Here is a 42,481-nt window from a genome sequence, read left to right as displayed (position 1 = left end):
AAATGCGCTTGATCTGTCGTCAGGGCGACAGGCAGCTCCTGCAGGTACCGAAAATGGGACTTCGGTATGGCTTCGCCTAAAAGCGACCGGAAGCCTTCCTCGCCTGAGCAACGGGAAAGAAGCCAGGATGCGGATGATCTGCGCATCCGTGAATCGCGTGCCCTTGACGGTCCGTCCTCAAGTTGGGGGAGACTAACCTCCCGACGAGGCAAACCCCTGGCAGGTCTAATGCCAATCATCAGCGAGGCGGCGTGGCGGTTTTTCGTTTGGGTTTGCGGATCAGGATTGCCCAGACAAAGATTGCAGTGAGAACCAGGAAGAAGAGACTGTCCAGGTTGGTCAGGAACACCACCGGGTTGCCGTCACTCAAGGAGAGCGACCGTCGGAGATACTGTTCCAGATCCGGCCCAAGGATGAAGCCAAGCAGCATCGAGACCGTCGAGTAGTTCTGCTTGCGCATGAAGTAGGCAAGAACGCCGAACAGGACGGCCAGCGACATCTGGAAGATCGAATAGGTTGCCACATAGCTTCCCACCAGCGCGACCACGGCGATGCCGCTGTAAAGCAGGCCCTTGGGGATCGAGACGATCTTCACAAAATACGGCCCGAACAGCCATAGGGTCAGCGGGATCAGCACCAGGGCCGAGAAGAACAGCGAGCCCAGCATGGGGCCGAGCAATTCGGCCTGATTTTCGAGCATGCGCGGACCCGGCTGCAGCCCGTTGATGACCAGAACTCCCAGGACAATTGCCGTGGTCGGGTCGCCCGGAATGCCGAACATCAGCATGGGCACGAATGCGCCGCCACACATGGCGTTGTTGGCAGCTTCGGCGGCGGCGATGCCTTCGCGGCTGCCTTCGCCGTATTCCTCGGGCTTTTTCGAGGAGGAACGGGCCATGGCGTAGGAGACGAATGCGGCCATGGAGCCGCCGGCACCCGGCAGAATGCCGATGCCGTAGCCGATGAAGGCCGAGCGAAGATAGGCAAACAGGCCGATCTCGCGGACTTCCGACATGGGGGGGAGAAAATCACGGCGCCGAATGACGATATTCTTGGCCCTCTCAAGGGTAGAGCCGAGCGTGTCCTTCCAGCTTTCGGATTGCATCAATACTTCCGAAATGGCAAAGGCGCCAATGACCAGCGGCATGATGTCGATGCCCTCGACCAATGTCTCCGTGCCAAAGTTGAAGCGTGGAATTGGCTGAAGAACATCAATGCCGACCGTTGCGATCATCACGCCCAGAAGCGTGGCGACAAAGCCCTTGGCGATGTTGCCCTTGTCGACGATCACAATGACCACAAGAGCAAACAGCACCAGAGAAAATTTTCCAGGAGTACGGATCAGCAGGGAAATTTCGGCTGCGACAGGCATGAAGGCCATCAGCAGCACGGCACCAATGGCCCCGCCGATCATGGAACCGAGCGCGGCATGTCCCAGCGCATTGGCTCCGAAGCCCTTGTTCATGAGCTTGTTGCCCTCGATCGCGGTCATCATCGAGGAGGGAGCGCCGGGGATATTGATCGTGGTTGCGGTAATCGAGCCGGAATACATGCCCGCCATGAAGATCGATGCGCACATGACCAGAGCGGGGACCACATCGATCGTGTAGGTGATCGGCAGCAGCAGGGCGATGGCAAGCACCGATGTCAGGCCCGGCATGGCGCCAAAGAACGTGCCAATCAGGAAGCCGGCGACCATGAAGCCCAGCACCGTGGGATCTAACAGCGCGGACATGCCGCCAATGACGTCGAGAAAGATATCCATCAGAAGAAGCCTTGGGTCAGGGTGGGCAGACGCACCCCGAAGATGCCCGCAAACAGCCCGTAGAACACCGCTGTCACGCCGAGAGCATAGAGCGCGAAGAGATGAGGCTTGCTTGTCTGGAACCGGAAGATGAGAAACAGCGCCGAAGTAAAGGCCAGCGTGGCGAGCGAATAACCAATCGGGCGAAACAGGAAGATGTATCCGCCGGTTGCCACGATAACGAGAAGCGGCCGAAGCAAATTGCGCAGCGGGCCATCAGGTGTCGGCTTGCGGAACTCGCCGACAAACACGATGGCAAGCGCCACATACATCAGCATCGCGATCAGGATCGGCATGGAGCGCGGGCTCATCTCGCCGTCGCCGGAAAACTGCGTGCGGATATCAAAAGCCGCAGCGAGGTATACAGTTGTTACAATCAGCAGGAAAAGCGGCAGCAGGACACCGGTCCTGACAAGCGGCGCACGGTCGGCCATTTTAGGTCTCCTTGTACGGACGGCACCGAGGACTGTCCCCGGTGCCGCCTGTCTCTATAAGAGATGAGATTACTTGTTCAGGACACCAGCTTCTACGAGTGCGTCCATTTCCTTGAAGAGGCCCTGTGCAGAATCGTTGGCCCAGGTGTCCAGCTCTTCACCGGCAAGCCAGTTGGGTGTCACGCCGATGGTGGCGAGCCAGCCCTGGAACTCGTCGGAATCATAAGCTGCCTGATAGGCGGCTTCGATCTTGGCAACTTCGTCCTCAGGAGTTCCCGCTGGTGCGGCAATGACGATGAAGGAGCCGTTGAGCAGATCGATGCCGGCCTCCTGTGCTGTGGGCACATCGTAAGTCGGGTTCTTGGCGTCGGAGAATTCGACCAGGCCGCGGGCCGTGCCATCTTCAAGCAGGTTGGCGAAATCGCCGAGCGATGTCAGAACCACATCGACTTCATTGGACAGAATGGCTTCTTTCTGAGGAGCCGCACCGCCCGGATAAGAGACGATCTTGAATTTGGCGCCGGTGAGGTTCTGCAGCTGAAGCAGCGTCAGATGCACACGGCCGCCGAGGTTCTGCACGCCAATGCGGACCTTGCCCGGATCCGCCTTTGCGGCTTCCACCAGATCGTTTAGCGACTGATAGTCGGAGTTGGCGTCGACAATGATGGCGTCGGCTTCACTGGTGATGCGGGCGATCAGGTCGAGTTTTTCCATCTTGTAGCTGGGCAGCATTCCCTGCCACGGCACGGTGACCACGCTGTCGTAGGTCAGTGCGCCGAGTGTGTAGCCATCCGGCTTGGCACTCATCACCTGGCCGACACCGGTGGCGGAAACGCCACCTTCGATGTTTTCGACGTAGATGGTGCCGCCGAGTTCTTTTTCGGCGAGGGACGTCACTTTGCGCACAATACCGTCGGTGCCACCACCGGCCCCCCACGGCACGACCATGCGGACGTCGCGTTCAGGATATTCGGCCATTGCAGTAAGTGGCACGAGTGCTGTGGCGATCAAGGCAGCAGCGCCGATAAGAGTGCGTTTCATGATGTGTCTCCTCCAAGACTAATGGCGGACAAGAGCCGCCTCAGACTGTTGTATTTGAACTGAACGGTCCGCGTCACAGCATGTGGTGCGAAGATCGTTTCCCCCTGAAAGTCGGTAACGGTTGCGCCGCAACCAACTGATACATTACTATATGACTTAGGCGAAAGCTGGCAAGCCTCTTTCCGACGATGCCGATTAAATCGTCATAAATGACTGAAAATAAGGAATAAACACGATGCTCTATGATCACCGGACCTACACCTGCCGACCAGGAACTATCAAAAAGCACCTCAAATTGTATGGCGAGCACGGCTACGACGTTCAGCGCAAACACCTTGGTCAGCCCGTCGTCTACGGCGCGGTCGAGAGCGGCAACGTGAACTCCTATGTGCATATTTGGGTCTACAAGGATGCAGCCGATCGGGCCCAACGCCGTGCGGCGCTGGGAGCCGACCCCGCGTGGCAGGCTTATCTGACCAAAAGCGCTGACGCTGCTTTTCTGGTGAGCCAGGTCAATCAGCTGATGCTGCCTACGGCCTTTTTTGACCCGAGCGAAACCTAGTCTCGAGGCAGGTCCATGCGACTGACGAGATAATCGAGTTCGGCAAGATCGGTTTCCGTCAGTCGCGGACCGGGGCCGCGCAGGGCGTTTGATTGTAGCGCCCCGCGCCGCCTCATCATCTCCTTGCGAATTGCAATGCCCCATTGTCCTTGGGCTTCGTGCTTCAAAAGCGGCAGGTAGCGGTTGAAAAGATCATGCGCCTCGGCCCGTCGACCCTCGTTCATCAGATCGTAAACGCCAGACAGCATTTCAGGATACGAGAAGCCTGCCATGGGCCCGTCGGCTCCGCGCTCCATTTCCTGCACTAGAAACTGTCCGTTGTTGCCCGTCAGGATTTTCACCGGCCGCGACAGTTCTGCGCGCAGTCGGGTGATCTTGGTCGGCGAGGGCGTGTCTTCCTCCTTGATCACGGCGATTTGCGGAAAGGCCACGAGCAAACGGTCAATTGCGGGCACGGACATGACCACGCCCGAGGAGGCGGGGAAATCCTGCAGCACTGTCGGAACATCACCGATGCGCTCATAAACCGCCTCGAAGTAGCGGATCAGATCTTCATCCGTGCAAATGCCTCTGGGCGGGCAGATCATCACCGCATCGGCACCCTCAGCCATCACCTGCGCTGTGACTTCGACCAGGGTGGCGAGATTGGGGTGCGAGACGCCCGCGATGATTCGATGGCCATTTGCGGCTGCGACATAGCGTGCGGCAACCGCAATCGTCTCATCGACGGTCAGCTTTTGCGCCTCACCAGACACGCCCAACACTGTCAGACCCTGAGCGCCGTGACCATAGTAGAAGGCCGAGAGCGTATCTATGCTGCCGAAATCCACGGCGCCATCCTCAAGAAACGGCGTTTGGGCAACAACGTGTAATCCCTGGGTCTGTTCAAGCATAATCTCTCCCTTCACGGCGCCTGGGCGGTGCCATGTTCTGTGTTTCTCAACGGTGGTGTTTGAGGCGAATGGGCCTCGTTAGACGAAGTAGTCTTCGTATTTGGCGCGATACTCGTCGACCCAGTCGGATGGCTTGTGCGTGTGCAACCGGATTTCCTCGATGGCGCGGCCCACATTGCCAGCTTCCAGGGTGGCTACGATGCGGTCATGACCGTCAACGATGGTAGCCAGGCGCTCGTCGGAGTGGGTCTGAAGCCTGCGCACCCGGTCCATGTCGCCAGTTTGAGCCCTAAGCAGGGCATGCAGGTTGGGGTGGCCGATACCCTCGAACATGATGAAGTGAAAATATTCATCGAGTTCCTGAAACCGGCGGAGCTGGGCCGTGTCGGGGGCGACCTCGCGCTGCATGGCGATAATCTCTTTCAGCCGGGCGACCGCACTTGCCGATGGGGCCTCGGCGAATTTAATCGCCACTTCGGTTTCGAGCGCCTGGCGTAGCACCAGCGCCTCGCGAATCTTGCTGGGGTCGATGCGCGTCACGAGCGTCTTGGACTGCGGGTAGATGCGAATGAGGCCATCCTGATCGAGTCGCTGCATCGCATCGCGAAGTGGCGTCTGGCTTACGTCGTACTCCCGGGCGAGATCTGCGCGTGTCAGCGGTGTCCCCGGAGGAAGTTCCAGCGACAGGATGCGCTGACGTAAGTCGTCGTAGATCCGCGACGAGGCCATCGGGCGCCCCATCGGATTTTCATACCGCATCATATCAAAGGCAACGTTCATCGTGCTGAGCATTCCGGCGTCCTGACGTGTCTCTCGCAAGTGCTTTTCTCATAACTGCACTTCTAGCCCGGTTGACCACGCTGATAAACTAAAATATTAGTGCATTACAAACTTCGTCAATAGGCGGGACACGGAATGTTGTCGAGTTCTGTCCGCATCTGCGCGCTGTCCCACATTGCTTATCAGGAGCGCGACCGGATGCAATCTGACGAAGGATAACGGGAAAAAGGACGCGCCAACAGGGTTTTGCCCGGGTGGTGCATTAGGAGGAGGCCAGGGTTATGAACGTCACGACCAGAGATTTTAAGCCACATGGAAAACACCTGATTGCAGGCGAGTGGGTGTCCGGCACCGCGACATTTCGCTCCGAACCCGCTCATGGCGACGCGCATGACTTCTCCGTGGGTACGCCCGCACTGGTCAATGCCGCTGTCGAAGCCGCAGAAGAGGCGTTCTGGACTTTTGGCTACACGGATGCTGAGACCCGCGCCAAGTTCCTTGAAACCATTGCGGATGAAATCGACGCACGAGGCGACGCGATTACCGCAATCGGAACCCAGGAAACCGGTCTGCCTGCCGGTCGGCTTCAGGGGGAGCGTGGTCGTACCGTTGGTCAGCTGCGCTTGTTCGCCAGTCACATTCGCGCCGGCAAATATCTCGACCAGCGTCATGATGATGCTCTGCCTGATCGCCAGCCAGCACCGCGCCCGGATATCAAGCTGATGCAGCGCCCGATTGGTCCCGTTGCGGTCTTCGGCGCTTCGAATTTCCCGTTGGCGTTTTCGACGGCCGGGGGCGACACGGCCTCGGCTCTCGCCGCGGGTTGTCCCGTGGTGGTCAAGGGCCATTCCGCCCATCCCGGCACCGGCGAAATCGTTGCTGAGGCAATCAAGGCCGCTGTCGAGACGTGCAATCTGCCGAAGGGCGTGTTCTCGCTCGTTCAGGGCGGCAAGCGCGATGTTGGGACAGCCCTGGTGCAGCATCCGCTGATCAAGGCTGTGGGTTTCACCGGCTCGCTGGGGGGCGGTCGCGCGCTCTATGACCTTTGTGCGCAGCGGCCGGAACCGATCCCGTTCTTTGGTGAGCTCGGCAGCGTCAATCCGATGTTCCTTCTGCCGGAAGCCATGAACGCGCGCGGCGCAGACATCGCTGCTGGCTGGGCGGGATCACTGACAATGGGCGCAGGCCAGTTCTGCACCAATCCTGGCATTGCAATTGTGCTTGAGCACCAGGCGGAAGGCTTTGCTCAGGCCACCAAGGACGGCCTCGCCAAGGTTGACTCGCAAGTCATGTTGACCGACGGCATTGCCTCGGCCTACCGCGACGGTGTCGCTCGCATCGGCAAGGGCTCCGGCGTGCGTGAGGTATTGACCTCCATAAGCGATCAGCGGACGGCCACGCCTCAGCTGTTCATCGTGAAAGGCGCTGACTGGATCGGCAATCACGCTCTTACCGAGGAAGTCTTCGGGCCGCTGGGCCTGATTGTGACGGTCGCCGACGAGGCTGAAATGATCGCAGTCGCCAAAAGCTTCGAGGGGCAGCTGACCGCGACGCTGCATCTTGAAGATGGCGATACGGAGCTGGCGCGGTGCTTGATGCCGGTGCTGGAGCGCAAGGCGGGGCGTATGCTTGCCAACGGATTCCCCACCGGTGTGGAAGTTTGCGACGCGATGGTGCATGGCGGGCCTTATCCTGCCAGCACGAATTTCGGAGCCACCAGCGTCGGGACCATGGCGATCCGCCGCTTCCTGCGTCCCGTCAGCTACCAGAACATGCCGGATGGACTTCTGCCCGCCGATTGGCGCTAAGCCCCCAAAACAACAGCAGATACAAGAATTAAGGAGATACTCAGATGATCGCACCGGCCGAGCTGCGCGAGATTGTTCGCCATGGACTTTTGTCCTTCCCAGTCACCCCTTTCGATGCCGAGGACCGCTTCGCGCCCAAGCCGTTTCAGGCACATCTGGAGTGGCTGAAGCCGCATAAGGTTGCGGGACTGATCGTGGCCGGTGGGACTGGCGAGATGTTCTCGCTGACACCGGAAGAGATCGTCAAAGTCGTTAAGGCCACACGTGAAGTGGCTGGCGATGCACCGGTGATTGCCGGATGTGGCTATGGCGTGCGCATGGCGTGTGATCTTGCTCATGAGATCGAAGCGGCAGGTGGCGACGGTATTCTGCTGCTTCCGCATTATCTGACCGAAGGCCCGCAGGAAGGCGTTGCGAATCGTATCCGCGCCGTCTGCAAGGCGACCAATATGGCGGTTATTGTTTATAACCGCGGTCAGGCACAGGTTTCTGCCGAGACGCTGGAACAACTCGCCGACGAATGCCCGAACCTGATCGGTTTCAAGGATGGCACGGGCGACATCGACAACGTACGCCGTGTCACCGTGAAGCTGGGAGACCGCCTGTCCTATATCGGCGGAATGCCGACGCATGAGCTGTTCGCCCAGGCCTATCGCGGTGCTGGAATGCTGACCTACTCCTCGGCGGTGTTCAATTTTGTTCCCGAGACAGCTCTCGAATTTCATGGCGCATTTCTGGCCGGTGACGATGCCAAGTGCGAGCAGATGCTCAAGGATTTCTATTATCCTTTTGCAAAAATCCGCGACCGCCAGACGGGCTATGCTGTCTCGGCGATCAAGGCTGGCGTTGCACTGCGCGGGTTTGAGACCGGACCGGTGCGCGCACCGCTGACTGACCTGAGCGAAGAAGAACGTGAAATGATGCGTGACCTGATTTCGGGTCGCAGCTGATGGCAATCGGTCCGGTTGCCATTCTGGAGCCCGCGAGTGCCGAAATGCGGGCTCGGATCGCATATCTTTGCGATGGTTTCGATCTGCGCTTTGTGGCAAGCGACACCGATGCCGATATGCATGATGCCCTGAAGGGGGCGACTTATGCGGTGACGCGGGGACTTCGGTTCCCTGCGTCGGTGCTTGAACAGGCGGATCATCTGAGGCTCGTGCATCAATGGGGCACCGGCGTCGATGGTATTCCCCTGGAGGCCGCGAAAGCGCGCGGGATCATGGTGGCGCGGTCGCCGGGCATGAATGCCCCGACCGTCGCCGAGTCCACCCTGGCATTGATGCTGGCTACATTGCGCCGATTGCCCCAGGTTCATGCGGCCTTTCGGGCAGGGTCCTGGAATCAGCCTGATCTGTGGCGTGAAGCGCGGGATCTGGGAGCCTGTCGTGTCGGTCTGGTCGGAATGGGAGCGATCGGGCGCGAAGTTTTTGCGCGCCTGAAGGGCTTTGGCTGTGACATCGCCTACACCAAACCCTCCGGGCCGGACACATCGGTCCCTGCACCCTGGATGCCGTTTGATGAGCTGATCGGCTGGGCCGATGTCATCTCGCTGCATCTGCCGCTGACCGCCACGTCAAGGAAGGTCATTGACGGCAACGTGCTTGCGGCCATGAAACCCGGCTCGGTGGTGATCAACACATCACGCGGCGGGCTCATCGATGAGACTGCGTTGATTGCGGCACTCAGGTCTGGACAGCTCAGCGCGGCCGGGCTCGACGTGTTCGAGAGTGAGCCGGTGACAGGACCCAACGCACTGCTTGATCTGCCCAATACGGTCACCCTGCCGCATGTGGCGGGACGCACACTCGATAATTTCGATCGGATGGTGCGGCATTGGTCCGGCAACATCCGCGTCCACGCGGAAGGCCGGGAGATTGATCCTGACTGCATCGTGGTGGGCTGACCACAGAACAGCCAAATAAAAAATGAGGAGGAGGGGGAGGATGACCGAGACCACACAACGCACCGGCGGAAAGATCCTGGTGGATCAGCTGTTGGTTCATGGGGCGGACTGCGCCTATTGCGTTCCGGGCGAAAGCTACCTTGAAGTGCTCGACGCGCTTTATGATGTACGCGACCGCTTTTCGCTCTTCAATGCACGGCATGAAGCGGGCGCCGCCAACATGGCAGAAGCCTACGGCAAGCTGACCGGGCGACCCGGCATCTGCATGGTGACGCGCGGGCCCGGGGCCTGTCAGGCGGCTGTCGGCGTGCATATCGCCTATCAGGATTCCACACCGATGATCCTGCTTGTCGGGCAGGTGGGTCGTGACACCATGGACCGCGAGAGCTTTCAGGAAATCGACTATCGCCAGATGTTCGGTCCCGTTGCCAAATGGGCGGCGCAGATCGACAGTGCGGACCGCATCCCCGAGTATATGGCGAGAGCTTTCCGCGTTGCGACATCAGGTCGGCCCGGGCCGGTGGTTCTGGCGTTGCCTGAGGACATGCTGACGGATGTGGTGTGTGTTGCCGATGCGCAGCCCTACGCAGCCAGCCTTCCGTCGCTGACCGCCAGTGACGCACAGGACATCATGGCAGAGCTTGCCCGCGCCGAGCGCCCGCTGGTGATCGCCGGTGGTCCGGGGTGGAGTGATGCGGGGTCGCAAGCTCTGCAAGCCTTTGCTGAAGCGAATGCACTGCCGGTGGCGACGAGTTTTCGGCGACAGGACGCGATCGACAACCGTTCGGAGCATTACGTTGGCGATTTTGGCACAGGCGTCGCGCCCAGCCTGGTCAAGCGGGTGGCAGAAGCCGATCTGCTTCTGGTGATTGGCGCCCGCTTGGGTGAAATCACCACGAAGACCTACGCAACGCTTTCCGTGCCGACGCCCGCTCAGAAGCTGATCCACATTCATGCCGATGCGAATGAAATCGGCCGGGTCTATTCCCCGTTTCTGTCAGCGGTCTCGGAGCCGAATTCAGCACTTGCCGCGCTGAACCTCTGTGCCCCGGTGGCACGTGAGGCTGTCTGGAAACAGTCGCTGCGCGATGAGTATCTCGCCGACAGCGAACCGCCAACCCACGACTATCCGCTCGACATGGGGCAGGCGATGGCCGATGTGCGCGACCTTCTGCCCGCAGGCACGGTTGTGACGCTTGACGCGGGGAATCACACCGGCTGGCCGCAACGCTTTCTGCGCTATGCCCGTCCCGGACGCCAGATCGGCTCGACCTGCGGTTCCATGGGGTATGCGGTGCCTGCGGCGGTTGCAGCCTCTCTCGCCGATCCGACCCGGCAGGTTCTGGCCTTTGTCGGTGACGGCGGTTTCATGATGACCGGAATGGAGATTGCAACAGCCGTTCAGCATGGTGGACGCCCCATCATTCTGGTCTTCAACAACGGCACATACGGCACCATCCGCATGCATCAGGAGCGTGAGCATCCAGCCCGCGTCTCCGGCACGGATATTCTGGCCAGCGATATCGGGCAGATCTCCCGTGGTCTGGGCGCTGCCCATAGCCGCGTCACCGAAACCGGCCAGTTCAAGCCAGCTCTTCTTGCCGCTTTCGAGCATGACGGGCCGACAGTGATCGAGCTGATGACCGATCCTGAGCAGATTTCAACACGCACCACGGTTTCGCGGTTGCGCGGCGTGTAAGGACAAAACCATGACTGATCACGTCAAGACACCAGACACCTTGCGCTCTTCCCGCTGGTTCGCGCCGGACGATCTGCGCAGCTTTGGCCATCGCAGCCGGATGATGCAGCTCGGCTATGCCGAAGAAGAGTTCAGGGGCAAGCCGATCATCGGCGTGTTAAACACATGGTCCGAGCTCAACACCTGTCACGGTCACTTCCCGGAACGCGTGAAGGACGTCAAGCGCGGCGTGCTGGCGGCAGGCGGCTTGCCGGTCGAAATGCCGTCACTATCGGTTGATGAAAGCTTCACCAAGCCGACGTCGATGCTTTATCGCAACATGCTGGCGATGGAGACGGAGGAAATGATCCGTTCTCACCCGCTCGACGGTGTTGTGCTGATGGGCGGCTGTGACAAGACCACGCCAGGTCTTGTCATGGGAGCGATCACCGCTGGCGTGCCAATGATCTATCTTCCTGCAGGTCCCATGCTGCGCGGTCACTACAAGGGCCGCATTCTTGGATCGGGCTCGGATGGCTGGAAATATTGGGATGAGCGCCGCGCCGGCAATGTCACCGACGAAGACTGGATCGGTATTCAGGGCGGCATCGCGCGTTCCGTTGGCACCTGCATGACCATGGGTACCGCCTCAACCATGACCGCAATCACCGATGCCCTGGGCCTCACGCTGCCGGGAGCTTCGTCCATTCCTGCCGCCGATAGCGAACATCAGCGGATGGGGTCGGGATGTGGGCGGCGGATCGTCGACATGGTTTGGGAGGATCTGACGCCGGATCGGATCATCACCGATGCCTCCATCCGCAACGCAGCGATCGTTGCCATGGCCACGGGCTGTTCCACCAATGCGGTGGTTCATCTGATCGCCATGGCCCGCCGTGCGGGTGTCGCCTTGACGCTGGATGATCTGGACGCGCTGGGCCGTGTCACGCCGCTGATTGCCAATGTCCGACCTTCCGGCAAGGACTACCTGATGGAGGATTTCTTCTACGCAGGTGGCTTGCGCGCCTTGATGAAGCAGTTGGAAGATCGCCTCGACACCAGTGCGATCACGGTCACGGGGAAGACTGTCGCGGAGAATCTCAAGGGCGCGGAAGTCTATAATGACGACGTGATCCGCCCGCTGACCAACCCGGTCTATCACGAAGGATCACTGGCCCTGCTGCGCGGCAACCTCTGTCCGGACGGGGCCGTCATCAAGCCGGCTGCCTGTGATCCCAAATTCCACGTCCACGAAGGGCCGGCGCTGGTTTTCGACAGCTATCCCGAAATGAAAGCGGCGGTCGACGACGAGAACCTCGAGGTAACGCCCGACACGGTGATGGTCTTGCGCAATGCAGGTCCTCAAGGCGGGCCGGGTATGCCGGAATGGGGAATGTTGCCGATCCCCAAGGCGCTGATCAAACAGGGCCACCGGGACATGCTGCGGATATCCGATGCGCGCATGTCCGGAACATCCTATGGCGCCTGTGTGCTGCACGTGGCTCCCGAAAGCTTCACCGGCGGGCCGTTGGCCTTGCTCAAGACCGGCGATCGGGTGCGGATGGACCTGCCCAACAGACGTCTCGACATGTTGGTCGGTGAAGATGAGATCGCGCGTCGAAAGGCGGCGTGGGTTGCGCCTCCCCCCCGGTTTGAACGCGGCTGGGGTTACATGTTCTCCCGCCATGTGACGCAAGCCGACAAGGGGTGCGATTTCGACTACCTCGAACGCGGCTTCGGCGCGGTCGCTGGCGAGCCAGATATCTTCTGAAAACGAAGTCTGACTGACGCCTGCCGTTTGCAAGAGAATAGGAGCAAAAAATAAAGCCCGGCGATATGGCCGGGCTTTATCGTTGTTGCATGGCTAAAGAGCAGGAAAGTCGGGCGCCTCAGCGCTGCGGCAGTGGGATCCACTCCGCCACGGAAACGTCAGCATGCTGGAACTGGGGCATTTTAACCCCGAGGTCCGCCATGTTCTTCACGTCATTCTCGTTCAGGAAGTCCTGCGTAATCAGTGTCGGCGGAACGACGACCTGAGGTTCGGTCTTTTCGCCCGCCAGCATCAACGCAAGGGTGCGAACACTGACCTCACCGACGACGGCCGGGTTGGTTGCTACCGTTGCGACCCAGGCCGAATCCGGTTCGCGCATTGCCGAGATGTCAGCAGTGGAGACGTCGGCGGAATAGATGTCGATGTCCTGGTTCAGGCCGGACTCGTCCACGGCAATCTTCACGCCCTTGGCAAATTCATCGAACGGCGCGAACACCACGGTGATGGTCGGGTTGGCCTGCAGCACGGAGCGTGCCTGATTGGCAACCGAGTTGGCAATCGGATTGTCGAGGGTGCCGAACATGGCGGCTTCCGTGATGCCCGGATTGGCGTCCTTGACTTCCTTCCACGCAACATCGCGACGGTCGAGCGGTGCAATGCCTGGAACGTAGACATAGCCGGCGGTAAAGCTGTCGCCGTTGTCCTTGATGGCCTGCTCGAGAGCCAGTTTGCCAAGCAGGTAATCCGACTGCTCGACCTGAGGCACGGAGTCGTTTTCGACATCAACGTCGAAGGCGACAACCTTGATACCGGCATCGACAGCCCGCTGGGCCGCTGCCTTCATGGATTCCGTCAGGCCGTGCTGGATGATGATGCCGTCAACGCCCAGAGCGATGGCCTGGTCGACCATATCCGCCTGAAGCGCTGCATCTTGACGGCTGTCCAGCACACGCAGGTCGACGCCCAGGGCCTCTGCCTGCTTTTCCACTCCGGAGAGATAGGACTGAAAGAAGTCACCGGTCGACAGATAACGGACCAAAGCGATTTTCACATCGCCAGCCTTGTCGAAAGGTGCCGGCATATCGGCGGCAAGAGCTTGGCCGCCACCGGCGAGGCCCATTCCGGCGACGACCGCCAGCTTCATGAATTGACGTCTCAACATGATGTTTCCTCCCAAATAAACACGGCGCTTTTTTAAGCGTCACGCGGTTCTTCTGCCGCCGCGGCGCGATGACAGATAGAATGTGAAGACAAGGGCGGCGACGAGAACGATCCCCTTGACGAAATCCTGCATGTAGTAAGGTGCGTTCATCATCGTCAGACCCTGCAGAAGAATGCCGACGAAGAGGGCGCCAGACGCGGTGCCGAACGCATTGGGCCGGGCTGCACCGAGAACGGCAAAGCCGATCAGTGCGGCTGCCACGCTGTCGAGCAACAGGTTGTTGCCCGAAGCAATGTCGCCGCGTCCCAGACGGGCGGCCAGCAGGATGCCGCCGATGGAGGCGAGCACTCCCGAGATCATGTAGGCGACAATCTTATAGCGCTGAACATTGGTGCCAACGAGGCCGGCAGCCCGCTCGTTCGAGCCGATGGCATACATCAGTCGGCCGTGTCGGGTGAAGCCGAGGAACAGCCAGATGAGCAGGGCGATCAACAGGAAAACCACAACGGGGACGGGCAGCAGACGGTCGAGGAAAAGATCGAACCGGTGACGGCCGAGCCAGAGGAAAGCGGCTGAAAAAGTGCCCACCGCAACAGAACCATCCGTCAGGCTCATGCCCGTCGCGATGGAGTTGCCCTGGGTTGGAATACGCTGAAGCCCGATGAGCAGGAACATCATGCCCAGGGTTGCGAGAAGATCAGGCACGCGCATCTTGACGATAAGCAGCCCGTTGATCAGCCCGACGACGGCGCCCATGACAAGGCACAGAACAACTGCCACGAAGGCCGATTGTTCAAGCACCACCATGGCGTAGGCCGACAGCATGAGCGAAGAGGTGGCGACCGATCCGATGGACAGGTCAAAGCCGCCCACAACCAGCGTACAGGTCACGCCAAGCGCCAGAATTCCGGTGATTGCGACGGACTGGAATATGAAGACAGCCGACCGTGGGCTGGCGAAGCCACTGGCGTAAAAGCTGAAGAAGAGGGCCAGTCCGCACAGGAGCACGATGAAGCCATAGCGGATGGCAAGGTCGAGAGCGTTCTTGTTCATTGTCTTGGTTTTCATCCTGCCGCTATCTGATTTGAAGCCTGGGTTCTGGCTGAGGTCCCTGCCTGCCCTGCGGGAGGCTGCGCCGGCGAAAGCTGGTCGTCATCAGATGTCCACTTGCGGCCCGGCCCCGAGACGTCGGCGACCAGACTGTTCAGGTCGATATTCTTGTTGATGTATTCGCCTGCAATCGCGGCTTCGTTGAGAACGATGATGCGGTCTGCAATCTCCAGCGCTTCATCAATTTCCGCGACAAAGACCAAAGTGGTGCGGCCGGCTGATGTCTGCCGAATGTATTGGCCGATGTCGCGCCGGGCACCGATATCGACGCCCTGAAATGGCTCATCGAGCAACAGAACCCGAGAGGCTTGGAGGAGCCATCGGCCAATCATGACCTTCTGCTGATTGCCGCCCGACAACGTGCCGATGCCGTCGTCATCGCCTTCGCATTTGACGCCGATCTTGCCGATCATCTCTCGTGCGGCGCTGCGTTGCGCGCCTTCTCTGAGAAACGAGAAACGGCTGAAGGCCTTGAGGAACGGCAGTGTCATGTTGTTGGCAATGTCGAAATCGCCGATAACGGCGTTCTCGCTGCGATCCTTGGGCGACATGAAAACGCCCTTGGCGACAGACTCGCCAGCGCTCAGCGCCTGGTAGGGTTTGCCATCCAGCGTCAGAGAGCCGCCAGCCTGTTTTGCCAAACCGAAAACGATCTCTGCGAGGTCGGTGGTGCCGCTGCCCAACAGCCCGGTAAAGGCGATGACCTCGCCCTCGCGTGCGGTGAAGCTGATTGGCGGACTGCCTTCAAACAGCTGCAGGTCCCTGGCCTCCAGAACGGGCACGCCTCCGGATACCGGAGTGATGTCGACTTCGGTCATTTGATGACCGAGCATGGCGTTCACGGCACCGGTGTAATCGAGGGTGTCGCCTTCGAAGATCCCGGAGATCGCTCCATCACGCATGGACACGATCCGGTCGGCGACCCGGCGAATATCTGACATGCGGTGGGAGATGTAGAGGATCGCCACGCCGTCGGCCCTGAGCCGGTCAATCAGCACAAACAGTCGCTCGGCTTCTGAAGCGGAGAGGGACGAGGTCGGTTCATCCAGAATGAGCAGTTTCGGGGATCGGGCCATGGCGCGGGCAATGGCAATCATCTGGCGATCGGCCACGTCGAGGTCGGCGACACGGGTGCGCACGTCCATGGTGAGACCCATTCCGTCGGCGACGTCCTGTGCTTGCCGGCGCAACTTGCGATCATTGACGAACAGACCGACGCCCGGTTCCGTCAGCCGGTCGAGCGTCAGGTTTGTCGCGACATCGAGGTCCGGAATGACGCCGTCGTCGATGGACTGATGAACCGTCACGACGCCTTTGGAGATGGCATCTGCAGCGTCCGTCGGGGCGAAGGGCTCACCACCCAGTTCGATCCTGCCTGCATCGGCAAAGTGATAACCGCACAACACTTTGACCAGCGTCGACTTGCCGGCGCCGTTGGCTCCCATGAGGGCCGTCACTTCTCCGGCCCGCAACTCCAGGTCAATCCCGCGCAAGACGTGATTACGACCGAAGGATTTTTCCAGGCCACTTAATTTACAGGTGATTTTGGCCACCTTTCCTCCCAATTTCTAGCGAGCTCCTCTCTCACTGCTATCGTTACAGCACGTCGAATAGTCATTTGTCAATGCAGTTGACTTTTGAATAAGTCTGTCTTTTATTCAGGACAAATCGGGAGGAAAGATAATCAACATGGCCAAGCCAGACCCGCAAAATTCACAATATGAGCCGCTGTCTCCTGAGACGCTCGCTCAACGGCTCTCCGCCGTTCCCGCAATCGCCGAACGGGTCGGATCCGATCCGGCCGAATGGACGGTGCGCGAGGTCGGGGACGGGAACCTCAATCTCGTCTTCATCGTCGAGGGCAGCCGCGGCACCGTCATTGTCAAGCAGGCGTTGCCGTATGTCCGGCTGGTCGGCGACAGCTGGCCGCTGCCGCTCTACCGCGCGTTCTTCGAAAACCATGCCCTCGTTCGGCAGGCGCAGCGCGATCCCGGTTCGGTGCCCGAAGTCTATTATTTTGACAACGATCAGGCGCTCATCGTGATGGAGTTTCTGGCGCCCCACAAGATCCTGCGGCGGAAGTTGATTGACGGTGAGAAGGTCGAAGGACTGGGCGACTTTCTCGGAAAATTCTGCGCCCGCACCGCCTTCCGCGGTTCCGAGTTGTCGATGAAGAGTGCCGACAAGAAGAAGGATGTCGGTACCTTTGCAGGCAATGTTGCGATTCCGGCAATTACCGAAGCGCTGGTGTTCACGGATCCCTACTTCGACGCCGAGATGAATCACCACACCGCAGCGCTTGATCCGGTGGTTGCGGATCTGCGCGCAGATACCCGTCTGAAAGCCCGCGTGCAGCGGATGCTGATGAAGTTCGCCTCAAACACTGAGACGATGGTGCACGGAGATCTTCACAGCGGATCGATCATGTCAACGCAAACAGAAAGCCGGGTCATCGATCCGGAGTTCGCGCAGTACGGGCCTCTGGGGTTCGACATTGGCATGCTGGTTGCCAACTTCCTGATGGCGTATCTGAGCCAGCCGGCGCACCGCACGGTGGAGCGGCTCGGTGACTATCAGGAGTGGATCCTGACGGTGATCGACGAAACCCTTGCGAGTTTCGAGGCCGAATTCCAGATGCTCTGGAAAATCGAGCGCACCGGTATGCTGTATCCCGCTGCCCTGTTCGAGGACCAGGGCCAATCATCTGAAGGCATCTGCCTTGAGCTTCTGGCGGAGGTCAGACGCGATGCAATTGTTTTCTGCGGTATCGAGATGCATCGACGCACCCTGTCTCTCGCTCACAATGCGGATTTCGAGGAGATCGAGGACGAGGCTCAAAAGGCTCGCCTTGAAGCTCGCAATCTGGCCATGGGCGCCAAACTGATACTCGAAGCAGATACCTTCGGCTCAACCGCGACGCTTCTTGGCATCGCACGCGAATTCAATGCAAAGGACATCCTATGAAGGTCAACGGCACACATTACCGCTCCCTTTGGTGGGATGATGACAAGAAGGCTTTGCAGATCATCGATCAGCGCTGGCTTCCCCATGAGTTCCGCATTCAGCAGGTCGATACCTTGCAGGACTTTGCCGATGCAATCGTCGAGATGCGCGTGCGCGGGGCGCCACTGATTGGCGCGACCGCCGCTTACGGCATGGCGCTCGCTGCAAAGATTGATCCGTCCGATCAGCATCTTGATGAAACGTGGGAGTTTCTCGACAAGACCCGCCCGACTGCCATCAACCTGCGCTGGGCCTTGACACGCTGCCGGACGCGGCTGAAATCCCTGCCCGAGGCGGAACGTGCCAAGGCAGCGCTCAAGCTTGCCCACGAAATGTCTGATGAAGATGTCGAAATCTGTCGCAACATCGGGCTCAATGGTCTGGAGATCATCCGCAAGATCGCTGCCACCAAGAAGCCCGGCGAGCCGGTGCGGATTCTGACCCATTGCAATGCCGGCTGGATCGCGACCGTCGACTGGGGCACAGCAACCAGTCCGATGTATCATGCCCATGATGCAGGTATCCCGATCCATGTCTGGGTGGATGAAACCCGGCCCCGCAACCAGGGTGCACTGACGTCCTGGGAGCTCGGCAGCCACGGAATTCCGCACACTTATATTACCGACAATGCCGGTGGGCATCTGATGCAGCACGGCCAGGTTGATCTGGTCATCGTCGGTACCGACCGTACCACTCGGCGCGGCGATGTCTGCAACAAGATCGGTACCTATCTGAAAGCTTTGGCCGCACAGGCGAACAATGTTCCCTTTTATGTGGCGCTGCCCTCTCCGACAATCGACTGGGCCGTCGATGATGGCGTGGCGGAAATTCCGATCGAAGAGCGTGATGGCCGCGAAGTGACCCACATTCAGGGTCGCAACGAAGATGGAAAAATCGTCCAGGTTCAGGTCACCCCGGATGGAACACCCGGCGGCAACATGGCCTTCGATGTAACGCCCAACCATCTGGTGACCGGACTTATCACCGAACGCGGTGTCTGCGAGGCAAGCCGAGAAGGTCTTGCTGGCCTTTTCCCGGACCTCGCTGAGGTGGCCAAGAGCGCATGACACCAGGTCCGAGCAAGTCCCGAGCGGCAGAGGGGCGGGCGGTTGTCCGCGCCCGCTCCCAGGACGAAGCGATCATTGAGGTCACCTGGTGTTACTATCAGGAAGGCATGAACCAGAACGAGATCGCCGAGCGGCTCGGGATCTCGCGCGCAACGGTGGTCAACTATCTGTCTGAGGCCCGCAAGCGGGACTATGTCCGGATCACGCTCGACAGCAATATCTTCCGTGATCAGGATCTGGCGCGGAGGCTTGTCGACACCTTCGGTCTAAAGGACGCGGTGGTCGTTCCGTCCTCCCCGGACGGGCCGGAGCAGTCGCTTGACCGGGTCACCCGTGTCGTTGCCGACTGGCTGCCGAGCTTGCTGGAGCCGGGCGACCGTCTTGGCGTTGCCTGGGGCGAGACGGTTTACCGGGTTGCGGAGGCAGCGCCGCGTCTCTCATTGGATGAGTTGACTGTGGTTCAGCTCGTCGGCTCGCGCCCGGCAGCTCTGGGCTTTGCGGCAGAAACCTGTTCCGCCACCCTTGCGCGCCGCTATGGCGCGCATTGCGTCAACCTTCACGTGCCGTTGCTGCTCTCCGACAAGAGCCTGGTGGATCGGCTGAAACAGGAGCCTGTTATCCGGATGCAGCTCGAGGCGGTTGCCTCCTGCAACAAGACCATTTTTGCCTGCGGCACCTGCAAGGAAGAAAGCCATGTGGTCCACACCGGCTTGCTGGATCGTTCCGAAGTTGGCCCCTGCGCCGAGCGCGGCGCCATCGGCGTGATTTGCGGCCGCCTCATTGACCGCGATGGCCAGGGTCTCAATCTCGACATCGAGGACCGCATGATCTCCGTCACGCTCGACCAGATGCGGCACAAGGACATGGGGCTGCTTGTCGGGTCCGGTCCGGACCGGGCGGCATCGATGCTGGCCGCAATCCGTGGCGGTTTCACCACTCACCTTGCCACCTGTTCCCAGACAGCGACCGAAATGCTCAACCTTGCGTGTGAAAACGATGCTTAAAACCCCTTACTCCGATACCCTTGAACTGCGTCAATCCATTATTGACACCTGCATCGAGATGAACCGGCGCGGCATCAATCAGGGGACCTCCGGCAATATTTCCGCCAGAGCCGGCGACCGGATGCTCATCACGCCGTCAGGTGTTCCTTATGATCGCATGACACCGGAGATGCTGGTTTCCATGCCCATCGACGGGAAGGGGGATCCGGAGGGCGACTTCCCGCCGTCGACGGAATGGCAGTTTCATCTGGCGTTGCTGCGGGCCAAGCCCGAGATGCATGCCGTGGTTCATGCCCATCCGGTTCATTGCACCGCGTTGGCGATCAACCGTGAGGAAATCCCGGCCTGTCACTATATGATCGCGATTTTCGGCGGTAACTCCGTGCCTCTTGCCGGCTATTCCCTGTTTGGCAGCGAAGATCTGGCCGATGACGTCACCAACACGATGCGGGAGCGCAGCGGTTGTCTGATGGCCAACCACGGTGCAGTCGTTGTGGGTGAAACGCTGGAGAAGGGCCTTTGGCGCCTGGAGGAACTGGAAGTCCTCGCCAAAGCCTATATCCTCAGCAGAACCATAGGCACGCCCCATATCCTCGGCGACGACGAGATCGGCGCAGTGCTTGGCGCGGTGAAGAACTACGGGTTGAAAACAACCTGATTTTAGTGCCGCATTTATACGGCTTAAGGCTCAGGTCCAGGCAACATGCCAGCTTGAGACGTCTATATGCGCTTGAATAAGCGGTTTTAAAAGGCCAGCCAATCGGGGGGATTGGCTGGCCTCTTGTTTTTTAGGCCTGCTGCAGGTCTTCAGTTTGACCGTGCTGGATCAACGGGCGATTGCCGGCAAGGCGCCGGATCAGCACGTAGAAGACCGGGGTCATGAAGATGCCGAAGAATGTGACACCAATCATGCCGGAGAACACGGCAACACCCATCGCGACGCGCATCTCCGCCCCGGCGCCGGTCGAGATGACCAGCGGCATGACACCCATGATGAAGGCCAGAGAAGTCATCAGGATCGGGCGCAGGCGCAGGCGACTGGCTTCAATGGCCGCCTCGCCCGGTGTGCGGCCGGAGAACTCGAGCTCGCGGGCAAACTCGACGATCAGGATGGCGTTTTTCGCCGAGAGCCCGACCAGCACGACCAAGCCGATCTGGGTGAAGATGTTGTTGTCGCCAGCTGTCAGCCAGACCCCTGTCAGCGCAGCAAGCACCCCCATCGGTACAATCATGATGATTGCAATGGGCAAGGTCAGGCTTTCGTACTGGGCGGCAAGCACCAGATAGACCAGCAGCAAAGCCAGCGGGAAGACGATGAACCCGGAGCTGCCCGCCAGGATCTGCTGATAGGTCAGATCCGTCCATTCAAAGCTGATCCCCTTGGGTAGGGTTTCTGCGGCGATCTGCTCGACAGCGGCCTGGGCCTGGCCTGACGAGAAACCTGGGGCAGGGCCGCCGTTCACGTCTGCCGCGAAGAAACCGTTGTAGCGGGTTGCGCGCTCCGGCCCGGTGGTGGCTTCCACTTTCAAAAGGGCCGAAAGCGGGATCATCTGCCCATTTGCCGAGCGGACCTTGAGCCGTCCTATGTCTTCCGCGTGTGCCCGGAACTTCGCATCTGCCTGTACCCGAACACTGTAGGTGCGGCCAAAGGCATTGAAGTCATTCACATACAGAGACCCGAGATAGATCTGCAGCGTCTCGAAGACATCGGTGACGGACACCCCGAGCTGCTCGGCCTTGGTGCGATCCAGATCCGCATAAAGCTGCGGAACGTTGATCTGGAAGCTGGAGAAAAGCCCGGCCAGTTCAGGTGTCTGATAGGCTTTGGTCAGGAAGGCGGTCTTGGCGGCATCCAGTGCCGAATAGCCGAGACCAGCCCGATCCTCGATTTGCAGCTTGAAGCCGCCGGTGGTTCCTAGCCCCTGAACCGGGGGCGGGGAGAACATGGCGATATAGGCATCCTGGATGGAGCCGAACTTTTGGTTCAGCTGCATCGCGATGGCGTTGCTGGAAAGCTCTGGTGTCGTGCGGTCCTCAAAGTCCGCCAGAGTAGCGAAGACAATGCCGGCGTTGGAGGAATTGGTGAACCCGTTGATCGACAGACCCGGGAAGGCAATCGCGTGTTCCACGCCCGGCTGCTCAAGCGCAATGTCGCTCATGCGCTTGATGACGTCTTCTGTCCGGTCGAGGGTGGCCCCATCCGGCAGCTGGGCAAAGCCGATCAGATACTGCTTGTCCTGCGCAGGAACAAAGCCGCCCGGCACCGAGGTGAACAGTACATAGGTCGCCCCTGCGAGCGCGAAGTAGACGGCCATGACGACGCTTTTGCGCGACAACAGCCCGCCAACGCCACGCCCATAGGCATTGGAGCCACTGCCGAATGCCCGATTGAAACCACGGAAGAACCAACCGAACAGACGGTCCATTGCCCGCGTCAAAAAGTCCTTTGGCGCGTCGTGGCCTTTCAGCAGAAGGGCGGCGAGAGCCGGCGACAGTGTCAGGGAATTGATCGCCGAGATCACTGTCGAGATGGCGATGGTCAGCGCGAACTGGCGATAGAACTGTCCGGACAAGCCGGTGATGAAGGCCAGAGGCACGAAGACGGCAACCAGTACCAGGGCGATTGCAATGATCGGCCCGGAGACTTCCTTCATCGCCTGATAAGTGGCGTTGCGTGGATTGAGGCCGTTTTCAATGTTTCGCTCGACGTTTTCCACCACGACGATGGCGTCATCGACGACGATCCCGATCGCCAGCACCAGGCCGAACAGGCTAAGAGCGTTGATCGAGAAGCCGAAGACATACATCACCCCGAAGGTGCCGATGATGGAGATGGGAACCGCAATCAGCGGAATGATCGAAGCGCGCCAGGTCTGCAGGAACAGGATGACCACGATGACCACAAGCAGCACCGCTTCAAGCAGTGTGTCGACCACCTTCTCGATGGAAGCGCGCACGAACTTGGTGGTGTCGTAGACAATCTCGTATTTCACGCCTTCCGGCATGACTTCCTGCAGCTCGTCCATGGTCGCCAGCACGGCATCGGAAATCGCGATGGCGTTCGACCCCGGCGCCTGGAAAACCGGAATTGCGACCGCCGACTTGCCGTCTAGCAATGAGCGCAAGGAGTAGTCTGCCGCGCCGAGTTCAATGCGCGCCACGTCGCGCAGGCGGGTCACCTGACCGGTGTCGCCGGTCTTTACGATGATGTTGCCGAACTCATCCGGGGTCTGCAGTCTGCCCTGAGCGTTGACACTCAGTTGCATGTCGACATCGGCAAGACTCGGGGACGCGCCAATGATCCCGGCGGCGGCCTGTACGTTCTGTTGGCGAATGGCCGTCGTGATGTCACTGGCCGCCAGATTGTGGGCCGCGGCTTTTTGCGGATCGACCCAGACGCGCATGGAGTAGTCGCCCGAGCCGAACACCTGCACCTGTCCCACACCTTGAATGCGCGCCAGCCGGTCCTTGATATTGAGAACGGCATAGTTGCGCAGATAGGTGATGTCATACCGATCGTTGGGGGAGGTCAGGTTGACCACCATCATCAGGTCGGGGGAACTTTTCACCGTGGTGATGCCAAGGCCGCGCACTTCTGCGGGCAGACGTGGTTCTGCCTGCGAGACGCGGTTCTGGACCAATTGCTGCGCCTGATCGGGATCGGTGCCAAGCTGGAAGGTCACCGTCAGGGTCATGACGCCGTCGGAGGTCGCCTGACTGGACATGTAAAGCATGCCCTCGACACCGTTGATCTGTTCCTCCAGCGGTGTCGCCACGGTTTCCGCGATGACCTTCGGGTTTGCCCCCGGATAGGTCGCGCGGACCACAATGGAGGGGGGTACGACCTCCGGGTATTCAGAGATCGGCAGGGAGCCGAGGCCAAGCAGACCCGCGACCAGGATGAGGACCGATAGCACACCGGCAAAAACCGGGCGGTCGACGAAAAAGCGTGAGATGTTCATTTCGTGGTGCCTCTTCGGGCTGATATCGAGACACAGATTTCCTGTCCGGCGGAAAAGATCGCCGCCGGCCACGTCATGTTGGGTCTCTGGATCGTGACGTCTGGCGTCGTGGCGCCAGAGCTATGCTGAACTATTGGGTGGCAGCGACCTTGTCTTCAGGCTGCGGATCGATCACTGCACCAGAGCGGATACGCTGCAGGCCATTGACCACAATCCTCTCACCGGAGGACAGGCCGCTTTCGATGATCTGCTCGCCTTCCGCGGACCGTCCGAGTTTCACTGGGCGATAGCTGACCTTGTTTTCGCTATCGACGACATAGACGAACTTCTTGTCCTGGTCGGTGCCGACAGCGCGCTCGCTGATGAGGATCTTTTCCAGCGGATTTGGTTCCCCCAGGCGAATGCGCACAAACTGCCCAGGGATCAGCCGCTTGTCGGGGTTGTCGAACACTGCCCGCACGCTGATCGTGCCACTGGCAGCATCGACCTGGTTGTCGATGAGCTGCAGTTTGCCCTTGATCGGTGTTCCTTCATCGGCAGACGTGCCGATCTCGACCGGGATCTGTTCAATCGGAGGCAGGGCCCCGTCAGAGGCAGGCAATGCCGCAAGGGCTTTTGCAACGATGTCTTCGCTGACATTGAAACTTGCGTAGATCGGGTCAATGGACACCAGCGTGGTGAGTACCGGTGAGGAGAGCCCTGCGGCAATCAGATTGCCGACCGTGACTTCGATCTTGCCGACACGCCCGCTGATCGGCGCGGTAAGCTTAGTGTAGTCAAGCTCCAGCTTCGCCGACGTGAGGGCCGCTTCCGCGGTTTGAAGATTGGCGTTGGCTTCCGCAAAGGCATTGAGCCGCTGGTCAAGTGCGCTTTGGGAAATGGCCCGTGCGCCGATGAGCTTATTGCCGCGATCCAGTTCCAGGTTTGCCAGCTTGAGCTGAGCCTGCGCCGAAGCAACCTGGCCTTCGCGCTGGGCAACCGCTGCTTCATAAGAGGCGGGGTCAATGGTGAAAAGCAGATCGCCGGCCTTCACCAGAGAGCCTTCGCGGAAATCCACCGACTGGATTGCGCCGGCAACGCGTGAACGCAACTGAATGCGGTCGACCGCCTCCAGACGGCCGGAGAATTCCTGCCAGACTGTGATTGCGCGGCTTTTCACATCGGCGACGGTGACGGGTATGGCCGGTGGTGCTGCTTGCTCGCTGGCAGCCGAAGCTGGACCGTTGACCGGTGGTTCCAGCAGGAGAACGGCTGCACCTGCAGATACAGCGAGGCTGAGGCCGGCGCCCAGAAGGACGCGGCGTGTGTTTCCTGATGACATTTTCTATCTCCTTGAGGCCCAGGGAGGTGGGCTCAAAAGCTGAATTTCAAACGAACTTCACTGGATGCTGATTGACTTTACGAAGCTGGCGAATTGGCTGTTGAGGCCAGTTTGCCAATTGGCGGCCAGGGGACACTTTGCGCCATAGATGGAGGGCCAGCCGGCGTCGGCCGGAAAGACGAAATCCTGAACTCTGACGCCGGCATCTTTAAGTTTTTGGGAGTAGTTCGCAGTTTCATCGCGCAGAGGATCGTCTACCGACGACACGACAAGGGCGGGCGCGATTCCGGCAAGCCGCGAGCAGATGCCGGGCGCTGCGTAGGGATGGCAAACTCCGCCGCTGAGGTAGTGGCTCCAGCCCTCGGACCAGCGGTCTCTCATGCCGACGGTCGCAGCTTCGCGAATGGAAGGAGATCCCATGTAGGGATCAAGCAACGGCGACAGCAGGAGCTGACCATCCAGCTCATCGGCGCGGTAATCACGCGCCTTGAGTGCAATGGCGGTGGCCAGATTGCCGCCCGACTCGGCCCCGCCGACCAGCAGAAGGGATTTGCGATTGCCGAGGCCGGCGCGCTTTTTTGCCAAATAGCTGAAGATCGAGAACCCGACTTCCAGCGGTTTTGGGAAGACGCCGCCCAGAGGGGCATTGAAATCAGGGATCACGACGATGGCACCCGTCTGGGCAAGAGCGGTTGCAACATCGCTGTCCATGCGTCCTTCTTCGAGAAAGGCGCCAGAGTGAAAATAGATCACCACCGGTGGGGACTTTTCATAGTCAGCGCCTTGATAGACTCGCACATTGACCGGGCCGATCTCGACCTTGTCGAATGTCATGTCTTTGATTTGCACTGTCTGTGTCACTGATTTCGATCCCTGACGTTTCCTGAAACGCCCAGCTATAGTCCGATCGACTACATGGCACAAATAAGGCTGTTCAGCCGGTGGAATAAGAAGGGATTTTTTGATAACACTATTCGGAATTTCGAATAATAGCGCATTGCAGCATCGGCAAGGACAGCTCATATGGATCAATTGTCGGCAATGCGGGCTTTCCTCAGAGTGGTGGAAACCGGCAATTTCTCGCGCGCTTCCGAGGCCTTGCGCATTCCCCGTGCCACGGTCACAAACCAGATCCAGAATCTGGAAGCGCACCTGCAGACGAAACTGCTCAATCGCACGACCCGACGAGTCATCGTGACGACGGATGGCGCGCTCTATTATGAACGCGCCGCCAAACTGATCGCCGAGATAGACGAGTTGGACGGCAGTCTCTCCTACTCACAGGCCAACCCGAAGGGGCGCTTGCGGGTGGAAATGTCGGGTGTTTTCGCCGACTGGATCATCATTCCAGCGCTTTGCGAGTTCTACAGGACCTACCCCGATATCCGGATCGATCTGGGCGTGGGAGACCGCACCGTCGATTATTTGCTGGAGAATGTCGATTGCGCGTTGCGGGTCAAGACACCGGGAGACCCATCGCTGATTGCCCGCCGTGTTTCTGAAATCGATTTGGTTACTTGCGCCGCAAAGTCCTATCTTGAGCGATATGGCGCGCCCTCACATCCTGATGATCTGCGAACGGAGCATCGCTGCGTCAGCTACTTCTCGCCGCAGACGGGGCAACTCTTCCCTTTTTCATTCCTGGGAGGCGAGCAACCGCTGGAAATCGAAGGACGATCACACTTTTCAGTCAATGACGGACGAAGCTATGCAACGGCAGCCCTTGCGGGCCACGGAGTGGCGCAGATGCCGCGGTTCATGGTGGCGGAAGACCTGAGGCGCGGGGATCTGGTCCCCGTCTTGACCAAGTGGCAAACAACACCTCTGCCGCTCTATATCGTCTACCCGCCCAACCGACACCTGAGCAACAAGGTTCGGGTTTTCGTCGATTGGCTCGTCAAGCTGCTGGCGGACATTGGTCAGAAGTGAATGCACTGCAGGATGGCTCGCGCAACCAAAATATGAAATCAAGAAGCCCGCCTGGAGAAATCCGGCGGGCTTTTTGGCGTTGTGAGACAACCAGGATGAACGCTGATCAAGAACGCAGAGCTGGCAGGCCGATGCCGGTGCTCTCAAAGCCACCGTCAGAAGCAACAATCTGACCCGTCACAAAACTCGCCTTGTCGCTGCACAGAAACACAATCACCTCACCGATCTCGTCTTCCGAGCCATAGCGGTTCAGGGGGATGGCGTCGTGATAGGCAGCGATAATTTCCGGCGAATGCACTGCCATCGCCAGTTTGGTCCGCACAGGCCCCGGGCAGACGCAATTGGCGCGGATGCCGTATTCGCCGAGCTCTGCCGCCTGCTGCTTGGTCATGTGCATCACGGCTGCCTTCGACGTGCCATAGGCGACACGCAGCGTTGATGCGCGAAGCCCCGAGATCGATGCGATGTTGACGATGGCGCCGCGGCTCTCCTTCAGTGCGGGGATCGCGGCCTGGGACATCAGAAACACTCCGTCGAGATTGGTGCTCATGACGGTGCGCCAGCGGGCAAAGGTTGTTTCCTCGATCGGGCCGAAATCCGCCACGCCGGCATTGTTGACCAGCGCATCAATCCGCCCAAAAGCCTTCTGTACGTCGGCAAAAAGCTGCTCGACGGCCTCGGGCTGCGACACATCGCAAGCAAACGCCTTGACCCCGTCGAGGTCCTTTGCGACGTCTTCCAGCTCGGGTGCGTCCCGGTCCACCATGGCGACGGTCCATCCATCGCGGAGGAAGAGTTTTGTGGTGGCGAGGCCGATGCCACGCGCAGCACCGGTCACAACGGCAAGTTTCTGGGTCATATGAAGTTGGTCTCCCGAAAAAAATCAGATAGCGGCATTGCCCATGAGGATCGACATACCGCCGTCAACGCGCAGATCGACACCGGTGATGAAGCCGGCAGCATCGGAGGCGAGGAACAGCGCGGCCTCCGCAATATCCCATCCCGTGCCCTGGCGTTTCATCGGCACCTGGGCAGCGCGCGCCTGGGCAACGGCTGCACCATCGCCGGATGTTGCCACATGGGCATGAACGTGGGGGGTGTCGATCATGCCCGGCACGACCGTGTTGGAACGCACACCACGTGCAGCATATTCCGCCGCAACGCTGCGCGACAATCGGCTGAGCGCGGCTTTTGACGTTTCGTAGCCGACATAGGCATAGGGGCCGTTGAGATGGGCAGCGAGCGTGGTGATATAGACGATTGCGCCGCCGCCATCCTGTTCCAGCACCGGCAGAGCGGCCTGGGTGACGTGAAAGGCGGCGTCGAGGTTGACGGCGAAGACCTTGCGCCAGTCTTCCAAAGCTGTGTCGACAATACCGCCCCGGGTGCTGATGCCGATGTTGAAATGCAGAATATCGAGCCCGCCGAGAGAACTGACCGTTGCGGCAACGGCATCTTGGGCTGCCTGCGGATCGGTCATGTCGCCAATATGGGCGGTGGCGCGGCTGCCTTCTTCGTGGATCAGCTCGACAGTGGCCTGGGCCGCGTCTGCGCTGCGATCGACAACCACAACGTCGGCACCCTCACGGGCATACAGAACAGCCGCCGCCTTGCCGTTGCCCCAGCCAGGGCCGACCGAGCCTCCACCGATGACCAGAACTCTTTTGCTGGCAACGCGGCCGGAGGGGGCAGTTGTCCTCATTGCATCACCAGATTTGGAAGCCAAAGTGCGATTTCAGGGAAGGCCACGACAAGGCCAAGCAGCACCAGCTGGACAATGACGAAGGGGATGATGCCCCGGTAGATGTCCTTCATCGCCAACATGTTGCCCGCGGCTCCCTTCAGATAGAACAAGGCGAATCCGAACGGCGGCGTCAGAAAGCTGGTTTGCAGGTTGAGCGATACCAGAATGGCGAACCAGTAGATCATTTGCGACTTGTCGATGTGGTCGCCGAGATCCATCAGCGGCACGATGGGCGCAAAGATCGGCAGCATGATCAGGGTGATTTCGATCCAGTCGAAGAAGAACCCCATGACAAAAATCATGACCATGATGGAAAGCAGCAGACCCCAGTCGCCAAACGGCAAAGCGCGCGCGGTATCGACGATGAAGTGCTCTCCGCCAACCTTGCGGAAAATGTAGGAAAAGGCAGTTGCGCCGACGAAGATGAAGAACAGCATGCCGAGGGATGTGACCGAGCCATCCATGGCTTCTTTCAGGGTCAGTCGGTTCAGGCGGCCGCGCAAAAATCCAAGCAGCAATGCGGCGACTACACCGACACCAGAGGCTTCTGTCGGAGTGGCTATGCCGCCAAGAATGGAGCCGAGCACCGCGGTGATCATCAACAGGGGCGCGAGGACGGATTTGATCGTCTCCAACCACAACCCGGTTTTCTCCGCATTCGAAAGGGGAGGTGCTTTTGGGGCGAGGGAGGGTTGAAGAAACGATCGCACGACGATGTAGATCACATAGCAGACGGCCAGCAGCAAACCGGGCAACAGCGCGGCAATGAACAGCCGCCCCAGCGAGATCGACAGCAGATCCCCCATGAACACCAGCATGACCGACGGCGGAATGAGGATGCCCAGCGTTCCGGCAGACGCGATGGTGCCGGCGGAAAGCCCCTTGTCATAGCCATTCTCCAGCATGGTCGGCAGCGCCAGCATCGTCAGCATGATGACGGAGGCGCCGATGATGCCGGTCGCTGCGGCGAGGATTGTGCCCATTAGCACGACAGCCAGAGCCAGACCGCCGGGCACGACGCGCATCAGCCGCTGCAGGGTCAACAGCAGGTCTTCGGCAATCCGCGTCTTTTCCATGATCAGCCCCATGAAAATGAACATCGGGGCGGCGACCAGAACGGCATTGTCGATGGTGCCGGAAAAGATCCGGTTGGGCAGCAGTGTGGCATGGACCAGGCGCATGTCGCCGGTCCAGATCGCCAACAGCCCGAAGATGAGGCTCGTGCCCATCAGCATGATCGCGACCGGCGCGCCGGAGAACAGCAGGATGATCAGCGACAGGAACATGGCGCCGGGCAGTAGTGAGGAGATGATCTCCATCATGGCTTAGCGCTCCCAGGGGCTGTGCAGAATGTCGGGTCGGCGCAAAGCGACAATGGCTCTGAAGAGGACCGCCAGGCCGCCGGAGATTGTGAGAAGGGCGCCCAATGGGATCATCGACTTGATGATCCAGCGGTGTGACAGGCCGACCCCGCCGGGGCTGCTTTCGCCGCGCAGGAAAGAGCGCAGGACGAAGTCGTAGCCGAACCAGATGAGCAACAACATGAAGGGAATGAGAAAGGCCACGATCGCTGCGATTTCGAGCCAGAGCCGGGTGTTCTGCTGCATGTTGGTGGAGAAGACGTCAATTCGCACATGGGCGTTGGCCAGATAGGTCCAGCCGAAACACAGCACGGCAATCGTGCCGTGGATGTGCCACTCCAGTTCCTGAAGCTTGAAGGAACCGGTTGAGAAAAAACGTCGGCCGACAACATCATATAAGATGACGGCTGCCAGTACCAGCAGCAGCCAGCCACAGAGTTTGGCCGCCAGTTGGCACGGGATGGCCAGCAAGTCGGAGAGCCGCAAAAGGATGATCATCAGACGAGCCTTGGGTCTGGTGAGATGGTGCCGAAACACCAGCCTATGGGCCGGGCGCGCGGCGCCCGGCGCTTCTGGTTATTTCAAATAGGCGAGGTCGGACCAGTTCTGGAAGTTCGCGCGGAACTCCGACAGGCTTTCCCAGGCACGTTTGAAATCCGGATCGGCTTCGGATTGCTCTAATGCTACTTCATCCCAGGACTGCTTGAAGGCCGCCATCATCTCGTCATTCCATTGATGCACCTGAACGCCAGCGGCCTTCAGATCTTCCAGCGGCTGAAGCTGCTTGGCTTCGCCTTCCGCCGCCGTCATCGCGACATTCGCCTGACATGCAGTCTGAATGACAGTCTGCTGCTGGCCTGACAGGCCGTCCCAGACGTCCTGATTGATGATGAAGGTGATCAACGATGTCTGCTGATGCCATCCCGGGAAATAGTAATGGGAGGCGTACTCGTTCATGCCGACAGCTTTGTCGATCAGCGGGAACGAGACTTCGGCAGCATCAATGGTACCAAGGCGAAGTCCGGTCAGCGTGTCGGCAACCGGCATTGACTGGGCTTCGACGCCAAGTTTGCCCATGACAGCAGCACCCAGGCCGAAGACCCGCATCTTGATGCCCTGAAGATCGGCCGGTGTGTTGATTTCCTTGGCAAACCAGCCGGAAGCTTCCGGCACCAGAATGGCGCAAAGCTCGGTATGAATGTTGTACTCGGCGGTGATGTCGGCCCAGATGTCCTTGCCGCCGCCATAGTACCACCAGGCGGTGTAAGCGCGAATGTCCGGTCCAAACGGCACGGCGGTGAATATCGCAGCAGACGGGATGATCCCCTGTGCAAAGCCGGGACTGTACCAGCCGGCATCGACGGCGCCGGTGGAAATCGCATCCCACATCTCGTTGCCGCCGACTATGGCGCCGGGTTCGTTGAATTCAATTTTCAACTCACCACCGGTCAGGGCTTCCACCTGTTCGGTCAGATGGATGCCGCTGTCTCCCAGCAACGGCAACGATGACGGATACACGCTCTGCATGACCAGGGTTTCGGCCTGGGCCGCGGCTGACAGCGAGAGCGCCGCAGCAGCGGCAATGGCTAAGGTCTTCATCAGTTTTTCCTCCCAAAAGCGCGTTCATCTCTGGTGATTAGTGCCGCAAGGTTTAGGGCAGTATCCACATAATGGATGATTTCGCTTGAGTGAGCGTAGCGGTATGATCATCAAAATGTAAGGCAAAATTTGCAATTCGTTGAATTTCAGAAGAGAAAGAGACAAGATGAGACAGAAGAAATATAAATGGCGTTCACAATATGGATAGTGCGCCGCAGCAAAAAGAAGCCGAGCCAGCTGGCGCGCAAAGCGTTGATAGGGCCCTCGGCTTGCTGTCGTCTATTGCCCGGGCCGGAGGAAGTGCCGTCTCTATCAATTACTTGCTGGAACAGAGTGGGCTGAGCCGACCAACGGTTCGCCGCATGTTGCTGGCGCTCATCCGGGCGGGACTGGTCGAGCAGGATGCGGACAGCCGCTCCTATGCTCTCGGGCCAGAAAGCTACGTTATCGGCCTGATGGCAAACCGGCGGTTTGATCTGCTTGATCTGGCAATCGATAGTCTTATGGCTCTGGCGCGCGACAGCGAGGATACCTGTTTTCTATCGATCCGCCGGGGAGCCTATTCGGTTTGCCTACACCGGGAGGATGGTCCTTTTCCTATTCGCACCCATGCGCTTCAGGCCGGTCAAAGCCATCCGCTCGGGGTCGGTGCCGGGGCAATGGCCATTCTGGCGGCATTGCCCGACGCCCAAGTCGAAGAGGTGATTGCCGACACGGCGCAAGCGCTGGCCACCGGGTATCCGGGGTACACGCCAGATCTTTTGCGTGAGCATGTGGAGGAAACACGGGCGCGTGGATGGTCGGCCAATCCGGGGCTGTATCTGCCGAACTCGTGGGCGGTTGGTATTGCAATCATCGGGCCGGGCGGAGAGCCCATCGGGGCTCTGTCGGTGGCAGCACTGGACACGCGCATGCAGCCTGAACGGCAACACCAGATTGCTGACCTTCTCAAGCGCGAAAAGCGTTCGGTGGAAGCGAAGCTGAACCGGAAACTGGCATTCAAAAATCCAAGCACGGCCTGATCAGGCTTGCGGGGACAGGTGGGAGGAGACGGGATGAACCATGCTCAGATAGTGGGGTGGGCCCATAGCAAATTCGGCAAGTCCGACTTGGCCGGCCTGGAGGGCCTGATGGCGGAGGTCGTAACTGCTGCGCTGGAGCATGCCGGTGTCGGTGCCTCGGATGTGGATGGCATCTTCGTCGGGGTCTTCAACAACGGCTTTTCCGCGCAGGCCTTTGAGGCGGCCTTGGTTGGCATGGCGTTGGATGACTTGCGCCATGTGCCGGCCACCCGGTTGGAAAATGCCTGTGCGACAGGATCCGCTGCGCTTTATGCAGCGATGGACTTCATCGCTGCCGGACGGGGCAAGATTGCGCTGGTTATCGGCGCGGAGAAAATGACCGGCGTTCCCACATCTCAGGCGGGCGAGATCATGCTCGGTGGGTGCTACCGGGTCGAAGAAGATCGCGTCGATGCAGGCTTTGCAGGTATCTTCGGAAAGATCGCTCAAACGTATTTTCAGGAAAACGGCGACCACTCCAGAGAGCTGGCGATGATTGCCGCCAAAAACCACAGCAACGGCCTGCGCAATCCTTATGCTCATATGCGCAAGGATCTGGATGCGACCTTCTGCAACACGGTGTCCGAGAAGAACCCTCTGGTGGCAGGCCCTTTGCGGCGCACCGACTGCTCGTTGATTTCGGATGGCGCCGCAGCGCTGATCGTCGCGGCTCCGGAGGTGGGGGAAACCCTGCAACGCGCCATCGGCTTCCGCGCCCGCAATCAGGTCAACGATGTGCTGGCCTTGTCGCGTCGGGATGTCACCGAGTTTGCCGGAGCACGCGGCGCATGGCAGGCATCACTGAAGGAGGCCGGATTGTCCCTCGATGATCTGGACATGGTGGAAACCCATGACTGCTTCACCATTGCCGAGCTTCTGGAATATGAAGCCATGGGTCTGGCGGAGCGCGGTCAAGGCGGCCGGGTCATTCGCGAGGGCATCTCTGCCCGCGATGGCAAGCTGCCGATCAATCCGTCCGGCGGCCTGAAGTCCCGAGGGCATCCTTTGGGGGCGACCGGCGTCTCTCAGCACGTCATGGCCGCGATGCAGCTGGCGGGTGAGGCGGGCGACATGCAGCTTCCCGACATCACACTTGCAGGTGTCTTCAATATGGGCGGCGCTGCCGTTGCCAATTATGTATCCATTCTGGAGCGGGTGAAATGAACTCTGAAACCGCCAATCGCGACACGTCGCTGCCTTGGTCGACGCGCAGCTCGAACATCGCGCATTTTCTTACCCGCAACGCCCGCCGCCTCGGCGCACGTCCGGCCATCATCTGGGGCGACCATCGCTGGACTTGGGGAGAGCTCGATGCTCGGGTCTCGGCACTGGCGATTGCCATGCGCGACGACTTCGGCATACGCCATGGCGACCGGATTCTGGTGCAGTCTCCCAACAACAACCAGATCACCGAAATCATGCTGGCCTGTTTCCGGTTGGGGGCAGTCTGGGTGCCCTCCAATTTCCGTCAGGGCGCCGATGAAGTGGCCTTTTTGGCGCAGAAGGCCGATGTCGCCATGATGTTCTGCGAGGAGGGTTTTCCCGCCCATGCCGCAGCCTGCCGCGCTGGCCTGCCCGAAATGGCCAGTGTGGTGGTGATCGGAAACGGCGACTTCGGTTCCTCTTATGAGGAATTGATTGCGGGCCACCTCGGGAAGGATCTGCCCAATGCGGATGTGGACCGCGACGATCCCTGTTGGCTGTTCTTTACCTCCGGCTCGACAGGTCACCCCAAGGCGGTGGTTCTGACCCATGGCCAGCTGACCTTCACCATCGTCAATCATCTGAATGACCTGATGCCGTCGTCGACACCCGACGACGTCAGCCTGGTGGTTGCCCCTCTGTCGCATGGGGCGGGCATGCACCAGCTGACCCAACTGGCCGTGGGAGCTGCAAGTGTGCTCTTGCCAGCGGGCCGGTTTGACCCCGCGGTGGCCTGGGAGCTGGTGGCACGCCACAAGGTCACCAACATGTTCACCGTGCCGACCATCGTGAAGATGCTGGTCGAGCATCCGTCCGTCGATGAGCACGATCACACCAGCCTGCGCTATGTCATCTATGCGGGTGCGCCGATGTACCGGGAAGATCAGAAGGTGGCCCTGCGCAAGCTGGGCCGGGTTCTGGTGCAATACTTCGGATTGGGGGAAGTTACCGGCGCCATCACCGTTCTGCCGCCCCATGATCATCACTTGGAGGATGGCCCGCACGCCCGTGTCGGCACCTGCGGCATTGAGCGCACGGGCCTGCAGATCAGCATTCAGGATGATGACGGCAACCACCTTCCGGCTTTCGCCACGGGCGAAATTTGCGTGACCGGGCCTGCCGTTTGTGCCGGATACTACCGGGACGAGGACGCCAACAAGAAAGCCTTCCGCGACGGCTGGTTCCGCACCGGTGATCTGGGGCACCTGGATGCCGAAGGCTATCTCTTCATCACCGGACGGGCCTCGGACATGTATATCTCCGGCGGATCCAACGTCTATCCGCGCGAAGTCGAAGAGCTGCTTCTCACGCACCCGGCCTTGAAGGAAGTGGCGGTGCTCGGCATTCCCCATCCGAAATGGGGGGAGGTCGGGCTTGCGGTTTGCGTTGCCGAGGCTGGGCAGGAGCTGGACGAGATGTCCCTGCTGGAAGTGCTGCATGGACGGCTGGCGAAATACAAGCTGCCGAGCCATTTCGTCTTTCTTGAGGACATGCCGAAGACCGGCTACGGCAAGATTACCAAGAAGCTTATTCGCGAGGAGCTGACCTCACGCGGGCTGATGCCGAACCTGGAGACCGTAGCATGAGCAGGTCTCACTTGATCCGACATCCCGGTCCACCAACTCAGCCGCGCCGACATGTGGTGCGCGGCGTGGCTGAGCCTTTGTCCTTTGAGCTGGGCGCGGGCGAGGTCTTGATGACCGCGATTGCCCAGGTGATGGACGCCGCAGACTGCGACAGCGCCGTGGTGCGTCTCGATGGTCTGGTGTTGGGTCCATATGAGTTTGTCATGCCGGACAAATCCCCGGATGACGATCATGCGGCCTGGTACAGCGAAACCCACAGCGGTCCGAGCGCCCGACTGGATCGCGGCACGGCCATCGTCGGACGGCGAAACGGCGAGTGGTTTCTGCACTGTCACGCGATCTGGGAAGATCCACAGCGCGGACGCTGTGCCGGCCATTTGCTGCCGCATCAGGTGACGATTGGTGCGGCCTATTCCGGCGCGGGCTATCGTTTTGACGGCGGCTGCTTTGATGTCACAGCGGATGCGGAGACCAATTTCTCGTTCTTTCGCCCCAGACAGCTCAGGCAGAGGCAGGAGGTCAACGCCGCCATTGTCTCCCTTGCGCCGCATGAAGACCTCTCGACGGCTGTCGCCGAACTTTCTGCGGAACTGGCGCTGGGCAATCCTCAGGTCGTCGGGATCGGCAGTCTGATCGGGGCTGACTTTATCGACGCACCATCAATGGAATCGCCGATCTCCGAAGTGTTGCTTCTCAATGGTGCTTGCGGTGCCGGGCCCGATGGCCCGTATCTGCCCACCTTTTGCGTTGATCCGGACGGGAACTTCTTCGAAGGAACGCTCAAGCCCAAGACCGTCCCTGTCTGCGTAACTTTTGAGATGTTGCTCGTTGCTGGCTAGGACGCGGAACGCCTATTGATCTGCGATCGGCCCGCCCAGGCCGATGTGATCGAGTTGGGCCTGCAGCTGGCCGGCTCCCATGTCGTTGCCGCAGACGAGGCGTGCACCGTGCTTGCGGGCCTGCGCCAGAAATGGCGTGTCTCCGCTGGCGGTGATTACGTCACAAGCGGCAGACGCATTGGCAATCTCTTCGGGTGTGAACGGCAGGGCGTCGTCCTCTGACTTTCCCAGAACCGTCGCGTTGATCAGGATATCGGCTGAGGCTTCGGACCCAAGAAGCCGCACCTTCGGCCAATGGTTTTGCACTAGGGCCAGAGCGGCGGCTTCGCGCACCGGGTCGATCTCGCTTAGCCGCAGAGCGGCAATACCCAGCTCGCACAGCGCATCAATGATCGCCAGTCCCGCGCCGCCACCAGCTCCGGCGACATGGACAGTCTTGGCGCAAATCTCGATGCCGCGCTCCTGCATCGCCTTGGTCATCGCCAGCCCGTCTGTGGCGTCGCCGATCAATTTGCCGTCAGCAGTGCGGCGAACAGTGTTGAGAGCCCCCAGACGCGCTGCCCGGTCCGACATTGCGTCGACTGCCTCGAAGGCTGCCTGTTTGTGCGGATAGGTGATCGAGCAGCCAAGTATGTTGGCGCTGGCCCGCATCAGGCGCCAAAACCCGTCGAGCCCTTCGGGCGCGATGTCCAGTCCGAACATCACCGCATCGATGCCATCCCGCGCAAAGCGCTCGTTGAAAGCTGGCGGCGAGAACACACCGGAAACCGGATGGCCGATGATCGGAAACAGCCGTGTGGCGCCGGTTGGGGCCGGAATTCTGGGAAGGTGTGTGGACATGGGGAACCGATCCTTCGGGAATGAAGCTTGACAGTTCTAGTAAACGAAACAAGAAATATCCAACATTTTTGATATTGGGACACGAAATGCTCTTCGGCAATCGCGACAAGGATGACGAGACGGTCGTGGCGATGCTCGCCTCGGCCTTGCGGCGCGATATCGCCTTCGGCCTGTTGCCGCCGGATCAGAAGCTGAAGATCGAGGGCCTGCGCCAACGTTACGGCGGATCGAACCATTCCATGCGCGAAACCTTGCGTCTGTTGTCGGCGGAAGGCTTGGTGGAAGCCACGACCCAGCGCGGCTTTCGCGTCATGTCGGCGACCCAGCAGGATCTGGAGGACATTCTCTTCATGCGGCTGGAGGTGGAGAAGCTCGGTCTGTCCCGGTCGATGGAGAATGCGACGGTGCAATGGGAAGGCACGGTGATGGCGGCCTTTCATGCATTGGGTCACGCGCAGCGCCAGGTTCAGGCCGCACCGGATGACGTCACGGCTCTCGAGTGGGACGACGCCTGTTGCACGGTTCACAAGACCCTGGTCGTTGCCAGCCGGTCGCCGCGACTGATCGACATGGCGGCAAAGTTCTACAACCAGTCCCGCCGGTTCCATTTGGCGCTCCTGCGGGAAGGCCGTATCGATTTCGCCGTGAGGGAAGCACGGCAAAAGGCCCTTTGCGAGGCGGTTCTCGCAGGGCAAACCACACGGGCGCTCGCCCTTCTTGAAGAGGAGATCAGGCAAGATCTCGGTGAGCAGTCCATCTGATAAAAAGCCATGTTTCGGGAGGAAACCAATGAAACTCAGCAGACGTGAAACCCTTGGCCTGATCGGCGGCGCTGCCGCTCTCGGCCTTGCCAGTCCGGCCATTGCCCAGAACCGCAAGACGGTTGTCGGCGCGATGAACCTCACCAGCCATTCCGGCAGTTTCATTGCGCTTGAGCGCGGCTACTTCGAAAAGGCCGGGCTTGATGTGGAACTGAAGTTCTTCCAGGCGGCCCAGCCGATGGCGGTTGCCATCGCCAGTGGCGACGTTGACTTCGGTGTCACCGCCATGTCCGGCGGTCTGATCTCGCTGGCGCAAAAAGGCGCCGTGAAAGTCATCGGCGGCGCGCTGGCCGAAGAGCCCGGCATCGATGGCCAGAAGCTCCTTGCCTCCGACGCGGCTTTCCAGGCCGGGCTGACCTCGGCCGCTGGTCTCGATGGCAAGCGCTTCGGCGTCACCACAGCCGGCTCGTCGTTCCACTACATGGGCTCGAAAATTGCTGCAGCCGAAGGCGGAATACCGCAGTTCGTACCATTGCAGAAGGTCGGTGCCGTCATTGGCGCCCTGAAGTCCGGTCAGATCGATGCCTGGTCGATTGTTCCGCATATCGCCAAGCCGCTGGCCGCCTCCGGCGCGGTTCACATCATTGGCAATGTCTCCGACTTCTTGCCAAACTATCAGGTGACCACGGTCTTCACCTCCGAGAAGAACGCCTCGGGTGACAAGGGCCTGACGGAGGCCTTCCTGAAAGGCTTCTCCGATGGCGTTGCCGACTATGATGACACGATGGTGGATCGCACCAACGGCGACGAAGCAGTCGATGAGATGGTCAAGCTCATTCACAACTACGTCTATGCGGACCGTCCGCTGGAAAAAGCTGCCCCATCGATCATCAACGGCTCCATGCGTCTCAACCGCGGCGCGGCTCTCAACATGGCGTCGCTCGGCGATCAGCTAGCGTGGTTTCAGGCCGAAGGTCTGGTCGACAGCGCGATCACTCTCGACACCATTGTGGATGCCAGCTTCGTCGAAACCATCGACGGCTGATTCTGCTTCTGTTGCCGGCGGCGGCACGCCTCGCCGCCGGTGCCTTGATGCTTTTTGAGAGAGAGTTCCATGGACATTCGACTCGACGCCATCAGTCACAGCTATGGCGAGACCGAGGTGCTGCGGGATATCACGCTGGACATTCCCTCCGGCAAGATCGTCTGTCTCGTCGGCCCCTCCGGCTGTGGCAAGTCCACATTGCTGCGGTTCGCCGGCGGGCTTGAACGCCCCACCGCCGGGCGTATCCTGCAGCTCGGCACACCGCCGCAGAACTGCCTCAACCCGCTGACCTACATCTTTCAGGATTTTGCGCTGCTGCCCTGGCGCTCCGTGCGCGGCAATATCTCGTTGGTGCTGGAGGATCATGGAATTCGCGGTGCGCGGGCTGACGCAATCATTGCCGACGTTCTGGCGCGCACCAAGCTGAGCGACTTTGCCAAGGCCCTGCCGAAGCAGCTGTCGGGCGGCATGAAGCAGCGCGTCGCCATTGCTCGCGCCCTGGCCGTCAACCCGGCCGTCATGCTGATGGATGAGCCGCTGTCCGCCCTCGACAGCCAGACACGCGAACTGCTGATGGACGATCTGGTCACCCTGTGGACCCGCACACCTTTCACGGCCGTCTACGTCACCCATAACCTGAATGAGGCTGTCCGCCTCGGCCACAGGGTTGTGGTGCTGTCGCGCCGACCGGGTAGCATTCGGGAGATTGTCGAGATCGACAAGCCGTTGAGTGAGCGTGGCTATGCCGACAGCGAGCTGGAGACCATCCAGAAGCACCTCTGGGACTTGATGCGCGAAGAAGCCCGCGCCGCCGACGAGGAACTGATTGATGCCTGAGACCACTCTCTCTTCACCCTCTCCCGCGTCGCCCTCTGGTGCAGAGACCCGGCAGGAGGTTCGCTTTCGTGGCGGCGGGTTTGCGCCCAAAAGCCGCCGCTGGGTGGCTTTCGTTGTTTTCGCGGTGATCATCGCAGTCGCCGAATGGGGCACGCGCACAGGCTGGATTTCCGCGCTGACTCTGCCCAGGCCTTCTGATGTTCTACAGACACTGATTGATCTTTATGCCAGCGGCATGCTGTTCAAGCATCTGGGCCTGTCTTTGACGCGGCTGGTGGTTGGCGCAGCCCTTGGCGCTTCCCTGGGCATAGCGGTCGGGGTGACCATCGGACTGTTTTCTTATGTACGCGCCGGTCTGGTGCCGCTGGTGGCAGCCCTGTTCCCGATTCCGAAGATTGCCCTGCTGCCGTTGTTCGTCATCTGGTTCGGCATTGATGAGGCCTCGAAATACGCGTTGATCGCGTTTGGCACTTTCACGCCGACAGTAGTCGCCACCTATGGTGCGGTCGACAATGTGGATCGTTCGCTCATTCGCATGGGCCAGAGCTTTGGCCTGTCGTGGCTGTCGATTGTCCGCAAGATCGTGCTGCCCGGTGCCATGCCGGGCATTCTGTCCGGCCTGCGCATCAGCCTGGCCATCGCCATCATTCTGCTCGTGGCTGCGGAAATGCTCGGCGCGCAATATGGCATCGGCGCCTATATCCTCGAAGCGGGCTCGCTTTACGATCTGGAACGGCTGTTTGCCGGCGTGCTTATTCTCTCCCTTCTGGGCGTTCTGTTGAGTACGACCATCGGCATGATCGAGCGGCGGCTTCTGGGGTGGCGGTCATGAGCCGCAAACCCGAAGCAGACTATGACGTGATCGTCGCCGGCGGCGGAGCGGGCGGGGTCGGCGCGGCGCTGGGCGCGGCACAGGCCGGAGCCAAGACCCTTCTGGTCGAGAAGTACGGCTTTCTCGGCGGTGCCGCGACCACTTCCAACGTTTTGGCCTATTGCGGCTTCTTTCAGCAGGGAGAAGACCCGATCAAGGCGGTGGGCGGTGTTGCCGATCTCGTCCTCGACGAGTTGCGGGCGCTGGGCTTGCCGTGTGATCCGTTCAAATCGCCGACCACGGCCAACTGGATCATTCTGCTGGAACCCGAGGCGGTCAAGCTGGCCCTTGACCGGGTGCTGGCCCGGCATAACGTCGATGTTCTGCTGCACACCCGTGTGGCCGCGGTCACAAGAACCGCCGATCGGCTGGAAGCCGTCACCCTTGCCGGAATGGACGGACGTGCGCGAATTGCCGCCGAGGCCTTCGTCGACGCCACCGGCGACGCCAATCTGGCTCTTCTGGCGGGAATGACCTGTCGCAGTGGCAATGAGATGGGTCACCTTCAGGCTGTCTCGGCGCCGATCCGGGTCGGCGGGCGCAATCCGGCTGTCCCCATCGATCGCCAGGCCATCATCGACGCCTTCAAGCACTACAACACCCACGGCGCCTGGCCCGTCGCCCGTCCGGATGGCGGCATCTACACCGAGGTGCCGCTGACCGGCGAGATGTGGTGGATGATGTTCGACCATCCGATGGAAGACCTGTCGTCGCGCTCCTTCACCCGGGCGGAGCAGGCAGCGCGCGCCGCAGCCCATGACTATGTCCAGGTGTTGCGCCAGGGCGTACCGGGCTTCGAAAACGCCTATCTCGTCCAGACCGGCCCGCAGATCGGCATTCGCGAAAGTCGACACCCGCCGGCACGCTATGAGTTGACCGGCGAGGATCTCCTCACCGGCCGCCAACGTGCCGATGGTGTGGCGCGCGCCGCCTGGCCGATCGAGGACCACTCCGTCCCGGGAAAGCCGGTCTATCGGCCGATCGGTGGCGCGGGCTTTGCTGATATCCCCCTCGACTGCCTGCGCGCCAAGGGGCTGGAGAACCTGTGTTATGCCGGCCGGGTGATCGGCGCAGACAGCACGGCCTATGCCTCGATCCGGGTGATGGGCACAGCGTTTGCCACCGGCGAGGCGGCGGGACGGTTCAGCGCCAAGGGCTGATCTGGGGCTGGCTTGGGGCACGACTGGTGCGGCTGCAGAGAGACCAATGCGGAGGCGGCGCGGGGAAACCGGCCGCCTTTTGGCTTTTTTGCTCCCGGCAGAACTGCCCAACAAAGTCAGGCAGGGTCCGGGAATGGCGATCCCTCGGCAGCGCCCATATGCTGAACGCAAATTAAGGTTCTGTGGGGAAGTTTGATTGAACGCAGGGGATGTTTAGGGTTTTGGGGGTTTGTCCGGATTTGGTTTGCCGGCTTTTCCCCAGGGCGGGCAAAGCGGGCTGAATTTTTTTGGTCGATTTGGGTTTTTTGGCGTTGACCCCTGTGCCTGGTCTCCGTATAA

At 60.1% G+C, this 42,481-nt stretch carries 37 protein-coding genes; 20 read left to right on the top strand and 17 right to left on the bottom strand.

The genetic code is table 11. The features are described 5' to 3' along the window. Positions 1 to 238: 238 nt before the first annotated feature. The 3 genes from J0X15_RS19805 to J0X15_RS19795 all read right to left on the bottom strand — a co-directional run bounded on the left by J0X15_RS19805 (position 239) and on the right by J0X15_RS19795 (position 3,279). On the bottom strand, positions 239 to 1,765 hold the full coding sequence (locus J0X15_RS19805; RefSeq protein ID WP_206944670.1) for a tripartite tricarboxylate transporter permease: 1,527 nt from the start codon (positions 1,763 to 1,765) through the stop codon (positions 239 to 241). After that, complete coding sequence (locus J0X15_RS19800; RefSeq protein WP_206944668.1) at positions 1,765 to 2,238, bottom strand: tripartite tricarboxylate transporter TctB family protein; 474 nt, start codon at positions 2,236 to 2,238, stop codon at positions 1,765 to 1,767. The genes J0X15_RS19805 and J0X15_RS19800 overlap by 1 nt, the downstream gene beginning before the upstream one ends. Positions 2,239 to 2,307: 69 nt before the next feature. Continuing rightward, positions 2,308 to 3,279: a Bug family tripartite tricarboxylate transporter substrate binding protein gene (locus J0X15_RS19795; RefSeq protein WP_206944666.1), complete on the bottom strand. Its 972-nt coding sequence runs from the start codon at positions 3,277 to 3,279 to the stop codon at positions 2,308 to 2,310. 235 nt (positions 3,280 to 3,514) lie between these two features. Here J0X15_RS19795 and J0X15_RS19790 point away from each other — a divergent pair, with 235 nt between their 5' ends. Next, positions 3,515 to 3,841, top strand: a complete 327-nt coding sequence (locus tag J0X15_RS19790) for an NIPSNAP family protein (RefSeq protein WP_206944664.1) — start codon at positions 3,515 to 3,517, stop codon at positions 3,839 to 3,841. On the opposite strand, the gene J0X15_RS19785 is transcribed toward J0X15_RS19790, so the two are convergent. Then, positions 3,838 to 4,734, bottom strand: coding sequence for a dihydrodipicolinate synthase family protein (locus J0X15_RS19785; RefSeq protein ID WP_206944662.1), 897 nt, complete (start codon positions 4,732 to 4,734; stop codon positions 3,838 to 3,840). The two genes, J0X15_RS19790 and J0X15_RS19785, sit on opposite strands and share 4 nt — an antisense overlap. Before the next feature lie 78 nt (positions 4,735 to 4,812). Beyond that, the gene (locus tag J0X15_RS19780) at positions 4,813 to 5,526 is read right to left on the bottom strand and encodes a GntR family transcriptional regulator (RefSeq protein ID WP_206944660.1); all 714 of its coding nucleotides are present in this window, start codon (positions 5,524 to 5,526) and stop codon (positions 4,813 to 4,815) included. A gap of 269 nt (positions 5,527 to 5,795) precedes the next feature. On the opposite strand from J0X15_RS19780, the gene J0X15_RS19775 reads away from it, so the two are divergent. From J0X15_RS19775 to araD, 5 genes are read left to right on the top strand one after another with little or no spacing between them, the layout of a single operon-like run. After that, a complete protein-coding gene (locus J0X15_RS19775; RefSeq protein ID WP_206944658.1) occupies positions 5,796 to 7,322 on the top strand; it encodes an aldehyde dehydrogenase (NADP(+)) in 1,527 nt (508 codons plus the stop codon). A gap of 44 nt (positions 7,323 to 7,366) precedes the next feature. Beyond that, complete coding sequence (locus J0X15_RS19770) at positions 7,367 to 8,272, top strand: 5-dehydro-4-deoxyglucarate dehydratase (RefSeq protein WP_209015487.1); 906 nt, start codon at positions 7,367 to 7,369, stop codon at positions 8,270 to 8,272. Beyond that, positions 8,272 to 9,228 carry a 2-hydroxyacid dehydrogenase gene (locus tag J0X15_RS19765; protein ID WP_206944656.1) on the top strand — a complete coding sequence of 319 codons (957 nt, stop codon included), beginning with the start codon at positions 8,272 to 8,274 and terminating at the stop codon, positions 9,226 to 9,228. Before J0X15_RS19770 ends, J0X15_RS19765 begins: the two co-directional genes overlap by 1 nt. A gap of 40 nt (positions 9,229 to 9,268) precedes the next feature. Next, a complete protein-coding gene (locus tag J0X15_RS19760) occupies positions 9,269 to 10,927 on the top strand; it encodes a thiamine pyrophosphate-dependent enzyme (protein ID WP_206944654.1) in 1,659 nt (552 codons plus the stop codon). 10 nt (positions 10,928 to 10,937) lie between these two features. Continuing rightward, a complete protein-coding gene (araD, locus tag J0X15_RS19755; RefSeq protein ID WP_206944652.1) occupies positions 10,938 to 12,677 on the top strand; it encodes an L-arabinonate dehydratase in 1,740 nt (579 codons plus the stop codon). Between the two features lie 118 nt (positions 12,678 to 12,795). On the opposite strand, the gene J0X15_RS19750 is transcribed toward araD, so the two are convergent. Genes J0X15_RS19750 through J0X15_RS19740 form a run of 3 tightly spaced genes read right to left on the bottom strand, consistent with a single transcriptional unit; the run spans position 12,796 to position 16,502 of the window. Then, the gene (locus J0X15_RS19750) at positions 12,796 to 13,839 is read right to left on the bottom strand and encodes a substrate-binding domain-containing protein (protein ID WP_206944650.1); all 1,044 of its coding nucleotides are present in this window, start codon (positions 13,837 to 13,839) and stop codon (positions 12,796 to 12,798) included. 39 nt (positions 13,840 to 13,878) lie between these two features. Further along, complete coding sequence (locus J0X15_RS19745) at positions 13,879 to 14,907, bottom strand: ABC transporter permease (RefSeq protein ID WP_231710515.1); 1,029 nt, start codon at positions 14,905 to 14,907, stop codon at positions 13,879 to 13,881. Beyond that, a complete protein-coding gene (locus J0X15_RS19740) occupies positions 14,904 to 16,502 on the bottom strand; it encodes a sugar ABC transporter ATP-binding protein (RefSeq protein WP_331461959.1) in 1,599 nt (532 codons plus the stop codon). The genes J0X15_RS19745 and J0X15_RS19740 overlap by 4 nt, the downstream gene beginning before the upstream one ends. Positions 16,503 to 16,638: 136 nt before the next feature. Between J0X15_RS19740 and mtnK the strand changes: the two genes are divergently transcribed. The 4 genes from mtnK to J0X15_RS19720 are packed head-to-tail and all read left to right on the top strand — an operon-like array spanning position 16,639 to position 20,681. After that, positions 16,639 to 17,913: an S-methyl-5-thioribose kinase gene (gene mtnK / locus J0X15_RS19735; protein WP_206944648.1), complete on the top strand. Its 1,275-nt coding sequence runs from the start codon at positions 16,639 to 16,641 to the stop codon at positions 17,911 to 17,913. Beyond that, on the top strand, positions 17,910 to 19,019 hold the full coding sequence (gene mtnA, locus J0X15_RS19730; protein ID WP_206944646.1) for an S-methyl-5-thioribose-1-phosphate isomerase: 1,110 nt from the start codon (positions 17,910 to 17,912) through the stop codon (positions 19,017 to 19,019). Before mtnK ends, mtnA begins: the two co-directional genes overlap by 4 nt. Then, positions 19,016 to 20,023 carry a sugar-binding transcriptional regulator gene (locus tag J0X15_RS19725; RefSeq protein ID WP_206944644.1) on the top strand — a complete coding sequence of 336 codons (1,008 nt, stop codon included), beginning with the start codon at positions 19,016 to 19,018 and terminating at the stop codon, positions 20,021 to 20,023. The genes mtnA and J0X15_RS19725 overlap by 4 nt, the downstream gene beginning before the upstream one ends. Continuing rightward, positions 20,016 to 20,681: a class II aldolase/adducin family protein gene (locus J0X15_RS19720; protein WP_206944643.1), complete on the top strand. Its 666-nt coding sequence runs from the start codon at positions 20,016 to 20,018 to the stop codon at positions 20,679 to 20,681. Before J0X15_RS19725 ends, J0X15_RS19720 begins: the two co-directional genes overlap by 8 nt. A gap of 130 nt (positions 20,682 to 20,811) precedes the next feature. Here the strand turns inward: J0X15_RS19720 and J0X15_RS19715 are convergent, their stop codons facing one another. The 3 genes from J0X15_RS19715 to J0X15_RS19705 all read right to left on the bottom strand — a co-directional run bounded on the left by J0X15_RS19715 (position 20,812) and on the right by J0X15_RS19705 (position 26,140). Further along, complete coding sequence (locus J0X15_RS19715) at positions 20,812 to 23,985, bottom strand: efflux RND transporter permease subunit (RefSeq protein ID WP_206944642.1); 3,174 nt, start codon at positions 23,983 to 23,985, stop codon at positions 20,812 to 20,814. A gap of 130 nt (positions 23,986 to 24,115) precedes the next feature. Continuing rightward, the gene (locus tag J0X15_RS19710) at positions 24,116 to 25,306 is read right to left on the bottom strand and encodes an efflux RND transporter periplasmic adaptor subunit (protein WP_206944641.1); all 1,191 of its coding nucleotides are present in this window, start codon (positions 25,304 to 25,306) and stop codon (positions 24,116 to 24,118) included. 57 nt (positions 25,307 to 25,363) lie between these two features. Then, positions 25,364 to 26,140 (bottom strand): alpha/beta hydrolase fold domain-containing protein, encoded by a 777-nt coding sequence (locus J0X15_RS19705; protein ID WP_206944676.1) that lies wholly within the window; start codon positions 26,138 to 26,140, stop codon positions 25,364 to 25,366. 189 nt (positions 26,141 to 26,329) lie between these two features. Between J0X15_RS19705 and J0X15_RS19700 the strand changes: the two genes are divergently transcribed. After that, positions 26,330 to 27,235: a LysR family transcriptional regulator gene (locus J0X15_RS19700; protein ID WP_206944640.1), complete on the top strand. Its 906-nt coding sequence runs from the start codon at positions 26,330 to 26,332 to the stop codon at positions 27,233 to 27,235. 106 nt (positions 27,236 to 27,341) lie between these two features. On the opposite strand, the gene J0X15_RS19695 is transcribed toward J0X15_RS19700, so the two are convergent. The 5 genes from J0X15_RS19695 to J0X15_RS19675 all read right to left on the bottom strand — a co-directional run bounded on the left by J0X15_RS19695 (position 27,342) and on the right by J0X15_RS19675 (position 31,939). Beyond that, positions 27,342 to 28,094, bottom strand: coding sequence for an SDR family NAD(P)-dependent oxidoreductase (locus J0X15_RS19695; RefSeq protein WP_206944639.1), 753 nt, complete (start codon positions 28,092 to 28,094; stop codon positions 27,342 to 27,344). 24 nt (positions 28,095 to 28,118) lie between these two features. Beyond that, positions 28,119 to 28,937, bottom strand: a complete 819-nt coding sequence (locus J0X15_RS19690; protein ID WP_206944638.1) for an SDR family NAD(P)-dependent oxidoreductase — start codon at positions 28,935 to 28,937, stop codon at positions 28,119 to 28,121. Next, a complete protein-coding gene (locus tag J0X15_RS19685) occupies positions 28,934 to 30,301 on the bottom strand; it encodes a TRAP transporter large permease (RefSeq protein WP_209015485.1) in 1,368 nt (455 codons plus the stop codon). The genes J0X15_RS19690 and J0X15_RS19685 overlap by 4 nt, the downstream gene beginning before the upstream one ends. A 3-nt stretch (positions 30,302 to 30,304) precedes the next feature. Then, entirely contained in the window at positions 30,305 to 30,838 is a 534-nt protein-coding gene (locus tag J0X15_RS19680; protein ID WP_206944637.1) for a TRAP transporter small permease subunit, read from the bottom strand. Positions 30,839 to 30,916: 78 nt separating this feature from the next. Next, positions 30,917 to 31,939: a TRAP transporter substrate-binding protein gene (locus J0X15_RS19675; RefSeq protein WP_209015484.1), complete on the bottom strand. Its 1,023-nt coding sequence runs from the start codon at positions 31,937 to 31,939 to the stop codon at positions 30,917 to 30,919. Between the two features lie 200 nt (positions 31,940 to 32,139). Here J0X15_RS19675 and J0X15_RS19670 point away from each other — a divergent pair, with 200 nt between their 5' ends. Genes J0X15_RS19670 through J0X15_RS19655 form a run of 4 tightly spaced genes read left to right on the top strand, consistent with a single transcriptional unit; the run spans position 32,140 to position 36,628 of the window. Beyond that, the gene (locus J0X15_RS19670) at positions 32,140 to 32,961 is read left to right on the top strand and encodes an IclR family transcriptional regulator (protein WP_206944635.1); all 822 of its coding nucleotides are present in this window, start codon (positions 32,140 to 32,142) and stop codon (positions 32,959 to 32,961) included. A 33-nt stretch (positions 32,962 to 32,994) separates the two neighbouring features. Then, the gene (locus J0X15_RS19665) at positions 32,995 to 34,164 is read left to right on the top strand and encodes an acetyl-CoA acetyltransferase (protein ID WP_206944633.1); all 1,170 of its coding nucleotides are present in this window, start codon (positions 32,995 to 32,997) and stop codon (positions 34,162 to 34,164) included. Next, entirely contained in the window at positions 34,161 to 35,789 is a 1,629-nt protein-coding gene (locus J0X15_RS19660; RefSeq protein ID WP_206944632.1) for an acyl-CoA synthetase, read from the top strand. The genes J0X15_RS19665 and J0X15_RS19660 overlap by 4 nt, the downstream gene beginning before the upstream one ends. Continuing rightward, positions 35,786 to 36,628: a hypothetical protein gene (locus J0X15_RS19655; RefSeq protein ID WP_206944630.1), complete on the top strand. Its 843-nt coding sequence runs from the start codon at positions 35,786 to 35,788 to the stop codon at positions 36,626 to 36,628. The genes J0X15_RS19660 and J0X15_RS19655 overlap by 4 nt, the downstream gene beginning before the upstream one ends. 12 nt (positions 36,629 to 36,640) lie before the next feature. On the opposite strand, the gene J0X15_RS19650 is transcribed toward J0X15_RS19655, so the two are convergent. Continuing rightward, the gene (locus tag J0X15_RS19650) at positions 36,641 to 37,468 is read right to left on the bottom strand and encodes a shikimate dehydrogenase family protein (protein WP_206944628.1); all 828 of its coding nucleotides are present in this window, start codon (positions 37,466 to 37,468) and stop codon (positions 36,641 to 36,643) included. Between the two features lie 86 nt (positions 37,469 to 37,554). On the opposite strand from J0X15_RS19650, the gene J0X15_RS19645 reads away from it, so the two are divergent. The 5 genes from J0X15_RS19645 to J0X15_RS19625 all read left to right on the top strand — a co-directional run bounded on the left by J0X15_RS19645 (position 37,555) and on the right by J0X15_RS19625 (position 42,142). Then, positions 37,555 to 38,229, top strand: coding sequence for a GntR family transcriptional regulator (locus J0X15_RS19645; protein WP_206944626.1), 675 nt, complete (start codon positions 37,555 to 37,557; stop codon positions 38,227 to 38,229). Between the two features lie 28 nt (positions 38,230 to 38,257). Beyond that, positions 38,258 to 39,274 carry an ABC transporter substrate-binding protein gene (locus tag J0X15_RS19640; RefSeq protein ID WP_206944624.1) on the top strand — a complete coding sequence of 339 codons (1,017 nt, stop codon included), beginning with the start codon at positions 38,258 to 38,260 and terminating at the stop codon, positions 39,272 to 39,274. Positions 39,275 to 39,343: 69 nt separating this feature from the next. Then, positions 39,344 to 40,111 carry an ABC transporter ATP-binding protein gene (locus tag J0X15_RS19635; RefSeq protein ID WP_206944622.1) on the top strand — a complete coding sequence of 256 codons (768 nt, stop codon included), beginning with the start codon at positions 39,344 to 39,346 and terminating at the stop codon, positions 40,109 to 40,111. After that, on the top strand, positions 40,104 to 40,943 hold the full coding sequence (locus tag J0X15_RS19630) for an ABC transporter permease (protein WP_206944620.1): 840 nt from the start codon (positions 40,104 to 40,106) through the stop codon (positions 40,941 to 40,943). Before J0X15_RS19635 ends, J0X15_RS19630 begins: the two co-directional genes overlap by 8 nt. Continuing rightward, entirely contained in the window at positions 40,940 to 42,142 is a 1,203-nt protein-coding gene (locus J0X15_RS19625; RefSeq protein WP_206944618.1) for an FAD-dependent oxidoreductase, read from the top strand. Before J0X15_RS19630 ends, J0X15_RS19625 begins: the two co-directional genes overlap by 4 nt. Positions 42,143 to 42,481 lie beyond the last annotated feature (339 nt).

This window comes from Roseibium limicola (genome assembly GCF_017313085.1).
Classification (GTDB): Bacteria; Pseudomonadota; Alphaproteobacteria; order Rhizobiales; family Stappiaceae; genus Roseibium; species Roseibium limicola.
Note: the sequence above shows the minus strand (reverse complement) of the source record. Positions and strands in the feature narration are given on the sequence as shown.

What these genes read in the sequence shown, in the direction of transcription:
- J0X15_RS19805 (WP_206944670.1), bottom strand. Translation starts at nt 1,765, where the DNA reads ATGGATATCTTTCTCGACGTCATTGGCGGCATGTCCGCGCTGTTAGAT.
- J0X15_RS19800 (WP_206944668.1), bottom strand. Translation starts at nt 2,238, where the DNA reads ATGGCCGACCGTGCGCCGCTTGTCAGGACCGGTGTCCTGCTGCCGCTT.
- J0X15_RS19795 (WP_206944666.1), bottom strand. Translation starts at nt 3,279, where the DNA reads ATGAAACGCACTCTTATCGGCGCTGCTGCCTTGATCGCCACAGCACTC.
- J0X15_RS19790 (WP_206944664.1), top strand. Translation starts at nt 3,515, where the DNA reads ATGCTCTATGATCACCGGACCTACACCTGCCGACCAGGAACTATCAAA.
- J0X15_RS19785 (WP_206944662.1), bottom strand. Translation starts at nt 4,734, where the DNA reads ATGCTTGAACAGACCCAGGGATTACACGTTGTTGCCCAAACGCCGTTT.
- J0X15_RS19780 (WP_206944660.1), bottom strand. Translation starts at nt 5,526, where the DNA reads ATGCTCAGCACGATGAACGTTGCCTTTGATATGATGCGGTATGAAAAT.
- J0X15_RS19775 (WP_206944658.1), top strand. Translation starts at nt 5,796, where the DNA reads ATGAACGTCACGACCAGAGATTTTAAGCCACATGGAAAACACCTGATT.
- J0X15_RS19770 (WP_209015487.1), top strand. Translation starts at nt 7,367, where the DNA reads ATGATCGCACCGGCCGAGCTGCGCGAGATTGTTCGCCATGGACTTTTG.
- J0X15_RS19765 (WP_206944656.1), top strand. Translation starts at nt 8,272, where the DNA reads ATGGCAATCGGTCCGGTTGCCATTCTGGAGCCCGCGAGTGCCGAAATG.
- J0X15_RS19760 (WP_206944654.1), top strand. Translation starts at nt 9,269, where the DNA reads ATGACCGAGACCACACAACGCACCGGCGGAAAGATCCTGGTGGATCAG.
- araD (WP_206944652.1), top strand. Translation starts at nt 10,938, where the DNA reads ATGACTGATCACGTCAAGACACCAGACACCTTGCGCTCTTCCCGCTGG.
- J0X15_RS19750 (WP_206944650.1), bottom strand. Translation starts at nt 13,839, where the DNA reads ATGTTGAGACGTCAATTCATGAAGCTGGCGGTCGTCGCCGGAATGGGC.
- J0X15_RS19745 (WP_231710515.1), bottom strand. Translation starts at nt 14,907, where the DNA reads ATGAAAACCAAGACAATGAACAAGAACGCTCTCGACCTTGCCATCCGC.
- mtnK (WP_206944648.1), top strand. Translation starts at nt 16,639, where the DNA reads ATGGCCAAGCCAGACCCGCAAAATTCACAATATGAGCCGCTGTCTCCT.
- mtnA (WP_206944646.1), top strand. Translation starts at nt 17,910, where the DNA reads ATGAAGGTCAACGGCACACATTACCGCTCCCTTTGGTGGGATGATGAC.
- J0X15_RS19725 (WP_206944644.1), top strand. Translation starts at nt 19,016, where the DNA reads ATGACACCAGGTCCGAGCAAGTCCCGAGCGGCAGAGGGGCGGGCGGTT.
- J0X15_RS19720 (WP_206944643.1), top strand. Translation starts at nt 20,016, where the DNA reads ATGCTTAAAACCCCTTACTCCGATACCCTTGAACTGCGTCAATCCATT.
- J0X15_RS19715 (WP_206944642.1), bottom strand. Translation starts at nt 23,985, where the DNA reads ATGAACATCTCACGCTTTTTCGTCGACCGCCCGGTTTTTGCCGGTGTG.
- J0X15_RS19710 (WP_206944641.1), bottom strand. Translation starts at nt 25,306, where the DNA reads ATGTCATCAGGAAACACACGCCGCGTCCTTCTGGGCGCCGGCCTCAGC.
- J0X15_RS19705 (WP_206944676.1), bottom strand. Translation starts at nt 26,140, where the DNA reads ATGACATTCGACAAGGTCGAGATCGGCCCGGTCAATGTGCGAGTCTAT.
- J0X15_RS19700 (WP_206944640.1), top strand. Translation starts at nt 26,330, where the DNA reads ATGGATCAATTGTCGGCAATGCGGGCTTTCCTCAGAGTGGTGGAAACC.
- J0X15_RS19695 (WP_206944639.1), bottom strand. Translation starts at nt 28,094, where the DNA reads ATGACCCAGAAACTTGCCGTTGTGACCGGTGCTGCGCGTGGCATCGGC.
- J0X15_RS19690 (WP_206944638.1), bottom strand. Translation starts at nt 28,937, where the DNA reads ATGAGGACAACTGCCCCCTCCGGCCGCGTTGCCAGCAAAAGAGTTCTG.
- J0X15_RS19685 (WP_209015485.1), bottom strand. Translation starts at nt 30,301, where the DNA reads ATGATGGAGATCATCTCCTCACTACTGCCCGGCGCCATGTTCCTGTCG.
- J0X15_RS19680 (WP_206944637.1), bottom strand. Translation starts at nt 30,838, where the DNA reads ATGATCATCCTTTTGCGGCTCTCCGACTTGCTGGCCATCCCGTGCCAA.
- J0X15_RS19675 (WP_209015484.1), bottom strand. Translation starts at nt 31,939, where the DNA reads ATGAAGACCTTAGCCATTGCCGCTGCTGCGGCGCTCTCGCTGTCAGCC.
- J0X15_RS19670 (WP_206944635.1), top strand. Translation starts at nt 32,140, where the DNA reads ATGGATAGTGCGCCGCAGCAAAAAGAAGCCGAGCCAGCTGGCGCGCAA.
- J0X15_RS19665 (WP_206944633.1), top strand. Translation starts at nt 32,995, where the DNA reads ATGAACCATGCTCAGATAGTGGGGTGGGCCCATAGCAAATTCGGCAAG.
- J0X15_RS19660 (WP_206944632.1), top strand. Translation starts at nt 34,161, where the DNA reads ATGAACTCTGAAACCGCCAATCGCGACACGTCGCTGCCTTGGTCGACG.
- J0X15_RS19655 (WP_206944630.1), top strand. Translation starts at nt 35,786, where the DNA reads ATGAGCAGGTCTCACTTGATCCGACATCCCGGTCCACCAACTCAGCCG.
- J0X15_RS19650 (WP_206944628.1), bottom strand. Translation starts at nt 37,468, where the DNA reads ATGTCCACACACCTTCCCAGAATTCCGGCCCCAACCGGCGCCACACGG.
- J0X15_RS19645 (WP_206944626.1), top strand. Translation starts at nt 37,555, where the DNA reads ATGCTCTTCGGCAATCGCGACAAGGATGACGAGACGGTCGTGGCGATG.
- J0X15_RS19640 (WP_206944624.1), top strand. Translation starts at nt 38,258, where the DNA reads ATGAAACTCAGCAGACGTGAAACCCTTGGCCTGATCGGCGGCGCTGCC.
- J0X15_RS19635 (WP_206944622.1), top strand. Translation starts at nt 39,344, where the DNA reads ATGGACATTCGACTCGACGCCATCAGTCACAGCTATGGCGAGACCGAG.
- J0X15_RS19630 (WP_206944620.1), top strand. Translation starts at nt 40,104, where the DNA reads ATGCCTGAGACCACTCTCTCTTCACCCTCTCCCGCGTCGCCCTCTGGT.
- J0X15_RS19625 (WP_206944618.1), top strand. Translation starts at nt 40,940, where the DNA reads ATGAGCCGCAAACCCGAAGCAGACTATGACGTGATCGTCGCCGGCGGC.